The sequence below is a fragment of the Agrobacterium sp. CFBP2214 genome, assembly GCF_030209895.1.
Classification (GTDB): Bacteria; Pseudomonadota; Alphaproteobacteria; order Rhizobiales; family Rhizobiaceae; genus Agrobacterium; species Agrobacterium radiobacter.
The window spans coordinates 57672-115342 of record NZ_JARVRC010000010.1 but is presented as its reverse complement, the minus strand read 5'-3'; the positions used below and the strand labels follow the sequence as shown (position 1 = coordinate 115342).

The following is a 57671-nucleotide window of genomic DNA, read 5'->3' as shown; positions in this document are numbered from 1 at the left end:
GTCGTTGACGCTCGGCGCGCGGTCGACGAGCGCGACGAAGGTGCCCTTGTCCTTGATCTCCTTGATGGCGTTGACGAGCGGATCCGGATCGGACGGCAGCACGACAAGTGCATCGAGCCCCTGCACGGCAAGGTCCTGAAGCGCATTCGCCTGATTGGCGGCATCCGGCGACGTCTTGACGATGATGTTGAGCCCCGGATGCTCCTGCATCAACAGCTTCGCCACACGCTCGGCATGATAGACGACGCCTGCCGTCCAGCCATGGTCGGCCGCCGGAATGGACACGCCGATGGTGACCTTCTTGTCCTGTGCGTGTACTGAACCCGCAAGCACCGTGGCCAGCGCGGCAAAGGCCACGCCGATGAATTTACTACGCATAGTCTCTTTCCTCCCAAGACCGGGGCGTTCCTCCTTCAACCGCGCCTGCCCCACATGGCGCGGCGTGATACGTCACCTGCGGCTGAGCGAGCGCTGCACCAGCATGGCGATGATGATGATCGCGCCCTGAATGGCGCCGATCAGATATTCGCTGACGAAGTTCGACAGGATCATGATGTTGCCGACGATCTCCAGAATGAAGGCGCCGCAGATTGTACCCCAGATGCGCCCTACCCCGCCTCTCAGCGCCGTGCCGCCGACGACGACGGCGGTGATCGCCTGCAGCTCCCACAACATGCCTGTCGTGGCCGAGGTGGAGGCAAGACGCGGCACATAAAGCAGCACCGCAACGGCGACGCAGAGCCCCTGCACCACATAAGCGATGGTGCGCACCCGTGCGACCGAAATGCCGGAGTAACGCGCCACATCCTCACTGGAGCCGACGGCCGTGAGATGCCGGCCATAGCGGGTGCGATAAAGCACGAAGGCGGCTATTGCGGCGGTGACGAAGATGACGATGACAGGCACCGGCACACCAAAGACATTACCGAAATAGACCGGGCGATAAAGCGTCTGGATTTCCGGGTTGCGCAGCGTGATCGCGCCGCCCTGCGACAGCCACGTGGTCAAGCCGCGATAAATGCCCATGGTGCCGAGCGTGGCGATGAAAGGTTCGATGCGGCCGATGGTAGTGATGAGGCCGTTTGTCAGCCCGCAGGCAGCCCCGATGGCGAGCGCCAGCGCCATGGCGGTAAGCAGCATCAAAAGCGGACTGGCGATGACACCGCTATTCATGAACAGGATCATCAGGCTGGCGACAAATGCGACCATGGCGCCGACCGACAGATCAAGCCCGCCTGACGTGATGACATAGGTGGCCCCGAGCGCGATGATGGCGATGAAGGCGCTGCGGGTGACGACATTCAACAGATTATCGATGCCGATGAAATTGGGATTGGCGATGGTGCCGAGAACCAGCAGCAGGGCCAGCGCCACGAAAGGCGCAACCGCTCGCAGGTCCCAGTCCTTCGAGGTCTTCGGCGTTTTGCCGTTATCAAATGCGGCCTCAGTCATGTTTTCCCTCAGTTTCTTTATCAGGCCATATTTCCCGCGACACGGGCGCTCAGGCAGGTTCCTGCGTATGAACGCCCGTCGCCAGCGCCACGATGTCGTTTTCGGTCATGCGCTCACCTGTCACCTCACCGACGATCCGGCCCGAACGCATCACAAGAATACGATCGCAGATGCCGATCAGCTCCGGCATTTCCGAGGAAACAACGATGATCGAGCGCCCCTCATCCGCGAGCTTGGCGATAAAGCGGTAAATCTGCTCCTTGGTGCCGATGTCGATGCCCCGTGTCGGTTCGTCGATGATGACGATGGAGGGATCGAGCAGCATCATCTTGGCGAGCAGCAGCTTCTGCTGGTTGCCGCCGGAGAGCTGGCCCGCAAGCAAATCCTTGCGGCCAGTGCGAATATCGAAGTCGCGCACCGCATCATCGAGCGCCGCCGTTTCGCGCCGCGTGTCGATCTGGAACATCCGGCTGAATTTCCTGAGCGAGGCCAGTGTCAGGTTGATCCGCAGATCCTTGCCAAGCAGCAGCCCCTTGCCCTTGCGGTCCTCGCTCAGATAAACGATGCCGGCCTTCAGGCTGTCTTCCGCCTTTGCGAAATGCACCGGCCTGCCGTGATGCCGCACGGTTCCCCGACCGGCGCGCAGGCCGAGTATTCCTTCCATGAGTTCCGTTCTGCCGGCGCCAACGAGACCGGCAAAACCGAGAATTTCGCCCCTGCGCAGGCTGAAACCGGCATCCTCTGCATAACCCGGAACGGTAAAATGCTCCACCTGCAGAACCGGCTCGTGCTCGCCGCCGGCGGCGCGGTCCGGATAAAGCTTGGCTACGTCGCGCCCCACCATGAGCCGCGCCATATCGGCAGGCTCCAGCGCCGATGCCGGATGGGAGGCGATCAGCTTGCCGTCACGCAGAACCGTCACCCGGTCGGCAATCTCCTTCACTTCCGGCAGACGATGCGAAATGTAAAGCACGGCCACGCCCTTTGCCCGGATGTCCCTGATGACATTCAGCAGCGCGTCCGTTTCGATGGGCGTAAGGCTCGCCGTCGGCTCATCGAAAATGACCACGCGATGCGGCACGAGCAGAACGCGGGCGATCTGCACCAGCTGCCGCTGGGCAATCGACAGGCTGCCGACAATGGCGTCCGGATCGATCGTACCGCCAAGATCGGCGATCGCCTTGCGGGCGCCGGCGCGCATGGCGCGGTCGTCCACCATGGCGCCCCTGCGTACTTCGCGGCCGAGATAGATGTTCTGCGCCACCGTCAAATCGGGCGCCAGCAATATTTCCTGATGCACGAGAACAATGCCGCGATGTTCGGCATCCACAGGGCCGCTCAGCGCCACGGCTTCGCCATCGATGCGGATTTCCCCGCCCGACGGCTTTTCATTGCCGGCCAGAAGCTTCATCAGCGTCGACTTGCCGGCACCGTTCTCGCCTATGATCGCGTGGACCTCACCGGCACGCACCGCGATCTCGATATCTTTCAAAACCTGTACCGGCCCGAAAGACTTCGACAGCCCAACCGTCCGGATAAGGGCATGGTCTGGAGATTCGTCAGCAAAAGCCATGTGCCGTCACCGGTGTCCCGCAGGAACGGACGGCGCTTGCCCCTTAATTTTATTTGAAATGACCATCTACGAACTCCTCCCAAAGCTCGAAGAAGAAGCTAGCGTCCGTTTTGAGGTACGTAAAGCAATTTTCGCTGGTGTTTTAGAATACACTCAAATTTGACCGTATGAACTGCAAGCCAGAAGGTCGTGAAAGTCCTGTCAGGATGCGGAGGAGCGCTGGAAACCCTTCATCAGACGGTGCACGGCTTCGGCGCCCTCCCTGGCCAGATCGAAACGCTTGCCGAACAGCAGCCAGTCGGAGCACATGCCTTTCAGCAGCCAGTAGAGCGCGTCGAGCGCAGAGTCCGCCGTCCAGTTGTCGTTGAATGCACCTTCCGCCTGCGCCCGCGCGAAAGCGCCCTCGAGCCGATCCTTGTGATACCGGTCTAGTTCCTCCTGCGCGTGCAGCACCGGGGCGAACTCATCCGAGTAATTGGTGCGCAGGCTGATGGTCATGATGCGCTGGCGTTGCTCATCTTTTGAAAGCAGCGTCAGCCACTTGCAGGCCGCTTCCTCGATCTTGGCCAGCAGAGCCAGCCCTTTGAGGTCGGGGTCGCCGAAATCGAGCAGATCCGATTCCGGCAGGGACACCGATTGATAGAGGCCGATAAAGAGATCGCTCTTACTGGAAAAATGCCAGTAGATCGCTCCGCGCGTGACGCCGGCGGCAGCCGCCACCTCATCGAGAGAGCTGTTGGCAACACCCTTTTTGAAGAACACCCGCTCGGCAGCGGCAAGGATCGCCTGACGCGTCTCTTCTGCCTCGGCCTTGGTTCGGCGCATGCTCATGTCTCCTTCCAATCGCGGCACGGCGCTTTCGCACCGTGCCTTCTTTGCAGTGCCGGGCTGTCAATCAGATGAACGCATTCACATGACTTTTGGCCCGGCCTTCACACCCGTTTTATTCCGCCGGCGATACGGCGTCAGCAGCAATCTCTTTCTCCTTCTTCCGATCCCCGAAAATCTTCATGACAAAGACGAAGAAGACGGGGACGAAGAAGATCGCGAGGATCGTCGCCGAGATCATGCCACCCAGAACGCCGGTGCCGATGGCATTCTGGCTCGCCGCACTCGCACCGGAGGCGATCGCCATTGGCAGCACGCCGAGCGAGAAGGCAAGCGACGTCATCAGGATCGGCCGGAAGCGCAAGTGCGCCGCCTCCACCGTCGCATCATAGGTGGATTTTCCTTCCGCCCGCAAATCCTTGGCGAATTCGATGATCAGGATAGCGTTCTTTGCGGACAGGCCGATGATGGCGACGAGGCCCACCAGGAAGTAGACGTCGTTCGGCATGCCGCGCAGCATGACAGCCGCCACCGAGCCGATGACGCCAAGCGGCACCACCAGCATGACGGAGAGCGGAATGGACCAGCTTTCGTAAAGTGCTGCGAGCAGCAGGAAGACGAACAGAACGCTGAGCCCGATCAATGCCGGCGCCTGCGAACCGGACTGGATTTCCTGCAGCGACTGACCGGTCCATTCGAAACCGAAACCAGCAGGCAATTCGCTCGCCAGACGCTCCATTTCGGCAATGGCGTCACCGGAAGAATAACCCGGTGCGGACTGGCCGCCGATACGGACAGCCGGATAGCCGTTATAACCGACCACCTGCGAGGGACCGCGCACCCATTCCACCGTGGCAAACGAACTCACCGGCACCATGCCGCCATTGGCATTGCGGACGTTGAGGTTCAGGAGATCCTCCGTCTTCATGCGCTGGCCCTGCTCCGCCTGCACCGTCACGCGCTGCATGCGGCCGGCATTGGGGAAGTCATTGACGTAGGACGAGCCCATATTGGCCGAGATGGTGGCGTTGATATCGCTGAAGGTGACGCCGAACGTATTGGCTTTCTCACGGTCGATGATCAGGTTGACCTGCGCCGCATCCGGCATGCCTTCAATGCGAAGGCCGGCAAGGATGGGGCTCTGACGGGCAGCGGCCATCAGTTGCGCACCGGCAGCGCTGAGAGCAGCCTGTCCCGCACCCGCGCGATCCTGCAGGCGGAAGGTGAAGCCGCTGGAATTGCCGAGGCCCTGGATTGGCGGCGGCGACAGCGCGAAGGACATGGCGTCCGGAAGACCCCACAGCTTGGCATTGACGCGCGCCGATATGGCGGCGGCGGAATCATTCGGTCCGCGTTCGCTCCAGTCCTTCAAGGTGGCGAAGGCCAGACCGGCATTCTGGCCGGAGCCGGAGAAGGAGAAACCCGAAACCGCAATCACACGATCCACCGCCGGCTCTTCCATGAAGATCTTTTCGATCTGCTGGATGGATTGCAGCGTACGATCACTGCTGGCTTCCGCCGGTGCCTGAATGTCAACAATCAGGTAGCCCTGATCTTCGTTCGGAAGGAACGAGCTCGGCAGTTGCATATACGCCCAGCCGAGGCCGACCAGCAACGCCGCGTAAATGACCATGAAGCGGCCGGAGCGCTTGATGATGCTGCCGACTGACGAGGAATATTTGTGCGAGGCCTTGTCGAAGCCGCGGTTGAACCAGCCGAAGAAGCCTTTCTTCTCATGGTGCCCGGCCTTGATGGGCTTCAGGAACGACGCGCAGAGCGCCGGCGTGAGCGACAGGGCAAGGAAGCCGGAGAACAGGATCGACACCACCATGGTCAGGCTGAACTGCTGGTAGATGATGCCGACGGCGCCCGGGAAGAAGGCCATGGGCACGAACACGGCCGTCAGCACCAGCGTGATGCCGATGATCGCGCCGGAAATCTGGCCCATCGCCTTGCGGGTGGCCTCCTTGGGCGACAGACGCTCTTCCGCCATGATGCGCTCGACATTCTCAACGACGACAATCGCGTCATCCACCAGAATGCCGATGGCGAGAACCATGGCGAACATGGTCAGAACGTTGATCGAGAAACCCGAGACATACATGATGGCGCAGGTGCCGAGCAGCGCCACGGGCACTACCAGTGTCGGAATGATCGTGTAGCGGATATTCTGCAGGAAAACGAACATCACCACGAAGACGAGGATGATGGCCTCGAGCAGCGTGTGAATGACCTTCTCGATCGAAATCTTGACGAAGGGGCTGGTGTCATAGGGAATTTCGTATTCCAGACCCGGCGGGAAATACCGCGACAGCTCCTCCATCGTGGCGCGAACGCCCTCGGAGGTCTGCAGCGCATTGCCGGTGGGCGAAAGCTGCACGCCAATGGCGGCGCTTGGCTTGCCGTTCAGGCGGCTCGAGAAGTTATAGCTTTCACCGCCCACTTCCACACGCGCGACATCGCGCAGCCGGACGGATGAACCGTCCGGATTGGCACGCAGCACGATGGAGCCGAACTCTTCCGGCGAGGTGAGCTGACCCTGCACGTTGACGGTTGCGGAAATCTGCTGGCCGATGGGATTTGGCGATGCGCCGATGCGGCCAGCGGCAACCTGCGAGTTCTGCGCCTGGATGGCGCCGATGACGTCGTTCGAGGTCAGGCTGAGGCCCAGCATCTTGTCCGGGTCCATCCAGATACGCATGGAGCGCTGGGTGGCGAACAATTGCGCGCTGCCGACGCCGGGAACGCGGCGCAACTCACCCAGAACGTTGCGGCTGAGATAATCACCTAGACCGATGGCATCCGTGTTGCCGTCGACGGAGGTGAGCGCCACCATCATCAGGAACGACGTGCCCGCCTGCTCGACACGCAGGCCCTGCTGCGTGACTGCCTGCGGAAGGCGGGGTTCAACGCGCGCAATGCGGTTTTGAACCTCCACCTGGGCTTCACCGATGTTGGAGCCCGGCGCAAAGGTGACGTTGATGGAAATGCGACCTGAGGATTCCGACGTCGATTCGAAGTAGATCAGCCCGGGAACACCGTTCAGCTCTTCTTCGATGGGACGCGTGACGCTCTGGTAAATATCCTCCGGCGACGCGCCAGGATAGGTGGTCGAGACGGAGATCTGCGGCGGGGCGACATTCGGATATTGCGCAATCGGCAGCATGGGAATGGCAAGCAGGCCCGCGAGCATGATGAAGATGGCGACGACCCAGGCAAAAATGGGCCGATCGATGAAAAAACGTGCCATGAAATCGGTCCTTATTGCTTCGCAGCGGGAGCCGCGCTCTCACTGCCGGCGGCAGTGGCGACATCGGCCTCATCAGACCACGGTTCCGGCTTCACCTTCGCGCCCGGAGCGGTCTTCTGGAAACCTTCGGCCACGACGCGGTCGCCATCCTTCAGGCCCTCGGAAATCACCCAGCGATCGCCGACGGAGCGGCCGACGCTGACGCGACGCTGCTCGACCGTGTCTTCGGCGTTAACGACAAGCACGCTGGCCTGACCGCCGGCATCGCGCTGAACCGCCTGCTGCGGCACGGCGAAGGCCGCTTTCTGGATACCCTGCTGAATCTGCACGCGGACATACATGCCCGGCAGCAGATCGCCGTTCGGGTTCGGGAATTCACCGCGCAGCGTCACCTGACCAGTTGTTTCATCCACCGCGGCTTCAGAAAACAGCAGGCGGCCCGGAACGGGGTAGCGGCTGCCGTCATCGAACAGCAGGTTGACTTCGGCTTCGTTCGGGCCGGTCATCAGCTTGCCATCCTGCAGGGCCTTGCGCAGCCGGATGAGATCGGCGGCCGGCTGGGTGAAGTCGGCATAGATCGGATCAAGCTGCTGGATCGTCGCCAGATTTTCCGAGCCGGTGGCGCTGACGAGTGCGCCTTCGGTAATACGTGCGCGACCAATCCGGCCGCCGATCGGGGCTTTGACATCGGCATATTGCAGATTGAGCTTCGCTTCCGCGACGCCGGCTTCGGCCACGGCTACCTCGGCATCGGCCTGCGCCAGCTGGGCGATGGCATTGTCGAATTCCTGCTGGGAACCAACATTGGACCGGCGCAGCTGCTGCTGCCTGTCGGCGGTCTGCCGCGCCTGAAGCTGCGCGGCCTGCGCCCGGCGCAACGTGCCTTCGGCGCTGTCGACACGCACCTGAAACGGCGCGGGATCGATCCGGTAGAGAACATCGCCTTCCTGCACCAGCGAGCCCTGTTCGAACACCCGCTCCACGATGATGCCGGAGACACGCGGACGCACTTCGGCAAGCCGCGTCGGCGCAATGCGCCCGGGCAATTCGTTGGTAATGGGAAGCTCTTCCTGCTTCACCGTCACGATCTTCACGGCACCGGGCGGCGGCGCGCCGGGCGCTGAGGCCTGCTCATCGCTACATCCGACCAAAACGATGCCTGTCAACAACACCGCCGCGATCTGCCTCAATCTCTTCGCCATACTGCGCTCCGAATCCATAAAAAAGGTCACATTTACATACATACTAAGACGTATGTAAAATTTGGCAATGAAATTGTTGCAGTGCAAAAGCTGTCTCACGCGCTTGTGAAGGCGTGAGACGGCTTGGAAACGGGAATGGCTATTGCAGAAATCGGGAAGGAGGACCGCCCTTGCGGGAAGCGCCTGTGGCGGCAGTGAACCTGCGCGTGGCCATATCGCCAGAGCATCAAACGGAAATGGCGCAAACGGGACGGCAATGTGCCGTTTCCCGCCCGCTTAGAACAGACGCTTCAGCGAGGTGGCTTCCGGCGGACCGTTCTTCGTCGTGTCGCTATTATCGGCGGATCTGTTGCGCAGGGCCGCATAATAGGCGTTCTTCTGCTCGTACATATTCATATCGGCGCGGCGCACCAGCGATTCCATCGTCTCGCCGGCCTCGCTGGTCGCCACACCCAGCGACAGGCTGAGCGGCGCGCTGGAATAGAACTGGTTGTTGATCTTCAGCAACTCATAAACGGTTTCGACCATGGCGGCGGCAACCTGCTTGTCGGCGCCGGGAAGAAGGATGGCGAATTCGTCACCGCCGATGCGCGCGGCATGGTTCGGCGCGGTCACGACGCCGTTCAGCACCTCTCCCATGCGCCGCAACAAAGCGTCACCGGCATCGTGCCCCAGCTTGTCATTGGCGTCCTTCAGGCCATTGAGATCGATAACGATCGCAGAAACCGGCCTGAGCGCGCTGCGCTCCAGCCTGTTCAACTCATCCGAATAGAAGGCGCGGTTGTGCAGCTTGGTCAGCACATCGTGCTTGCCGAGATATTCGAGATAGGCTTCAGCCTTCTTGCGCGCGGTAATGTCCGTCAACGCCACCTGCACCAGCGACCAGTCGTGCTCATGGCCCGGAAAAACGGAAAAATGCAGGAGAACGTGCCGCTCCGAACCGTCAAGCGCATAATTCACCACCTCGCGATGGTGGTTGAGATTGCCGTTCCAAAGCTCCATCAGCTGTTCGCGGAACGGCTTTTCCATCTCGCCGCGGAAAATATCGCCAAGCCGCTGCAACAGAACCTGCCGGTCCGGCGCGCAGAACAGGTCGAGCGTCGCGCGGTTGACGTCGATGACGCGAATTTCGCTCATGCATTGCCGCACGAATTCGGGATGAACATCCATGAACACGCGGAAATCGATGATGCCGCGCTCCCTGACCTCCTCGATCAATCGCCGCACCCGGCTGAAATCTTCCACCCACAGGGAAACGGGCGAATGTTTGAACATGCCTTCGGCGTAACGGCGGTTGAGACGCTCCTTGCGGCGGGCCTCCTCCCGCTCCGTCACATCCTCGGTGGTCAAAAGCAGCCGCCCGAGTGTTTCTTCGTGGCCGGGGATGACCGCACCGCGCAACTGAATATCCAGCCGCTTGCCGCCGATTGAATAATTGACCGCGTTGCTGGTGAATTCCGTCTTGCCCGCCCAGAGTTCGGAAAGCTCGTTCACATGGCTTTCCAGCATGTCGTCACGAAAAATCCGGTGCAGATTGTCAACGAGATGCGCCTGATCACGCGCCTCGAACAGCTCCAGCGTCCTGACGTTGACCTTGATCACACGGATTTTCTGGGAGCAGGCCGCAACCCTTGATAAATCTTCGAGAAGAAACGTCCTGATATCCTCGACGCCCTGCGACCGCCAGATATCGAACTGGCTTTTCACGTCGCTGAAATCTTCTATCCACATCGCCACGGGCGCGAGGTTGAAGATGTTGGTATCGATCGTCTCACTCATGCGGGCATTCTTCTTGAGGTAAATGCGGATGAAGGCCGAAAGGGTGCGGGGCGGCAATGGCCGCCCGCATCACCGGATTTATTAGAGATATTCGATTTAACGCAAGCATTTATCGCGCAAACCTTCGGATTGCGCGATAATTCCCGGGTTCTGTGACTATGATGCCCCTTACCAGAGCTTCACGTGCCGGTTCACATCCTTGTAGAGCAGGTAACGGAAGCGGCCCGGTCCACCCGCATAACAGGCCTGCGGGCAATAGGCGCGCAGCCACATGAAGTCACCCGCCTGCACTTCCACCCAATCCTCGTTCAGCCGGTAGACGGCCTTGCCTTCCAGCACATAAAGGCCGTGTTCCATCACATGGGTTTCCATGAAGGGAATGGTCGCGCCCGGCTCGAAGGTGACGATGTTGAGGTGCATGTCGTAACGTACATCCTCCGGATCGATGAAACGGGTCGTTGCCCATTTGCCGTCCGTGTCGGGCATGGGCGAGAGAGTGTTTTCATCTTCATGCGTGAAGATCACCGGCGGCGGCTCCAGACCCTCGACCACCTGAAACGCCTTGCGGACCCAGTGGAACTTGACAGGCGCCTTGCCCGAATTGCGAAGCTGCCAGCGGGAGCCGGCAGGCAGGAAGGCAAAGGAACCCTCTCGCAGGCCATGCTGCACGCCTTCGAACTCCACGGTCATTTCGCCGTCAACGACGAAGATCGCCGCCTCGGCCCGTGCGTCCGGTTCCGGCCGGTCGCTGCCGCCGCCGGGCTGCACCTCAACGATATATTGCGCGAAAGTTTCGGAAAAACCCGTCATCGGCCGGGCGATGATCCAGGCCCGGGTGCCGGTCCAGTGCGGCAGCACACTTGTCACGATATCGGACATGACGGTTTTGGGGATGACCGCATAAGCGGTCTTGAACACCGCCTTGCTCGACAGAAGTTCCGTCTGTCCCGGCAAACCGCCCATATCCGAATAATATCTCTTCATTTCAGCCATTCCATCCTGCAACGCATTCGGCGCGGATTCTTAGGCCCGCGACGAGGTTTAAGCAAATAGTTATTGGCAAGCAGAGACTGGCCGAAGGATGTCACGCCTTCTTACGCATCGTTGCGTAAACGATATTGTGGTTCTCCCCGAAGAACACCTCCGCCTCGATGCTGGAAGGATCAGCGCTGGCATTGACGATCCGCCACATATCCGCCTTGGAGCGCAACAGCAGCGCCCAGTTCATGAAGGTCTCCATGTAACCGTCGACGACGATGTCTTCCGAGAAATTGGCGAAGAGGAACATGCCGCCGGGTTTCAGCATCTCCATGCAGCGCCGCGTGAGCTTGATCGCCACACGGTCGTTCAGATAATCGTAAAGACCGGCCGCATAGACTAGGTCGAAAGTGCCGAGTTCCTGCGTGCGCAGCACGATATCGCGCACGGAACCGTCGATCGCCTCGATGCAGCTACCGTTAAAATCCCGGGCGACGGAACCGACGCTCAAGGGATCCTGATCGAGCGCCACCCAGCGCTTGATCCCGCCCTCTTTCAACGCCATGGACGCATCCGCCTCGCGCAGATGGCCGGACGCGATGGTGAGGATTTCCGTCTCATTGCCGTGCCGGGCTGCAGCCTCGTCAACGAAGCGTGTCAGCAAATCGCGCCGCTCGCGCACGGCGACCGAGGAACTGGCATCCTTCGTATAATCGTAAAGGGCGGCACCTAGCGGCGTAGCCTTCTTCACCAGTTCGGCAACACTGTCGTGACCATAAATGAAATCGAGCAGCTGCGCATCGCCCGAATAACCCCGCGGCTTTTCGAAAGACCACCGCGTGAACGGGTCCTCCAGAAAATGGCTCGAAACGGGGTGATTCTGTACCAGCGGAATCAGTTCAGCCCACACGCTGGAGTGGAGATTTTCCCGCAGGCCATGAAGTGCGCCCGCCGTTCTATGTATTATCTCACGCGCCGAAACACGATTGTCGAATTGCTGTTGTGCCAATTCGAGAATGAGCGCCACCTCTGCTTTCGCAACTGCGAACTGCTCATCGAATGTTTCCGTCCTGCGTGCAAAAATCTCTTTTGCGACAGTATCCGGGGTAATCAGACTTGCCCCGTCAAGATTTTTCTTCTTTACCCGCACCACTTCAGCCTCCAGTATTAACACATTGTTAACTATACGTTTCTGGGAGACGGAAGGCCACTCGCTTTCGATTTTTGTGCGGTGTAGGGATACATTAGTAGATTAGCGTATTTTTTTGGTCACACTCGTGAGTACGGGAGAAAGCAGATACGCGATTTAGTGAAACTTAATGTTGCGAACGTATGATGCGTTCTTCCTTTCCATGTTCTCCGCCCACATCGGCGGAGATCGACGGGAACCCGCACTGGGTGCGACAGCACACGGAAGAGTGGAATAAGCAGTTACTTAATAAAGTATACGCAACACTATGGGAAAGTGCATGAAGCACACATTGGGAGAGGTGAGTGGACAGCAAGACTATCGGCGGCCGGACTCCCGGTTTTCTGATGAACTTCTTGCCCTTTACCAGCAGGAAGGTGAGCGCAGCCGCCGTGGTTCAATCCGACGGGGCCTGTGGACCGCTGTTTTCATCTATCTGCTGTTTGCCGCAACCGACATCATTCTGATACCCGATGTCGCATCTTACACCATTCTCGCACGCTTCGCCGTCGTCATCTCATCGCTGCTGACGCTGGAAATTCAGCTGCGCAATGGCGCCAGCACTGCGGCGCTTGATCTTACCTGCGCTACCGCTCTCGTCATGGGCTATATCGGCTGGCTGTTACCTTCGCTACTGACCGACAATACCGAAAACATGTCCTACTACATGGTTTTCGGGGCGATCTTCATGATGGGCGCCAATCTGTTTTTCACCTTCCGCTTCCACCTGTCGCTGGTGTCTTCAGGCATTATTCTCGTTACCTATTTTCTGGCGGCGACGCAGTTTCCCGAAGACAGCTTCTACAAGTTCGCCTTCGGCACCTTCTACATATCCTGCTTCGTCTTCACCTCTTACGTGAACTGGAACCTGAACCGGGAACGATACCACGTCTTTGTGAACGGGCTGGAGGCAAAAGCCCAACAGAAGGCCGCGGACGAACGTGGCCAGGCGCTGTTGCGGCTGTCCAATACCGACTCCCTGACGGGCCTGCAGAACCGCCGCGCCATTGATCATCATCTGCGCCTTCTGTGGGACAATTGGATCAGGAAGGAAGAGGGCTTTGCCGTTTTTCTGATCGACGTCGACTTCTTCAAGAAATACAACGACCGTTACGGCCATCAGGAGGGCGACAAATGCCTGATGACTGTTGGCACCGCCCTGCAGGATGCCATCACCGAACACGGCGCCTCAATCGGCCGCTATGGCGGTGAGGAATTCATCGTGCTGGCGCCGTTCAAGTCCAAGCAGCAGGTTGGCGAGTTGGCCGAGACGATCCGCCACACCGTTGAAAACCTGTCGCTCGCCCATGACCAGCGCCGGGACGGCACCTTCATCGTCACCGTCAGCATCGGTGCGTCATTCACCCGCCCCAATCCGGACGGCAAGCTGGAAAAGATCATCAATGAAGCCGACCGCGCGCTCTATATTGCCAAGGGCAACGGTCGCAACTGCATGAAGCTGTTCGATCCCGATGATCCGCAGACCAGCGACGAGACGGAGAACATTGCCGCCCTCCTGAAAATCGCCATCGCGGAAAATCTCGTTTCCCTCGTCTACCAGCCGATTCTCAACATCTCGACCAATGAGACCGCGGGGGTCGAAGCGCTGATGCGGCTTCGCCTGCTGGACGGGAACCCTGTTGCACCCGGTATTTTCATTCCGATTGCCGAGCGCACCGGCACGATCATGGAACTGGGCCTGTGGACCATCAAGACCGTCTGCAAACAGATACTGGCCGATGACAAGGTGGCTGTCGTCAGCGTCAACGTCTCGCCGATGCAATTGAAAAATCCGGGTTTTGCCACCTCGGTCGCGGCCATTCTCGTGGAGGCCGGCATTGCCGGCAACAGGCTCGCCTTCGAAATCACCGAAGGCGTCGACATGGAAATGCATTCGGACGTGCTGCGGTGTCTGAACGACCTGAAGACGCTCGGCATCAATATCTGGCTGGATGATTTCGGAACCGGTTTCGCAGGCCTTTCGTGGCTGCGCATGACGGATTTCGATACCGTCAAGATCGACCGCTCCTTCCTGCATGACAGCAAGACCCCGCGTGGCCGGGCAATGCTGCAGGACATGATCCGCCTCATCCGCAACCGCGGCCACAGGATCCTGATCGAAGGCGTGGAGACCGAGGAACAGCTAAGACTGGTGCGGCAGATGGAGATCGATTACGCACAGGGTTATTATATCGGTCGCCCCGTCGTCGCCGAAAGGCTGTGCCCGGCCGCCGCCGCCTATCCGCACCCGAACATGCTGCTGCGCCCCGCCTGACCCCTGGGCTGAAGGCGGAAAGCCGCAGGCAGATTTAATGATAGGCGGGCGGGCTAACCGAGAATCTTGCCGCGAGCTCCGAGAACGCCTCCCGCGTGACGGGATCGACAGGAGCCCCTTCCCTCTCCCGTTTTGCGGCCACCGCCCACTCCCGGTCACCCGGCGCCATGACCTTGCAGTCTTCCCGCGCCGGTGATTCCCGCAGGACCTCGAGATAACGTTTCATGCCCTCATCGAACGCCTCCCGCTCCAGGAAGGCTTCCGGCTTCAGCGCCAGAACGAAGGCCCCAAGCCCGCGCGGCGTGGCAAAATCCGGCCCGCCCATGGGAGCGATATCGAAGCTGAGTTTCATGCCTGTCAGCACAGCGCTGAAAATCTCCACCATTCCCGCAAGCGCCGCACCCTTGAACCCGAACTCTCCGCCGACCGGGGCAAGCATTTCAACGGCATGCGGATCGCGCGTATCGACGCCGTCTCCATCAGAGGCAACGCCTTGCGGCAGCTGCTGGCCGAGGCTCCGGTAAAGCAGAACGCGATTATAGGGCACCGCGCTGGTGGCCATGTCCAGCAGCCAGGGCATGTCATCCGCTGCCGGCACGCCAATGGCGATGGGGTTGGTGCCGTGGAAACGCATGGCGCCATCATGCAGGCGCACGAAACTGTCCGAATTGCAGAAGGCGAGGCCGATATAACCCTGTCGCGCGGCTTCCAGCGCATAGGCGCCGGCCGGGCCGAAATGTGAGGAGTTACGGATCGCCACCGCGCCGATGCCGAATTTTTCCGCAAGCGACATGGCGCTGTCCATGGCCGCATAGGTGGCGCGGGCGCCATGGGCGTGGTCGGCATCGATCGTTTCCACTGCGCCGAAGCCGGAAACACGGGCTATCTGCGGTCGCCGATTGAGACGCCCGCCTTCAAGCGCGGTGATATAATGGGCAAGCAGGCGAACACCATGGCTGTCCACACCGAGCCTCGTGCCATGCATCATGGCGCGCGTCGCCGCATCGGCCGTTTCGTCGTCGGTGCCAGCGGCCAGGAAAACGGCGCGGCAAAACCGCTCCAGCTCATCCAGCCTCGCCAGGACGGTGGCTTTTTCATTGCTGTGCGCCATGAGGGAATCCTCCCAATTCCAGAATCCATGCCGCACAAGCTATTCACGGGGCGCGTTTTTGCAATCGAATATCGCACGCCCGAAGGCTCAATCAGTCCTCCGCCCCCATGGCATCATAGGAAGAGCGTTCGCCGGCGATGATCGCGCGTTTGCCGACATGGTTGGCAGGCCCGACAATGCCTTCCTGCTCCATGCGCTCGACGAGCGAAGCGGCGCGGTTATAGCCCACGGACAGGCGGCGCTGGATATAGGATGTGGAGCACTTCTTGTCGCGCATCACCACCTTGACGGCCTTTTCATAGAGATCATCGCTGTCGTCCTCACCCATGGCGGACTTGTCGAAAACAGCGGCTTCCTCTTCCACCTCTTCGTCGGTTTCGTCGGCGTCTTCGGTAACGGTGCCGAGATATTCCGGACGTCCCTGCGTCTTCAGATGCGCGACCACCTTTTCCACTTCCTCGTCGGAAACGAAGGGGCCGTGGACACGCGCGATGCGGCCGCCGCCCATCATGTGCAGCATGTCGCCCTGACCGAGCAGATGCTCCGCGCCCTGTTCGCCGAGGATGGTGCGGCTGTCGATCTTAGACGTCACCTGGAAGGAGATGCGGGTCGGGAAGTTGGCCTTGATCGTGCCGGTGATGACATCGACCGACGGGCGCTGGGTTGCCATGATGAGATGGATGCCGGCGGCGCGCGCCATCTGCGCCAAGCGCTGGATCGCACCTTCGATTTCCTTGCCCGCGACCATCATCAGGTCGGCCATTTCATCGACGATGACGACGATGTAAGGCATGGCCGTAAGGTCCATTTCCTCCTGCTCGTAAACCGCTTCGCCGGTGGCGCGGTCAAAGCCGGTCTGCACGTTGCAGAACACGGTCTCGCCCTTGGCCCGGGCGGCCGCGGCTCTTGCATTATAACCGTCGATATTGCGCACGCCGAGACGCGACATCTTACGATAACGGTCTTCCATTTCGCGCACGGCCCATTTCAGCGCCATGACCGCCTTTTTCGGATCGGTGACCACAGGCGTCAGCAAATGCGGAATGCCGTCATAAACCGAAAGCTCGAGCATCTTGGGATCGACCATGATCAGGCGGCACTCTTCCGGTTTCAGGCGATAGAGCAACGACAGGATCATGGTGTTGATGGCAACCGACTTGCCGGAGCCGGTGGTGCCGGCGACCAGAAGGTGCGGCATCTTCGCCAGCTCGGCGATGACAGGTTCGCCGCCGATGGTCTTGCCGAGGCAGAGCGCAAGCTTCTGGCGGGTTTCAGCGTAATCGGTCGCTTCGATCAACTCGCGCAGATAAACCGTCTCACGCACCGGGTTCGGCAGTTCGATGCCGATGACATTGCGGCCGGGCACAACGGCGACACGTGCCGAAAGCGCCGACATGGAGCGGGCGATATCGTCCGAGAGGCCGATGACGCGCGAGGACTTGACGCCGGGGGCGGGCTCGAACTCGTACAGCGTGACGACAGGGCCGGGGCGAACATCGATGATCTCGCCCTTGATGCCGAAATCCTCCAGCACGCTTTCGAGAAGTCCGGCGCTCTGCTCCAGCGCTTCCGGCGTCATGGTCGTGGTCTGCTGGACGCGGGCTTCCTGCAGAAGATCGATGGAGGGGTATTCATATTCGCCTTCGGCAAAGACCGGCGCTTCGCGGAACATCGGCTGCGAGGCCTGGATGGGCGCGCGCGGCGTGAAGCGCGGCTCGGCCGCAATTTTCTCCACCGGCTGAACCTGCTCCACAGGTCTCTGTGTCTCGACAACCATCGGCGCCTCCGCCACCAGCGGCGGCGCGATTTCCGGTTCAACGACCTGAATGGGGGCCGGGATGGCGGAATGATGCACACCGATTTCGCGGTAAAGCCTGATCGCGGAACCGCCGGGCACGGTGACAACAGGAGGCTCGGACGAAAGTACGATCGCAGCGGCGGCGGGCGATGCAAAGGCGACCGGCGCGACGACAGCAGATGCCGTGACCGAATTTGCAAGAACGGCACGCGCGGACGCAGAGACGCCCTCGCCGACACTGCCCGGCAGATCAAGCGTCATCACTTCCCAGAACAGCTCATCCGGCAGATGGGCGGCGAAAGCCGGAATGACGGCCTGCGGCGCGGTGGCCTGAACTGCACCGACAGCGGGCTCGACGGATTGCGGCTGAACCGGCGAGAATATCTGCTGCGCAGGCGCTTCTGCGGCTACGGAGATCTCCGTCTGAACCGGCATCCGGGCAGCGGCAGCCGCCTCTTCCGCCTGCTTGCGGGCAAGCTCCAGCCGCAATTTATAGGTCAGCGCCCTGGCACCCCGGGCATCCGGCGGCTGCGGCAGAAATGGCATGCGCGGCGGCATCATGCGCTGCTCCGCCGGCTTTACGTCCGGTTGGGAGACAGGAGCAACCTCCTGCTGCACAACCTGTTGCTGCTCCACCGCTTCCGGCTCCACTACTTCAGGCGGAGCCACAACCGGGACTTCCTCTTCCGGAATATTGGGTGTCTCGACCGGCATACGCCGGTTAAAGGCGCTCTCCGGCGTGCGGGTGAAACGCACATTCGGACCGAGAACAAAAGCATTCTGCCAGCCCGGCATTTCGGCACGGCCTTCTATGGCGTCGGCTGCGCTGACATCGGCATTCGGCCGGGGTGCCGCCCCCTTCATCGCCGCCGTCTGCTGACCGGCAACCGACTGGCCGCCGGCATGACGAGCCTTCTCGCTCCCCTCCCCTACGCTATTGGACGAATTCTGGAATCTGGATCGGGAGAAGCTCATGGCAGCGTGCACACTCATCATAAACGTACATATTTCGGTCTCCCTGAAATAAAAAATAAAGGTTAATTACCCCTTTCCAAACGAGATCACCGAGGCAGATTTTCACTCCGTGCACAGGCGGTGCACCGCACACGTGACTGAGGGCGCGGTATTCCAACCATCTAATTTTATTGCGTTATATCAAATTTTCAGGGCGTCACCGAAGGCAAGAAGGTAAGGCGAGAAAAGCGCATTATCGCCGGAAAGCATATTGTTTCCGCAAAGGCCCGCGCAACGTAAAATCATTGCTGTAAAGCCCGCGAATTAACGTGGACACTGCCGAGGTTGCAGCCTTAAGATCGGCCGGCCGCGGACCAAGCGGAAAGGCCCGCCCAGCCCTCATTTCCGGAGTGAATCATGTCGCCTGTCCACCTGTCCCGTCGCTCGCTTCTCAAGACCTCGCTTCTTCTTGCCGCAACCACGGGGCTGGCGGGCATTGCCGCTGCACAGCAGGCGACGCCCGGCGGAAGGCTGATCGTCGCGGCCGATTCGGAGCCGAAAAACCTCAATCCGGCGATCGTCGCCTCAAACGGCGTGTTTTATATTGCCAGCAAGATCATCGAGCCATTGGCCGAGGCCTCCTTTAACGGCAAGGACGGCCTGGAACCGCGCCTCGCAACCGAATGGGCGGGATCGGATGACGGGTTAAGCGCCACCTTCAAGCTGCGCGAGGGCGTGACCTGGCACGATGGCAAACCCTTTACCTCCGCAGACGTGGCCTTTTCGGCGCTCTCCGTCTGGAAACCGTTGCAGAATCTCGGACGGCTGGTCTTTGCCAATCTCGAGAAGGTGGACACGCCGGATGACCACACGGCGATCTTCCGCTTCTCCAAGCCAACGCCGTTCCAGCTCATCCGTAACGCGCTGCCGGTCGTTACCAGCGTCGTGCCGAAACATCTTTATGAGGGCACCGATATCGCCACCAACCCGGCCAATACCAAGCCGGTCGGCACCGGGCCTTTCGTTTTTGCGGAATACAAGCCCGGCGAATATTATCGCCTTACCCGCAATCCCAATTATTGGGGCAAGAACCAGCCGCAGCTCGATGAGATCATCTATCGCGTTCTGCCAGACCGGGCGGGCGCCGCGTCTGCGCTCGAAGCAGAGGAAATCCAGCTCGCCGCCTTTTCCGCCGTGCCGCTGGCCGATCTCGACCGTATCTCGAAGGTGGCAGGCATCAAGGTCATAGCCGATGGTTACGAGGCGCTGACCTATCAGCTGGTGGTCGAAATCAACCATCGCCGCAAGGAACTCGCCGATCTCAAGGTCAGACAGGCCATCGCCCACGCCATCGACAAAAAATTCGTCATCGACAAAGTCTTCCTCGGTTACGCCACGGCATCCACAGGCCCGGTGCCGAAAAACGCGCCGGAATTTTATACCGACGATGTCGAGACCTATGATTTCGATGTGGCCAAGGCCAATGCCCTGCTGGACGAGGCGGGTTATGCGCGCGGCGCGAACGGAACACGTTTCTCACTGAAACTTCTTCCGGCACCCTATTTCAATGAAACCAGACAGTTCGGTTCCTATCTTCGTCAGGCGCTACAGGAAATCGGCATTGATGCCGAGCTGGTCAATAATGATTCAGCCGCCCATCAGAAGGCCGTCTACACCGATCATGCCTTCGATCTCGCCATCGCGCCGCCGGTCTTCCGCGGTGATCCGGCGATTTCCACCACCATTCTCGTGCGTTCCGGCATTCCGGCGGGCGTCGGTTTCTCCAACCAGGGCGGTTACGAGAACAAGACGCTGGACGAACTGATCGACAAGGCGGCGGTAACGGTGGACACGGCGGCACGCACGGTGCTTTACAAGGATTTCCAGAAGCAGGTCACCGCCGATCTGCCGCTGATCAACGTCGCCGAATGGGGTTTCATCACGGTGGCACGCGATACGGTCAAACATGTCGCCAGCAATCCCCGCTGGGCCGTTTCCAACTGGGCGGATACGACCGTCGACACCTGAGGTCTCGCCGTGAAGCGTGCAACGACATTGCTGAAGCGAAGGGCAGTCAGCGCCATTCCGGTGTTGCTGATTGTTCTCATCTTCACCTTCGTGTTGCTTGAAAATGCGTCCGGAGACGCTGTGGATGCCTATCTCGTCTCCATCGGCGGCGGCGATGCCGGGCTGCGGGATGTGCTTCGCGAACAATATGGGTTGAACGGTTCCGTGCTGGCCCGTTTCTGGCTCTATGCCAGTTCGGTCCTGCGGTTCGATCTCGGCTGGTCGCTTGCCTTCGACCGGCCTGTGCTGGGGCTGATCCTCGAGCGGCTGCCGAACACGCTTCTCCTGATGGGCAGCGCCACCACACTCGCCTTCATCCTCGGCACCGCGCTTGGCATCGTGGCGGGGGCGCGTCCCGGCGGGCTGACGGACCGCGTGCTTTCAACGCTTTCGCTGGCGCTTTACGCCACCCCCGGCTTCTGGCTTGGCCTCGTGCTGGCCATCGTCTTCGCCGTTCAACTCAAATGGCTACCCACCTCAGGTATAGAAACCATCGCCTCGGGCAAGCAGGGATTTGCAAGGGCTCTCGACATCGGCCGTCATCTCGTGTTGCCGGTGGCCAGTCTCGGCCTCATCTACCTGGCTCTTTTCCTGCGCGTCACGCGCACCGCCATGGCGGCGGTCTGGCCGCTGGATTTCGTGCTGTTCGCCAGATCAAAAGGGCTTTCCAAACGGCGGATCGTGCTGCGCCATGTCGCGCGCAATGCCGCTCTTCCGCTCGTCACCGTGCTCGGCCTGCAGGCCGCAACCATGCTGGGCGGCAGCGTGGTGATCGAAAGCGTCTTTGCCATTCCCGGTTTTGGCCGGCTGGCGCAGGAAGCCGTTAGCGGCCGCGACACGCCGCTTTTGATGGGCATTATTCTGACCAGCGCCGTCTTCGTCATCCTCGTCAATCTCGCCGTCGATATTCTCTATGCCGTTCTCGATCCGCGCATCGGCAGCGGGGAGCGACAGGCATGAGTTTCGCTCTCCGGCTGCTGCGCAGTTTCGAAGGCGCCACGGGCGCCATCATTCTGGTGCTGCTTGCCATGACGGCGCTCGCCGCACCCGTCGTTTTTCCGGGCGACCCGCTGGCCATCGTCGGCGAGCCCCTGATCGCACCCTTTACCGATGCCGCCCTGCCTCTCGGCACCGACCGGCTGGGCCGCAACGTGCTGGCAGAACTTGCCCATGGCGCGCAGGCCTCCCTGCTCGTCGGCATCGGTGCCGCCGCCGCCGCATTGGTTATCGGCACCGTCATCGGCACCATTGCCGGATTTGCCGGCGGCCTCGTGGATGAAGCTTTGATGCGCGTCACCGACGCCTTTCAGATCGTGCCGAATTTCCTGCTCGCACTCGCCTTCGTCAGCACCATCGGCCCCTCCATGCCTATTGTTATTCTCGCCATTGCGCTCGGCGCATGGGCTGATCCGGCGCGGCTGATGCGGGCGCAGGTCTTGAGCATCCGCGAGCACGATTATGTTCAATCCGCCCGCGCCATCGGCATGCATCCGCTGGAAATCGCGTTCAGGCAGATCCTGCCCAATGCCCTGCCGCCGGTTCTGGCGCTCGCCGCCATCATCGTCGCGGCAGCCATCCTAACCGAGGCGGCACTGTCCTTCCTTGGGCTCGGCGATCCCAATATCGTCACCTGGGGTTCGATGATTGCCGAAGGACGTAACGTCCTGCGCTCAGCTGCGTTTTTGTCCGTCATCCCCGGCATCGGCCTTCTGGTCACGGTTCTCGGCGTTTATCTTCTCGCAGAAGGCATCAACAGGGCGATGGCGACAAGGAGGCAAGCGCCATGAGCGGCAATGCGCTGTGCCGGATCGACGATCTCAGCGTTTGTTATGCGACAGGCGATGCGCCTGCCTTGCAGAATGTTTCGCTGACCATCCGGCAGGGGCAGAGGCTGGCGATCATCGGCGAAAGCGGGTCGGGAAAATCTACGCTCGGCAGAGCCATTGTCGGGCTTCTCCCCGGCAATGCGCGCGTTTCCGGGGATATTTCCTGGAGCCGCGATAGCGGCCTGTTTCACGGCAGGCCGCTGCCGGGGCGCGATATCGGCACGATCTTTCAGGATACCGGCGCGACGCTAAACCCGGTTCTCACCATCGGCGAACAGGTGGCGGAAGGGGCCGTGCGGCATCTCGGCCTGTCATGGAGGCAAGCGCGCGATCTTGCCCGTGGCCTTCTGGAGCGGGTGCGGCTGCCGCATCCCTCCCATCTGCTCGCCACCTATCCGCACCAGCTTTCCGGCGGCCAGAGGCAACGCGTGGCGATTGCTGCCGCGATTGCCGCCAGTCCTTCGATCCTGATTGCCGACGAGGCCACGAGCGCGCTCGATACGGTCAGTCAGGCCGCCATCGCCACGCTGCTGGACGATCTGGTGCGGCAGGAAAACAAAACGCTGGTCTTCATCACCCATGATATCGGCCTTGCTTCCAGCCTTGCCGACGAGATCGCGGTCCTACGTGCGGGCCGGTTAGTGGAACACGGTTCGACACGGCGGGTGCTTTCCGCACCCACCCATGACTATACGCGTGCGCTGCTTGCCGATTATCTCGATCTCTCGACCCCGCCGCTGATCAGCGAGGCCGCGTCATGAACGAAGCCCTTCTGAGCGTCGACGGACTGTCGAAAACCTATCGCACCGGCGCAAGAACGGTGGCGGCGCTTTCCGACATCTCCTTTTCGCTTCAGCCCGGCGAGACGCTGGGACTTGCCGGTCCCTCCGGCTGCGGAAAATCGACGCTGGCGCGCATTCTGATGCGGCTGATCCCGGCTGACGAAGGCACGATCCATTTCAAAGGCCGCGACTGGCTGGCGCTTGACGGCGGGAAGCTTCGTGCCGCCCGCCAGCACATGCAGATGGTGTTTCAGGATACGCATGGCGCATTCAATCCGCGCGCGAGCGTCGAAGACGCCATCGGCGAACCGTTGCGCGTTCATCGCATGGCCGCAAGACGCGAGCGTGCAGCAGAAATACACCGTCTCCTCGACCGCGTGGGCCTGCCCGCCAGCTATGCCAGCCGATCGGTCTTCGAGCTTTCCGGCGGCCAAAGGCAGCGCGTCGCGATCGCGCGGGCCATTGCGCTCAAGCCGTCACTTCTCATTCTGGATGAAGCCGTCTCCGCGCTGGATGTTTCGGTTCGCAGGCAAATCCTCGAACTACTGGTGGAAATACAGCGGGAGACGGCCGTTTCCTGTATTTTCGTCTCCCACGACCTCGCAGTCATCCGCGCCGTCTGCCACCGCGTCGCCATCATGGAAGCGGGACGGATCGTTGAAATCGGCAGGACGGGAAATATCGTCTCGGCGCCGCAATCCTCGACCGCAAGAACACTGATCGACGCCGCACCGCGACTGACCATTACCACGTAAGGAAAAGACATGCCCGTTCCCGATTATGCATTGCTGCTCGACCCACCCGCTTTTCCTGCGGAGCGTTATGCCGTTCTTGCCGACCGGCTGGCAGCCTTGATGGGCACGAGGAACGACGTCCTTCTCATACAGGCGGAAGCCGTGCTGGCGCTCGAGGCAGCAGCGACAAGCCTTGCACGACCAGGCCTGCGGGCGCTCAACATCGTTACCAGCCCCTATGGCGCGTGGTTCGGCGGTTGGCTGGAAAGGGGTGGCGCGACGGTGCGCAACCTGACGGCCAGCCCGGCAAAGCCGGTCACACTGGAGGAGGTGGAGCAGGCGCTGGACGAAGGGCCGGATTTCGATCTTCTCGCCATCGTCCACGCGGAATCGGCAAGCGGCATTCTCAACCCTCTGCCCGCCATCGCCACGCTCGCTCGGCAAAGGGGCATCGTGACCCTCGTCGATGCCGTCGCGTCCATCGGCGGACATGCCTTCGAGGTTGACCGGCTGGGCATCGATATCGCCGTCATCGGCCCGCAAAAGGCGCTGGCCGGGCCGGCCGGGGTTTCCGCGATTTCCGTCAGCGAAAAAGCGTGGGAGCTTCTTTCGCACGAGAATGCGTCCGACAACTCCATGCTCTCGCTTATGGACCAGAAGAAACTCTGGCTCGATGCCGGCCGCGGAGCGCTGCCCGGAACGCCCGCTCCGCTGGAATTCTATGCCCTGGAGGCCGCACTTGACCGGATAGAGGCGGAAGGTCTGGCATCTGCCAATGAACGCCACGAAAGGGCGGCCGCGGCCACCCGGAACGGCATCAGGGCGCTCGGTATTCCAACCTGGGTGAAGGAGGCGCACGCCTCCGCCCTCGTTTCCACAGCAATCCTGCCGGATACCGTCGAAGCCAAGGCATTCCTCGCCGCTGCATCCCAAAAGCATGGCGCGGATATTTCCGCCGGGGTCGGCCCCGGCGCGGAACGGCTGATAAGGCTCAACCACACCGGTCGACGGGCGCATCCGGAGGCGGTGAAAGCCAATATCGTGGCCTTCTCCAGTGCCTTGAAAAGCCTCGGCCATGCCGCAGATACCGATTCCGCGCTGGAAGCGAGCGAAAAAGCCTATTCTGACGCCGATCCGAACCGCGTTTGAAGGTGGCGATAAACATTCATTGCGCAAAATCCGGCAGCAGTGAAACGTCAGTCACGACATTGTTGTTAAAAATGGTAGACAAATTCCTCGGTCAATCTTGACGAAATCATGGCAACGCGCGAAACTTAACACACCGTTAACTCGCGTGAAGAAGGGAACTGGCCATGGTAGCAGGGTTCAACATGCTCTCCTTTGACCTCTTTGGCATCGGCCGAAGGATGCCCGTCGTCAATGAGCGGGTGGAGACCGAGTTTCAGGACAAAACGCCGCGCAGACCGGACGACGAGTCGCATGACGACGACCGCGATCAGGAATATGAACTGTTCTTCTGGTCGCTTTATCCGGTGATCTAGGAGGTTTCGGTAGCCTGCCGGGCATGAAACTTGCCAAGGGCCGCCGGTTCATTCAATGATTGGCGCATGCGCCGGTCCGGAAATGATAAAAACTCTGCAAACAGAGACTTGAAACTGCTGCGCCGTCTTCTGCGCGCCAGGGATCATATGGATGCCGCCGCCCATGAGGCGTGGCCTGTTTCACGCCTTGCCAGTGTCAGCGGCGCCTCGCAGGCCCATTTCGCAAGATCGTTTCGCGATGCCTTTGGCATACCCCCTCACCGCTATCTACTGACCCGCCGGGTGGAGCGCGCCGTGGCGCTTTTGCGTGACACCGATCTTCCTATCATCGAAATCGCGTTGCAGACCGGCTGGAACAGCATCGGCACATTTGGCCGTGTTTTCCGCGATGTGACCGGGGAAAACCCGAGTGAATTGCGGCGACGGATGCGGCTTTCGCCTGCCGATCTCGAGCAGGTTCCCCATTGCTTCGTCAGCGCCGCAAATCGCCCTCATCTCACAATCGCAGTTTCGGAGAAGCGCCGACGAACGAAAAGCGCTAGGCACGACGAGCGAAAGGGAGATATCTCATGAAAAATGGTGTTCAAGTTGTCGGGCTTTACGTTCATGATCAGGACGAAGCGCTGCAATTCTACGTCGAAAAACTTGGATTTCGTGTGCACACCGACGCGCGCAACGGCGATTATCGCTGGTTGACCGTGCAGCACCCGGACCAACAGGATTTCCAGCTGGGCCTGTTTCGGCCACAGGCTCCGACCGTTGACGAGGCGACGGCGCAAAATCTGAACGAAGCCGTGGCCAAAGGCGCGATGCCGCCGCTGGTTCTGGTGGTCGAGGATTGCCAGAAAGCCTTTGACGTGATGCACAAACGCGGCGTCGAATTCACCCAGGAACCGATCGCCCGCTACGGCTCGGTGGATGCGAGCTTCCGCGATCCTTCCGGCAATGGCTGGAAGCTCGTTCAGGCCCGCTGAAGCGCCCATGTGTCACATTCCATCATGGATGTTTTTTCTTGGGGGCGACTTTGATCTTGCGAAACTGGATAAGGCAGAGCCATCGGTGGCTGGGCATTCTGCTGACCATCACCATTCTGGCGAACTTCATCTCGATGGCTTTCGGTCCGACGCCATCGGTGATCGTCTATGCTCCGCTGTTGCCGCTGACTTTGCTTATTTTCAGCGGGCTGTACATGTTCTTCCTGCCATATCTGGGAAAGCCGCCAGCCCCATCGGGGAAGTAGGCAGATAAGCAACGAAACTATCATGCTCTTCGGCCGCCCGCAAAGTTTACGCGGTTGCGGAGCACGGTATTTTAAAATGCTTCAGCCCCGGGTTTTACCCCGGGGCTGATTAAAAAGCGGTCGGCCGAAACGGCCTTGCCTTAGTGGTTGTCGCGCGGCAGGCCCTTGGTCTGGGCGATGCGCTGATACTTCACGGCCGGTTCCAGAACCGCGCCGGTTTCCATCTGGCTGACGATGCCACGCTGGATTTCCTGCCATGGCGTCTGATGGTCAGGGAACTTGTAACCACCCTCGGCGGAAAGCGCTTCGTAACGCTTGGCCAGTTCCTCACCTGATATCAGGATATCGGCCTTGCCGCGACCCACATCGATGCGAACGCGGTCACCCGTCTGCAGGATGGCGAGACCGCCACCGGCCGCAGCTTCCGGGGAAGCGTTGAGGATGGACGGGCTGCCCGATGTGCCGGACTGGCGGCCATCGCCGATGCAGGGCAGCGAATTGACGCCTTCCTTCAAGAGATAATCCGGCGCGCGCATGTTCACCACTTCCGCTGCACCCGGATAACCGATCGGGCCTGCACCGCGCATGAAGAGGACGGTGTTGGCGTCGATGCCGAGCGACGGATCGTCGATGCGGTGGTGGTAATCTTCCGGACCATCGAACACTACGGCGCGGCCTTCGAAGGCCTCCGGATCGTTCGGGTTGGAGAGGTAACGGTTGCGGAATTCTTCCGAAATCACGCTCGTCTTCATGATGGCGGAGGAGAACAGGTTGCCGCGCAGAACGCGGAAGCCTGCACGCTCCTTGAGCGGCTGGTCGTAAGGACGGATGACCTTTTCGTCTTCGATGATGGCGCCACGGCAGTTGTCGCCAATGGTCTTGCCGTTGACGGTCATCGCGTCTTCCTTGATGAGCCCCTGGGTCATCAGCTGGTTGACGACTGCCGGAACGCCGCCGGCATGGTAATAGTCCTCACCGAGATATTCACCTGCTGGCTGCAGGTTGACAAGCAACGGCACGTCTTCGCCATAGGTCTGCCAGTCATCGACGGTCAGTTCGACACCGACATGGCGTGCAAGGCCGTTCAGATGGATCGGTGCGTTGGTGGAGCCGCCAATGGCCGAGTTGACGCGGATGGCGTTGATGAAGGCATCCTTGGTCATGATGTCTGATGGTTTCAGGTCTTCCTTGACCATTTCGACGATACGCAGGCCGGTCAGGTAGGAGACTTCCTGACGGTCGCGGTAAGGCGCCGGAATGGCGGCCGAACCCGGAAGCTGCATGCCGAGCGCTTCGGCAAGCGAGTTCATGGTCGTTGCCGTGCCCATGGTGTTGCAATAACCGGTGGACGGAGCCGACGAGGCGACGAGCTTGACGAAGCCCTGATAGTCGATCTCGCCCTTGGCCAGAAGTTCGCGCGCCTTCCAGACGATGGTGCCGGAACCGGTGCGTTCGCCACGGAACCAGCCGTTCAGCATGGGGCCAACGGAAAGGGCAATGGCGGGAATGTTGACGGTGGCCGCCGCCATAAGACAGGCAGGCGTGGTCTTGTCGCAGCCGATGGTCAGAACGACGCCGTCGAGCGGATAGCCATAAAGCACTTCCACGAGGCCGAGATATGCGAGGTTACGGTCGAGACCGGCGGTCGGACGCTTGCCGGTTTCCTGGATCGGATGCACCGGAAACTCGATGGCGATGCCACCCGCTTCACGAATGCCTTCGCGCAGACGGTTAGCGAGTTCAAGATGGTGGCGGTTGCAGGGCGAAAGGTCCGAACCGGTCTGCGCAATGCCGATGATCGGGCGGTCAGACTGAAGTTCAGCCTGGCTCAGGCCGAAATTCATGTAACGCTCGAGATAAAGCGCCGTCATATCCGCATTGGCGGGGTTGTCGAACCACGCGCGCGAACGAAGCTTGCCTTGGGTTGCGGGCAGATTGTCGGATTTGGTCATGATGCGGTCTCCAGCCGGAAGTGGCCAACGGTAAAATATTACGAAATGCGACAAGCTTATGTTGTGCGCAAGGAAAATGGAATCAGCTTTCGGAGATCACGCATAACCGACAGTGAGAGCCCAGACGAGTAGGCTTGGGCTGCTCTGCGGCTTTAACCGAATATTTTTCGGCATTTACGGCCATCGCAGGATTGCGCAAAGGAATCTCCCTCCCTCTTTTGCCGATTGAACTCCGATCACAAGACCCAAAATTCCGGCAAAAATCATCTTCTTATTTGTATTACTATTAGACGCAGCCATATGCTGTCAAGCGCTATAGCGGTGTGAGCAGCAGCAGTGCCGGCTGTTCGAACCACAAAACATGAATCGTTTATCCATTTGATATTAATTGATATATTTCAAAATCCGAGACCAGATACACCATTCTGAAATTGAAATATGCGAAAATGCCTCTTTTCAAGAGTATTACTATATGCTCATAGTGTCTCCGTCACGCTGACATCATCTCTGGGAGGATTAAGATGAGAAAAGCTCTCGCGACAGTTACTGTCGCCGTTTCGCTGTGCCTTGCATCAAGTGTTTCCGCCAAATCGCTTACCGTCGGCTTCTCGCAGATCGGTTCGGAATCCGGCTGGCGCGCGGCTGAAACCACCGTCACCAAACAGCAGGCAGAGAAGCGCGGCGTCACGCTTAAATTCGCCGACGCGCAGCAGAAGCAGGAAAACCAGATCAAGGCCGTTCGCGGCTTCATCGCGCAGGGCGTGGACGCGATCCTGATCGCGCCGGTCGTCGCGACCGGATGGGATGCCGTGCTGAAGGAAGCCAAGGAAGAAAAAATCCCTGTCATCCTGCTCGACCGCCAAATCGAGGCTCCGGACGATCTTTACCTGACCGCCGTAACCTCCGATCAGGTTCATGAAGGCAAGGTTGCCGGCGACTGGCTGGTCAAGGACGTCGGCTCCAAGGATTGCAAGGTGGTGGAATTGCAGGGCACGACCGGCTCTTCGCCCGCCATCAACCGCAAGAAGGGCTTCGAAGAAGCCATTGCCTCGCACAAGAACATCAAGATCGCACGCTCGCAGACGGGTGACTTCACCCGCACCAAGGGCAAGGAAGTGATGGAAAGCTTCATCAAGGCCGAAGGCGGCGGCAAGGACATCTGTGCGGTCTACGCCCACAATGACGACATGGCCGTCGGTGCGATCCAGGCGATCAAGGAAGCCGGTCTGAAGCCCGGAACCGACATCAAGATCGTCTCCATCGATGCCGTGCCTGACATCTTCAAGGCCATGGCAGCCGGTGAAGCCAACGCCACCGTCGAACTGACGCCTGACATGGCCGGCCCGGCCTTCGACGCGCTCGAAGCCTATCTGAAGGACAAGAAGGCGCCAGCGAAGTGGATTCAGACCGAATCCAAGCTTTACACGGCATCTGACGACCCGATGAAGGTCTACGAGGCGAAGAAGGGTCTGGGTTACTGATACCCCATTCTTCGGAAGGAGCGGCGCGTCGTTCGTGCCGCTCCATCATGGCATTCTTCATGCGGAACCTGCTCAATGTCCGAAACGGCACCACTTTTGGAAGCACGCGCCATCGGCAAATCCTTTCTGGGGATCACGGCGCTCGATGGCGTCGATTTTTCGCTCGGGCACGGTGAAATCCATGCCCTGCTTGGCGAAAACGGCGCGGGCAAATCGACGCTCATCAAAATCCTGACTGGCGTTTATCACCGCGACAGCGGTTCGATCTTTCTGGAGGGCAGCGAAATCTCGCCCACCAATGTGGGCGAGGCGCAGGCGCTTGGCATCGGCACGGTCTATCAGGAAGTGAACCTTCTCGAAAATCTCACGGTCGCCGAAAACCTGTTTCTCGGCCGCCAGCCACGCCGCTTCGGGCTGATCGACCGCAGCACGATGCAGAAGAATTCGCAGGCGCTGCTCGCCCAATACGGGCTTTCCATCGACGTCAACGCCCTGCTTTCCAGCTATTCCGTCGCTATCCGCCAGATCATCGCCATTGCCCGCGCCGTCGATCTTTCCGGCAAGGTGCTGGTGCTGGACGAACCGACAGCCAGCCTTGACGCCCATGAGGTCGAGATGCTGTTCGGGGTGTTGAAAAACCTGCGCGCCCGCGGCATCGGCATCATCATCATCACCCACTTCCTCAATCAGGTCTATGATATTGCCGACCGGGTGACTGTGCTGCGCAATGGCCGCCTCGTCGGCACCCGAGACATCGGCAGCCTGCCGAGGTCCGAACTCATTTCGATGATGCTCGGTCGCGAGCTTCAGCATATTACCCACGAACATCAGGCGACCGAAGATACGGTCGCCGAGGGCGAGCCGCCAATCCGGTTCGAAGCCTATGGCAAGCGCGGCAGCATCGCCCCCTTCGATCTCGGCATCCGGCCGGGAGAGATCGTCGGCGTTGCCGGTCTTCTTGGCTCCGGACGAACGGAGACCGCCTTCCTGCTGTTCGGCATCGACCGTCCCGATACCGGCACGGCGATGATTGACGGAAAACCGGCGGCGATTTCGTCGCCCGAGGCCGCCATTGCGGCCGGGTTCGGCTTCTGTCCGGAAGAGCGCAAGACGGATGGCATCATCGGCGACTTTTCCGTCACCGATAATATCGCGCTGGCGCTTCAGGCCCGGCAGGGCTGGGCACGGCCACTGTCCCGTCGGCAAAAGGCGGAGCTGGCCGAAAGCTTCATCAAATCGCTCGATATCCGCCCGGCCGACCCCAACCGGCCGATAAAATTCCTGTCCGGCGGCAATCAGCAGAAGGCCATTCTGGCACGCTGGCTCGCCACCCAGCCCAGACTGCTGATACTCGACGAGCCGACACGTGGCATCGATATCGGCGCGCATGCGGAAATTCTCAAAATGATCGAAAAACTCTGCGGCGAAGGCATGTCGCTCGTCGTCATCTCCTCCGAACTGGAAGAACTGACGGCCGTTGCGCATCGTGTGATCGTGCTTTCCGACCGCCGCCATGTCAGTGAATTGAAAGGCAGCGAAGTGACCGCCGACAACATCATGCGGGCAATTGCGGATGCGGCGAAAACGGAGGCGGCGTGATGGTGGCTGTAACACGACGCTTCAAAAGACTTGCTCCCCAGCTTGCCGCGCTCTTTATCATTCTGGCAGCGATTACAATCATTTCGCCGGGTTTTCTGCATGTTTCTTTCCAGAATGGCCGGCTCTATGGCAGTCTGGTGGATATTCTCGTGCGCGCCGCTCCCGTGGCGCTGCTGACCATCGGCATGACGCTGGTTATCGCCACCAAGGGTATCGATCTTTCCATCGGCGCGGTCATCGCCATCTGCGGCGCGGTCGCGGCCACGCTCATCAGCAATGGCCATTCCATTCCCTCGGTCATCGTCATCTCACTTGCGGTGGGCATTGCCTGCGGCCTGTGGAACGGCGTGCTGGTCGCCCTTCTCGATATACAGCCGATCATTGCCACCTTGATCCTGATGGTGGCGGGACGCGGCATCGCCCAGCTTATTACCGAGGGTGTCATTCTCACCTTCAACAATGACAGCTTTGCCGCCATCGGCTCCGGCTCGTTCGCAGGCATCCCGCTGCCCGTCATCATCTGGGTGGCCGCGGCGCTGTTGATCGGCCTTCTGGTGCGTAAAAGCGCGCTCGGTTTCCTGATCGAGGCCACAGGCATCAATCGCCGTGCAGCGGCGCTCGCCGGCGTGCGGGCGCGCTTCCTGCTGTTTTTCGTTTATGCCGTCTCCGGCCTCTGCGCGGCCATCGCCGGCATGATCGTGACCGCCGATATTCGCGGCGCGGATGCCAACAATGCCGGGCTGTGGCTGGAACTGGACGCGATCCTGGCGGTCGTGATCGGCGGCACATCGCTAAATGGCGGCCGTTTCTCCATCACGGCCTCATTGATCGGCGCGCTCATCATCCAGACCATCAATACCGGCATCCTCGTCTCGGGCTTCCCGCCGGAATTCAACCTCATCATCAAGGCAGGCATCATCATGGTGGTGCTCACACTGCAATCGCCGGCAATCATGGCCGTCCTCGGTTTCGTGAAAGCGCCGAAGCCGCACGTCAAACCGGCGGCGACCAATGGCATGACCAAGGAAGGAACCGCGCGATGATCCACAGCCGCAATCTGCCCTTCCTCACCACGCTGACGATCTTCGTGGTCGCCTATTTGCTGTGCGTGCTGCAATATCCGTCGATCCTGTCGACGCGCGTGATCGGCAATCTTCTGACCGACAATGCCTTTCTCGGCATCGCGGCCGTCGGCATGACCTTCGTCATCCTGTCGGGGGGCATCGATCTCTCCATAGGTTCGGTCATCGCCTTCACCAGCGTCTTCGTGGCGGTCATGGTCGGCACCTATAACATCCATCCGCTGCTGGCCTTCGCCATCGTGCTGGCAGTCTCGACGCTGTTCGGCTGCCTGATGGGGGCGATGATCCGCTTCCTGTCGATCCCGCCTTTCGTGGTGACACTGGCGGGCATGTTTTTGGCGCGCGGCGCGGCCTATCTGATTTCCACGCAGTCGGTGCCGATCTCCCACCCGTTCATCGATACGATACAGGGCTTTTATTTCCGCTTTCCAGGCGGCGGCAGGCTGACGGCGCTGGCCATGCTGATGCTTCTCGTCTTCGCCGCCGGCATGCTGATCGCCAGCCGCACCCGCTTCGGCGCCAATGTCTATGCGCTGGGTGGCAATCCGCAATCGGCCGAGCTGATGGGTGTGCCGATTGGCGCGACGACCATCGGCATCTATGCGCTTTCCGGTTTCCTGTCGGGCCTCGCTGGCATCGTTTATACGCTCTATACCTCGTCAGGTTATTCGCTGGCGACGGTGGGCGTGGAACTGGACGCCATCGCCGCTGTCGTCATTGGCGGTACGCTTCTGACCGGCGGCACCGGGCTGGTGGCGGGAACCTTCATCGGCCTTCTGATACAGGGGCTGATCCAGACCTACATCGTTTTTGACGGGACGCTTTCTTCCTGGTGGACGAAAATCGTCATCGGTGTGCTGCTTTTCGTCTTCATCGTGTTGCAGCGCGCAATCATCTGGTATTCAAACAGGAGACTGGCCGGACCGCATCCGGCATAATTGCCAAAGGAGGCTTGCTTGGGGCTGCTCGAAACGACGATAAGCGGGCGAAAACGCCGGAACAGCCACGCCCATGTGGTCTCCGAACTCGGCAGCGCCATCGTCTCGGGCAGGATTGCGGAAGGCTCCCTGCTGCCCAATGATGCCGAACTTTCCTTGCGGTTCGGCGTCTCCCGCACCGTGCTGCGCGAGACGATGAAGACGCTGGCGGCGAAGCGTCTGGTGGAACCAAAGGCCAAGGTGGGCACCCGCGTTCTTGACCGCTCCAGCTGGAATTTCTTCGATCCCGACGTGCTGGGCTGGCGCTGCGAGGCCGGCATAGATCAGGAATTCGTCACGCATCTGGCGGAGATCCGCCTGGCGCTGGAACCAGCGGCGGCGGCGGCGGCGGCCCTGCAGGCCTCCAATGACGATATCGTTTCCCTTTACGTCATCGCCGCCAAATTCGACAATCCGAAACATACGCCGGAAAGCATCGCCAAGGTCGATCTCGAATTCCACCTTGCGGTCGCGCATATGTCCGGCAACCCCTTCATGCGCTCGGCAAGCGGGCTGATCGAAGCTGCACTTGCGATATCCTTCCAGCTCTCATCGCCGGCCGCTTCGCCTGGCACCATCGCCGAGATCGCGTCCAATCATCTGCGCATCGTACATGCGATTGCGGCGCGTGACGCGGATGCGGCGGTGAAAGCCATGCGCCATGTGATCGAGGTGGGCAAAGACCGGACACAGAACGCGATAAAGGCGCCCTAAAGACGGAATAACGCCTTCTCTTCTCTTAAGACCCGCACGAAGGCGGGTTTTTTTCTCCGAGGGGTGGCTTACCCCTGCGAGGCCTCGACCTGTGGCACCACACCGCGGCGCGACGCCATCAGCGATGCACCGAGAAGGGCGGCAATCGCCACGAAGACGAAGACCATCGTCGCACCCTGAAGATCGATCAGCAGACCGCCCAGAACCGCACCGCTGGAAATCGCGATCTGGAAAGTGGTAAGCAGCAGCGCGCCGGCACTTTCCGCCTCATCGGAAGCGGCCCGGGTGATGAAGCTCTGCACGCTGACCGGAAGCGCACCGAAGGCAAAACCCCAGGAGGCGATGGCAAGGCCGGCAATCAGGGGCGATGCACCCGCCACGACCAGAACGGAAGCCGATGCGGCGATCAGGGTGGCGGCGAACGTCACCGCCCATGCCGTGTTTTTCTCGGAGAGGAAACCGCCGAAGAGATTACCGAAAAAGCCACCGACACCATAAACCAGAAGGACGAGCGAAATCGCCTCGACGCCAAGAAGCGTCACATCCTCCAGGAACGGACGGACATAGGTGAAACCGGCAAAGTGACCCGCAACAATGAACAGCGTCGTCAGAAGGCCGATCCGGACCTGCGGCCGCTGCAACAGGCGGAACATGGTGGAGAGACCGGGTGCACCGGCCGGCGGCAGCGACGGAACGGTGAGCAATTGCACGACGAGCGCAATGACACCGAGCACACCCGCAACGACAAAGGCCGAACGCCAGCCAAGTGTCGCGCCGATCCACGCGCCCACCGGCGCTGCACAGACGGTGGCGACCGAAACCCCTGTCAGGATAATGGCCATGGCACGCGGCATTTTATCAAGCGGTACGAGTCTCAGTGCCAGCGCCGCAGACATGGCCCAGAAGCCGCCAAGGCCGATGCCGAGCAGGACGCGCGAGGCAAACAGCATGAAGAGACCGTTTGCGAAGGCGGCCAAAGTGCTGGAGATGATCAGCAGCGTGGTCAGCCCAAGCAATGTCCAGCGGCGATCGATGCTGCGTGTGCCAATGACAACGCCGGGGCCGGCGACCGCCGCGACCAGCGCCGTAACGGTAATGGATTGGCCAGCGATGCCGGAGCTGACGGCGAGATCGGCCGAAAGCGGCGTCAGCAGACTGACCGGCAGGAACTCCGCCGTCACCAGCCCGAAGACGCCGAGCGAAAGCGAAACCACGGCGGCCCACTTCGCATCCGGCTCTGTCTTGCGCGGCACATATTCGAGTTCGTTTATGGTCCGGTTGCTCATGAAAATCTCCTGATGCGCATTTCCGGAATGCGCTCTGAAACGGAATGGCAAAATGGTGAAACCGGTGGGAGGCCAGTTCATATTCTGCAAATCAATGGTCGTAAGCTATGCGTGACAGCCCGGCGTTTCCATGCTAGAAAATCCGTATTCCTTAACCAAACATCCAAATTTGCGAGAGCGCCATGAATGATGCCCTGACGGAAATGTTGCGTGGCCTGAGGCTCGACGGCGTGGAATACGGCCGATGCCGCATGGCCACCCCCTGGGCGACAGCTTTTCCCGAGCAGGAAGCGGCACGGTTCCATTTCATCGGTGTCGGCCAGGCGAAATTGCGCAAACCCTCCGGCGAGTGGCTGACGCTGACATGCGGCGACGCCGTTCTTCTGCCCCGCGGCCACGCCCATGTGTTGGGTAGCGGCGAGGATGTGACGCCTACCCCCTTCGACCGTTTCGGCAAGAAGGAAGTCTGCCAGGGCGTTTTCGACCTGCAATGCGCCAGCGCCGGCGGCGATACCGTGGCCTTTACCGCTTCGATGCGTTTCAACATGGATAATCTGCACCCCCTCCTGCAGCTGATGCCGGATGTGATGTTGACCAGTGATCTCGCCAAAAGCGATCCGGCCATTCCGCATCTGCTGGAGGCCATGACGCGTGAGGTGGAACTGAACCGCGTTGGTGCGGGCGGCATTCTGGCAAGGCTTGCCGATGTGCTGACCGCGACGTTGATCCGCACATGGGTGGAATATGGCTGCGGCGATTCCAGCGGCTGGCTGGCTGCGGTGCGCAACCCCGAACTCGGACGGGTGCTGGCCGCCATCCACCTCAATCCCGAAAAGGACTGGAGCGTGGAGGAACTTGCTTCCCTGATGGGCGCTTCCCGCTCCAGTTTCGCGGAGCGCTTCACCCGCGTGGTGGGCGAAAGCCCGGCGCGCTATGTGGTGCGCGTGCGCATGCACCAGGCACGGCTGTGGCTGCGCGAAGGCATGCGCGTGACGCTGGCGGCGGAAAAACTCGGTTACGATTCCGAAGCCTCCTTCAGCCGCGCCTTCAAACGCGTGCTCGGCGCACCGCCCAGCCAGTTTCGCCGGAAGGACACGGCCGGGTTGGAGGATGCGGCTTAAAAGCTACAAACAAACCGGATAGGATATCCGCGTGAGAGCAGATCCGCCCGAAGCGGAAGGGCGCCGTCCGGGGAGCATCCACCATGAGTATTGCCGACGACGCCCGTTTCTGGAACCGGACCGCTCGGAAATATGCAAAGGGCAGGATTTCGGATGAGGCCGGATATGAGCGCACGCTGGAGCGGACCCGTGCCCTGCTGAATCCGGATGACAGGGTATTGGAACTGGGTTGCGGCACCGGGACAACGGCGATCCGGCTTGCGTGCAGCGTCAAAGACTATCTTGCGACGGATATTTCCGCCGGCATGATCGCAATCGCCGAGGAAAGAAAACACGCCGCCGGCCCTCTCCCGAACCTCGTTTTCAGCACTGCGACCGTGGAAACGCTTGCGCCCGACCCTCATCAGTTCAACGTGGTGCTGGGTTTCAACTATCTTCATCTGGTGCGCGACCTGCGCGGCACATTGCAGCACATTCATTCCCTGCTTGGCCCGCGCGGGCTGTTCATCACCAAGACCCCCTGCGTTAGGGATATGAACCCGTTTATCCGCCTTGTCCTGCCGGCGATGCGTGTGATCGGCAAGGCGCCCTTTGCCGGCGTGTTCAACGCGGCCGAGCTTGGCCGGCATATAAACGCCGGCGGTTTTGACATTCTGGCCACGGAAATCCACGCGACAAAGGGCAATGACAATCGTCCTTACATCGTGGCGCGCAAAAGGTGATCTGAGCCGCCTTCAGTGAAAATTGCGGGAAATGACCTTTATCCGCTCCACCTCGTCCGCATCATCCACGGCAGGCGGCGGATGCTTCCTGATAGTGCGGTGATCATCCGGTGGAATGCCGTGGTGGAACTCATCGCCACGCCCATGCGGCAGGGGAAAGGCATGGTTGCGTTCGCCCACGCTGGCCAGCGCCTCCGACAAATCTGTCAGCCGATGGGCGACCAGATGCACCACCTCACCCTCCCGCTGGATCTTGCCGTAAATACCAACCATGCCGGCGGACAACACCACGCGCCGGTATTTTTCGAAGGTTTTTACCCACAGCACCGCATTGGCGATGCCCGTCTCATCCTCCAGTGTCATGAAGATCACCCCCTTTGCCGAGCCGGGGCGCTGGCGCACCAGCACCAGACCCGCCGTTTCCAGCCATGCGCCATCACGGGCGCGCACGGCCTCCGCACAGGTGACGATACGGCGGCGGGAAAGATCGCGCCGCAGGAATGTCATGGGATGTTCGCGCAGCGTCAGTCCGACATGGCCGTAATCCTGCACCACCTCACCACCGTCAGTCATGGGCCTGAGCGCGACGGAGGGTTCCTGAAGCTCATCCACCACGGCATTTTCCCGACTGGCGGCGGCGGCGAAAAGCGGCAGCGGCTCATCCCGCAAGGCCTTGATGGCCCAGAGCGCCTCGCGTCTGGCAAGCGAAAGCGACGGTAAAAAGGCATCGGCTTCGGCGAGACAGACGAGGGCAGCGGCGGGAACGCCCGCCCTTCGCCAGAGATCATCCACCGAGGCAAAAGGCCGATCCTGCCGGGCGGCGACGATATCCGCTGCGTGATCGTTAGAGAGTCCCTTCACCATGCGCAGGCCAAGCCGCACGGCGTAGCGCTCTTTACCATTCCCATTCTTCTTGCCCGTAGGCTCCAGCGTGCAATCAAAACGGCTGTTATTAACGCATACCGGACGCACCTCGACGTCATGATCGCGCGCATCACGCACGATCTGCGCCGGGGCGTAAAACCCCATGGGTTGCGAATTGAGAAGCGCCGTACAGAAAATATCGGGATAATGGCATTTCAGCCATGAGGAGGCATAGGCGATCAGCGCAAAGGAGGCCGCATGGCTTTCAGGAAAACCATAGCTGCCGAACCCTTCGAGCTGCTTGAAGATACGTTCGGCAAATTCTTGCTCATAACCACGCTCCACCATGCCCGTGACGAGCTTTTCCCTGAATTTGGAAATGGTACCCACATTCTTGAAGGTCGCCATGGCTCGGCGCAACTGGTCCGCCTCATCTGCGGTAAAACCGGCGCAATCCATGGCGATCCGCATGGCCTGCTCCTGAAACAGCGGAACACCCATCGTCTTTTTCAGAATATTTTCCAGTTCCGGTTTTTCATAACGAACCGGCTCCTTTCCCTGTCGGCGACGCAGATAGGGATGCACCATATCCCCCTGAATGGGGCCGGGGCGAACAATGGCGACCTGAATGACGAGGTCATAAAACTCCTTCGGCCTCAGGCGCGGCAACATCGACATCTGCGCCCGGCTCTCGATCTGGAATGTGCCGAGCGTATCGGCCTTCTGGATCATGGCATAGGTGGGACCATCATCCGGCGGCATGGCGGCGAGATCATATTTCTCTCCAGTGCGCGCCTCCAGCAGATCGAAGCCGCGCTTCATGCAGGAGAGCATGCCGAGCGCCAGGCAATCCATTTTCATGAATTTCACGACATCGATATCGTCCTTGTCCCATTCGATGATCTGGCGATCATCCATGGCGGCGGGTTCGATCGGCACCAGTTCGTCCAGCCGGTTATGGGTCAGCACAAAGCCGCCCGGATGCTGGCTATGATGGCGCGGTGTGCCGACAAGTTGGTTGGCCAATTCGAAGGCAAGCTTCAGGCGACGATCCTCCATATTGAGGTTCAGTTCCTTCACCTGCTTTTCACCCACACCCTCGCTCCAGCGCCAGACCTGCGAGGATAGAAGCTTCGTTAGATCTTCCGGTAGGCCCAGAACCTTACCGACATCGCGCAACGCTCCGCGCCCACGATAACGGGTAACAACGGAGCAGAGCGCCGCCTTGTCACGGCCGTAAGTGTCATAAACCCACTGGATGACTTCCTCGCGCCGCTGGTGTTCAAAATCCACGTCGATATCAGGCGGTTCTCCCCGGTTTTCGGAAACGAAACGTTCGAAGACGAGATTGCTGAAAAGAGCGGGGTCGATGGCGGTGATGCCAAGTACAAAACAGATAATCGAATTGGCTGCCGAACCGCGCCCCTGACATAGGATATCTTTTGAACGCGCATAACGGACAATGGCACTCACGGTCAGGAAATAGGACGCATATTGCAACCTGCCGACAACCGCCAGCTCATGCTTGAGCGCCTTTTCCACCTTCTCCGGCAAACCTTGCGGATACCGCCCCGGCACCGCTTCCCAGACCATCTTCTCCAGCGCCTGCTGCGCCGTCAGCCCCGGCAGGCTGCGCTCCTCGGGATATTGATAGACCAGTTCCTTCAGTGAAAATTTGCAGCGCTTCATGATTTCGAGGCTGCGGGAGAGCGCTTCGGGGTAGCGGGCAAAAAGCCGGTGCATTTCTTCCGGCGGCTTCATATAACGGTCGGCATGCCGTTCGCGCCGGAAACCCGCCTCGTCGATAGTGCAATTATGCCGGATACAGGTGACGACATCCTGCAGCATGCGCCGCTCGGGCACATGAAACAGCACATCGTTGGTGACCACCGTCGGTACAGCTGCGACTTGAGCCATATTCGACAATTCGAAAAGCCGCATCTGGTCATTGGGACGTCTTCTGAGGCTGAGCGCCATATAGGCGCGATCCGCAAAAGCAGCCTTGAGCCGCCGCAGGCGAAGCGCGCAGAGATCATCCGCAAGATCGGCGAGCAACACCACGATCAGGCCTTCGCCATAGGCGACGAGATCGTCCCATGTCAGCCGGCACTTGCCCTTGCCGCCCCTTTTCTTGCCCACGGAAAGCAGCCGGCAAAGCCGACCGTAAGCCGGGCGATCCATGGGGTAGACAAGTACGGAAAGATCGTCGTCCAGATCGAGCCGGCAACCGATGACGAGCCGGATGCCGTAGGTACTTGCCGCCTCGTAAGCGCGGGGAATGCCCGCAAGGCTGTTGCGATCCACGATACCCAGCGCCTCGATGCCGAGGTTTTTGGCCTGTTCGAAAAGCTCTTCGCAGGAGCTTGCGCCGCGCAGGAAGGAAAAATGCGTGGTCACCTGAAGTTCGGCATAACGCGGCGTGCTCATGCGAAGACCCCGTGGATGAACCAGCCCTGCGAGCCTGTCTCGGCATGTTCGCCATCGCCGGAGCGGAAAATCCAGAAGCGCTCGCCGCTTTCATTTTCCACCGTGAAATAATCGCGCACGGCTTCCTTTTCCCGGTCGCGTTTCCACCATTCGCCGAACACCCGTTCCGGCCCGTCAGCGCGCCGCACATTATGGCGCACGCCTTTCCAGATGAAATAACGCGGCGGATGATCCGGCAGCAGCGCCAGCGTCTCGATGGGTTCCGGCCTTGCAAAAAGCCTGACCGGGCGCGGCCAGTGGCCGGGCCAGCCGAGCGTATCCTCAGATGCAAGCGCCGCAACGCGGGCAACGGAGCGTTCCGGCACATCGCTCGCCACCGCCGCGTAACGATAGACCCTGTGGCCACGATTGAGGATGACATCGACCGTATCGGCGATGTCCGCACGTCCCTCCTCCAGAAGCGAGGAGCGAGCCTGCGCGGCGAGAAGCGGCTCAGCATGGGTGGCGGTCAGCACCATCATCTCGATGCCGAAACCGGGATCGATGGTGTCGATACGGTCGGTCAGAAGCCGGACAAGCTGCTTGATGTCGCGCACCGGTCTGGAGGTGCCTGCGCGTACCGCCTGCAGGCCGCTATCGACCCGGTGCAGCACCAGATCGACCCGGCGGGCGCCAAGGCCGCGTTTTTCAAGTGCTGAGCAAAGCCCCGTGACCAGCTTCTGCGTATAACGGGCAATCGTTTCCGCCGCCGCAATCGGCTCGGGAAAGGCGCGCCGCACCTCCACCAGTTCGGCCACGCGCACCGGTTCGATAGGTTCGCCGATCTCCCCGAAAGCCTGGGAAAGACGCCGGACGACTTCGGGACCGAAACGCAGGGTCAGCGGCGCACGCGGGGCTTCGGCAAGCTCGCCGATGCTGCGGAAGCCGAGCACCTTCAACCCTGAAACGATACGCTCCTCCAGCCTCAGCGCAGCAAGCGGCAAGCCGTTGATCGCCGCCCGCTGCCCGCCCGGCGGTATGATGCTGATCTGCTCGCGGCCGAAGCGGGCCAGCGCATGGGCAGCACCCCAGCTATCGGCAATGGCCGCGCGGGCGGCAAAGCCTGCGGCATGCAGGCGGTTGACCATCCCGCTCAGCATCAGCGTCTCATCGCCGTGCAGATGGTCCGCTCCCGCCGTGTCCAGCACCAGCCCATCAGGCGTATCGGCGGCGACGATGGGGGCATAGATGCGCAGAAAATGAAAGGCCAGCTGCTGCAGGGCGCGGGCATCTCCAGCTGCATCCAGATCTTCCACCAGAAGGCCCGGCACCAGCGCCTGCGCCTTGCTGACCGGCGTGCCGGGCCGGATGCCCGCCGCCTTTGCCGCTTTGTCGAGCGCCAGCACCAGCCGGCGGCTGCCCTGGCGGCCGATCATGACCAGCGGCTTTTCAACCGGCGGCGCGTTCTCTCCCGAAAGACGCCGGAAGCGATCCGTCGGCCATGTCGGCAGGTAGAGCGATACGACCCTTTGCATCACAGGCTTCCACTTCAAATTCAGCGCTTTCGCCGCCGCGACATCGCAAAAGCTCGAGAAACCAGCGCGGCCTGCCCACCCCCGGCACCGGCAAGGGCGAAGAAGGACGGACGGAGATGCGCCAGCGGGTCACCGCCGCCGTCGGTTCGCCGTACAGCGCCGCATCGGCCGCACGCCGGAAACGGCGGATGGCGATGCCGGTAACACCGGAGGTTTCCGCCGCCAGTTGCAGCCGTCGCGATGCGTTCATCGGCAGTTTTGCCACCTCACCCATCACCGCGCCGAAACCATTGCAGCGCAAGCCCTCCTCGAAACAGTCGAGCACGCCCTTCTCATCGCGGCATTCAACAATGATGAGCCGGTTCTGCGAAAGGCCGGCCTGCGTCAGCCCCGGCATGAACAGATCCCGCCGGGTGACGCACCATAAAACCTTGCCGGAAAGCCTTGCCGCCACACCAGCCGCAAAAAGGGCGGCCGCCGCGCCATCGGCAGCGCCATTGCCGCCGCCGCTTACCTCATGCAGGCAGCCGAGCTTGAGCCCGCCTCCCGGCAGGCGATGGTCGATGGCATCCACGCCGAAAGGCAAGGTCTCGTGCAGCCGCTCAGGGCCGTTACCGATCCTTTCCAGCCTTTCACGCAGCTCTTCGACAACGAGCAACTGATCCGCGCGCTTTTGCATGGCATGACAGGTTTCAATTCCGGTTATTCATCTCCATTGTTCTTGTTTTGTTCCTATTTCAGCAAAGAGTCAAGCAACAGGTTGCCGCTCTTCAACAGTTTGCACGGGAAGAGGAGATTCTGGCCTTGCAGCCCTTCGTCCCGACGTTAAAACGGAAGTGACCGCTCGCCGCCTGTTCACCCTGACAACGGCAACGGACATCATGGTTTGGAGGAAACCGCCGATGATCGCCAGCATTCTGATTGCCGTGGTTGCGGCCATCCATATTTACATCGTCATTCTGGAAATGCTGCTGTGGGAAAAACCGGCCGGCCGCAAGGCCTTCGGTCTTTCGGCGGATTTTGCCCGGCAAACAAAAGTGCTTGCCGCCAATCAGGGCCTTTATAACGGCTTTCTCGCAGCGGGGCTGATCTATGGGCTCACGCAGGGCGATGAAGGGCTGAGCTTCAAGGTTTTCTTCCTTACCTGCGTTCTGGTGGCCGGTATTTTCGGCGCCATGACAGCCAATATGAAGATCCTGTTCATTCAGGCGTTGCCGGCATTGTTTGCGCTCGGCTTCCTCTGGATCGGAGCATGAACCGATGAGCGCATGGAACGACACGTCCGCAAGAGACGCCCTCAACCGCATCTTCATGGCTGCAGTCGCCAGCGCCGATCCGGCAAAGGTGTTGCAACACCACCTTCCATCTCCGCCCAAAGGCCGGTGCGTGGTGGTGGGCGCCGGCAAGGCCTCGGCCGCGATGGCCGCAGCGCTTGAAGCGGCATGGCCACATGTCGATCTCTCGGGTGTGGTGGTCACGCGTTACGGCCATGCCGTCCCGACTGCGCATATCGAGATCATCGAGGCTTCCCATCCCGTGCCCGACGATAGGAGCGCGGAAGCGGCAAAACGCATTCTCGCCGCCGTCGAGGGATTGACCACCGACGACATGGTGATCGCGCTGATTTCCGGCGGCGGTTCGGCGCTGATGGTGGCACCGGCCGAAGGCATGACACTTGCGGACAAGATGGCCGTCAACCGCGCTTTGCTTGCTAGCGGCGCGACGATTTCCGACATGAACGCCGTGCGCAAGCATCTCTCCCGCATCAAGGGCGGACGGCTGGCACTGGCTGCCAGACCGGCCAAGGTTGTTTCGCTGCTGATTTCCGACGTGCCGGGCGACGACCCCTCGGAAATCGCCTCCGGCCCGACGGTTGCCGATCCGAGCGACATCGAAACCGTGCGGGAAATCATCTCCCGTTATGCGCTCGATCTTCCGGAAAACGTGCGCAAGGTGCTGGAAAAAGGCGAGGAAACCCCGAAGGCCGGCGATATCGACGAGGATATCCGGCTCATCGCGGCCCCTTCGCTCGCCTTGCAGGCGGCAGCTGATGAGGCCGTGAAACTCGGGCTTACGCCGCTCATCCTCGGGGATTCGCTGGAAGGCGAATCCAAGGACGTCGGCGCTGTTATGGCCGGCATAGCGCTCTCCGCCAGCCGCAAGGGCCTGCCGCTAAAAGGTCCGGCCGTTTTGCTTTCCGGCGGCGAAACCACGGTCACGATTGGCAAGGGGCCAGCCGGCAAGGGTGGCCGCAACACGGAGTTCCTGCTGAGCCTTGCGCTGACGCTGAAAGGTGCGGACGAGATCTGGGCCATTGCCGGCGATAGCGACGGCATAGACGGCGTCGAGGATGCGGCGGGTGCTGTGGTGACGCCGGATACGCTTGCCCGCATGCGCGAAGCCGGTGTCGATCCGCGTCAGTCGCTCGTAAGCCACGACAGCTACACCGCTTTCAAGGCGGTAGGAGACCTTGTCGTCACAGGTCCGACCCTGACGAATGTGAATGATATCAGGGCGATTTTGATCGGGTGCTAGCGGGGGAATTCGCAGGGGCTGCTGCCCGCAGAGGGCGCGCATCACAGGCAAAGGCCGTTTTTGACTATGCCCTCGGACAGGAGTAATCTGGCGGTATATTCTTTGGAGCCTCAGCCATGCGTACTGGAGTGCTCATACTTGGCCTGATCATGGCCCTTATTCCGACCTTGGCGGATGCCCATAATTGCAAATGCCGAAATCGCGGCACCATGTTCGAACTCGGCCAGACATCCTGCCTGAAGGTCGACGGTGGCTCCTATCTCGCGCGCTGCGAGATGAAGCTCAACGTTTCGTCCTGGACCAAGCTCCAGGATGGCTGCCCCATAACGGAACGGGTGCAGCGACAGACGACACGCGTCAATTGATCCCGTCGGCAGATGACGTCAGGGGCATCTTCTCCCCGGCAACGGGGAGAAGAAATATGCCGCAACCTCGTCTTACAGCTTCACCCAGCCGCCATTCTTCTTGCCGGACTCGATGCAGGCCGTAACAAAGGCGACGCCTTTAACCCCGTCATCGACGGTCGGGTAAATAACCGCCTTATCGAGCGCCGAGCCGGTGCGGCGGGCTTCGATGGCGTGCGCCGCCTCGGTATAGATGGTGGCGAAGGCTTCGAGATAACCTTCCGGATGGCCGGACGGAATGCGGGTGACGCGTGCTGCCGCAGCTCCTGCCCCGGCACCGCCACGGGTGATGAGCTGCTTCGGCTCGCCAAGCTTCGTGAACCAGAGATAGTTCGGATCGGCCTGCGTCCACTCGATGCCGGCCTTGTCGCCATAAACACGGACCTTCAGCCCGTTTTCGTGACCGACCGCAACCTGACTGCACCAGAGTAGCCCCTTGGCTGCCTGCTTGCCGCCCTTCGGCTTGAAGCGCAGCATCACATGCGCATTGTCATCCAGCCGGCGGCCTTCGACAAAGGTATGCACATCCGCCGCCAACTCATCCGCTTCCAGACCGGAAATGAAGCAACCGAGATTATAGGCATGGGTGCCGATATCGCCGGTGGAGCCGCCGACGCCGGACTGAGCCGGATCGGTGCGCCAGACGGCCTGTTTCGCGCCGGTCTGTTCCACCGCTTCCGTCAGCCAGTCCTGCGGATATTCCATCTGCACCAGACGGATCGTGCCGAGCGCGCCTGACTCCACCAGTTCCCGCGCATGCCGCACCATCGGATAGCCGGTGTAGTTGTGCGTGAGGATGAACAGTGCATCGGCCTTGTCGGCCACCTGCTTCAGCTTTTTGGCGTCTTCCAGATTGGAGGTCAGCGGCTTGTCGCAGATGACATGGATGCCGCGCTCCAGAAACGCCTTCGCTGCCGGATAATGCACATGGTTGGGGGTAACGATCGCCACCGCCTCGATGCCATCCTCGCGCAGCGCTTCCTTTTCGGCCATTTCCTCGAACGAACCATAGCAGCGCTCGGGATCGAGCCCCAGCTCGTGGCCGGAAGCGAGGGATTTTTCCGGCGTCGAGGACAGGGCCCCTGCCACGAGATCGAAACGATTGTCGAGCCGCGCCGCCATGCGGTGAACGCCGCCGATAAATGCGCCCGAACCACCACCGACCATGCCAAGGCGAATCCGCTTGTTCGCCTTGTCGGTTGTCTTTCCTTCAATAGCCATAATATCTCCCCTGAAATGCTTTCAAAGCCCAAGCATACGGCGGTTGGCCGCATCATCGGTGCCGCTTGATGCGAAATCGTCAAAGGCTTTTTCCGTGACGCGGATGATATGCGCCTTGACGAATTCCGCCCCTTCCCGGGCGCCGTCTTCAGGGTGTTTCAGTGCGCATTCCCATTCGACGACGGCCCAGCCGTCAAAATCATTGGCCGCCATCTTGGAGAAGACCGCACCGAAATCAACCTGCCCGTCGCCCAGCGAACGGAAGCGACCAGCGCGGTTCACCCAGCCCTGATAACCGCCATAAACGCCCTGCCGCCCGGTCGGGTTGAACTCCGCATCCTTGACGTGGAACATCTTGATGCGGTCCTTGTAGATGTCGATATTGTCGAGATAATCGAGGCATTGCAGCACGTAATGCGAGGGATCGTAGAGCATGTTGGCGCGCTTGTGGTTCTTCACCCGCTCGAGGAACATCTCGAACGTCACGCCGTCATGGAGATCTTCACCCGGATGGATTTCGTAGCAGACATCCACACCCTGCTCATCGGCGTAATCGAGGATCGGCGTCCAGCGTTTCGCCAGCTCGTCAAAGGCTGCCTCCACCAGACCGGCCGGACGCTGCGGCCACGGGTAGACGAACGGCCAGGCAAGCGCGCCGGAAAACGTCGCATGCGCCTTGATGCCGAGATTTTTCGAGGCTTTCAGCGCGAGCTTCACCTGCTCCACCGCCCATTGCTGACGCGCCTTCGGGTTGCCGCGCACTTCCGGTGCGGCAAAACCGTCAAAGGCCTCGTCATAGGCCGGGTGAACGGCGACGAGCTGACCTTGCAGATGGGTGGAAAGCTCGGTTACTTCCACGCCGTTCTGGCGCGCGACACCGGCGAACTCGTCGCAATAATCCTTCGATTCCGCCGCTTTTTTGAGATCGATCAGCTGTCCGGCCCAGGTCGGCACCTGCACACCGGCGTAACCCTTTTCCGCCGCCCATTTGGTAATGCCATCCCAGCTGTTGAAGGGGGCTGCATCACCGGCAAACTGACCGAGAAAAAGACCCGGCCCTTTGATCGTTCTCATAAAAATCTCCTCCTGCATCGATACAGTTGCGCGGTAACCCGCTTTGTTCCCAAGCGCCAAGCTAACCGCTCGTGATTTTCAAACAAGCCCCAAAAGCGGAGGGGCAAGAGAATTTCCGTATTTCATTTAAAAGACGGGAGGCGCTTAAAGCGCCAGTCCGCTCGCCCTGTCGAAGACGTGCACACGCTCATGATGCACGGTGGCTGCAAACGGGGTGTTCACCTTCACCGGCTGCTCGCCATCCACCACTGCCGTAACCTGATCGCCCGCCAGTTCGAAGACCACATGGGTCTGCGCGCCCGTCGGTTCCACCAGCACCGTCCGTCCGGTAAGCGAGATATCGCCGCCGATCGCCGAACCGATATGTTCGGGGCGAAGCCCGATCGTCACCGGCTGGCCGCGCTTGACCTTGCGGGAGGCGGCAATGCGGATCGCGGTGCCGTCCTTCAGCCGGGCGGCGGGCTGGTCACCCTCGCCATCGACCACGCCTTCGATGAGGTTCATAGCCGGCGAACCGATAAAGGCGGCGACGAAGAGATTGGCGGGTGTCTTGTAAAGTTCGAGCGGCGTGCCCTGCTGTTCGATGCGGCCGTGATTGAGTACCACCACCCGGTCCGCCAGCGTCATGGCCTCGATCTGGTCATGGGTGACATAGATGGAGGTCGTCCCGACCTTCTGGTGCAGAGCCTTGATTTCGCTGCGCATCTGTACGCGAAGCTTGGCATCGAGGTTGGACAGCGGCTCATCGAACAGGAAGACGGCCGGGTTGCGCACCACGGCGCGGCCCATGGCGACACGCTGGCGCTGGCCGCCGGAAAGCTGTGAGGGCTTGCGATCCAGAAGCTTGCCGAGATCGAGCATGCGGGCGGCTTCCGCAACGCGCTCTTCAATGACGTTTTTCGGCTGGCCGGCGAGCTTCAGATTGAAGCCCATGTTTTCGGCCACCGTCATATGCGGATAAAGCGCATAGGACTGGAACACCATGGCGATGTTGCGCTCGCGCGGGGTCATGCCATTGACCACCCTGTCGCCGATGAGAATATCCCCATCGGTGATCTCCTCCAGCCCGGCGATCATGCGCAAAAGCGTGGACTTGCCGCAGCCGGATGGACCGACCAGCGCGATGAATTCACCATCCGTTATATCAAGCGAGATGCCGTGGATGACATCGAGCGCCGCATAGGACTTGCGGATACCCTTAAGTTCGACGGAAGCCATTTTTTGCTCCTTTCACGTCACGATTTGACGGCACCGGCCGTCAGGCCCGCGATGATGTGTTTCTGTGCGAGGAAGAAGACGATGACGGTCGGCAGGATCGTCAGCGTGATGAAGGCGAGAACGAGCTGCCATTCCGTGCCGAATTCGCCGCGATAAACCATGATGCCGAGCGGCCAGGGATATTTCGATTCCGAATTCAGCATGATGAGCGGAAGGATGTAGCTGTTCCAGCTGCCGACGAAGGAGACGATGCCAACGGTCGCCACGATCGGCCGCGAAAGCGGCACGGAAATATGCCAGAAGAAGCGTAGATAACCGCAGCCATCCACGAAGGCCGCCTGAAACAGCTCGTCCGGCAGATTACGGAAATAATTGCGGAACAGGAGAATGCTCATGCCCAGCCCAAAGGCTACCTGCGGCAGCACCACACCCCAATAGGTATCGAGCAGGCCGAGATCGCGGATGCGGATGAACAGCGGCAGGATGGCGGTGGCCGCCGGAAACATCAGCCCCAGCAGGAAATAGTTGAGCAGGAAGGACGAGCCGAAGAATTTCACATGCGCGAAGGTGAAGGCCGCCATGGCCGAGACAGTCAGCGTCAGGAATACCGTCAGCAGCGCGATGACCAGCGAGTTGAAGATTTGCAGCCAATAGCGTTTGCCAAGCAGGATATCGCCGTAGTTGGACCATTGCCATTCGGCCGGAATGCCGAAGGGGTTGACGCGCAGGTCTCCCAGCGTCTTGAAGCCGCCGAGCGCGGTGGTGAGCAACGGGATAAGCACGATGGCCGCAATCAGGCTCAGCGATATATAAAGATAAAGCTTGGTTTGCAGCGGCATGCGGACGGAAGTGGATGTGTCAGTCATGGCGCATGAAAATCCTTTTGTAACCGAAGGCGAGCGTCACGCAGATGACGAAGAGAACGACGCCGACTGCGCTGCCAAGCCCCACCTGCATGCGCATGACGCCGTAGGTGTAGAGGAAGGTGACCATGGTTTGTGTGGAGTTGGACGGGCCGCCGCCGGTGAGCGGCATGATCATGTCGAACAGCTGCAGGGAACCGATCACAGCAAAGAAGACGGACAGGCGCACCGTGGAACCGAGCATCGGCAGCGTGACATAACGGAATTTCTGCCAGCCGGACGCGCCGTCGATTTCGGCTGCTTCCAGCACGTTCTTGTCGACGGATTGAAGGCCGGCGATGAACAGCATCATATGGAAACCGAAATATTTCCAGACGATGACGCCGAGCACGGCGTAGATCGCCACATCCTTGTCGGCCAGCACGTAAGGATTTGCGAAGCCGAAGAAATTGGAAATGGCGGCGAACAGACCATAGTCGCCATCATAAACGAAGCGCCAGATCAGGCCCGCTGCGACGTCAGCCAGAACATAAGGCAGAAAGAACACCAGCCGGAAGGCTACGACGCCGGGAATGCGGTGCGCCAGCATCATGGCCAGCCAGATCGCCAGCGGAATCTGGATCAGGATAGAGATAAGGATGATCAGGCCGTTATTCATAAGGGCCTGCGAGAAGGCGGCATTACCGAACAGGACCTGGAAATTCTTCAAACCGACAAAATCGGTCGGCGTGCCGTAACCGTTCCAGCGGTAAAGGCTGTACCACGCCGCCTCGCCCATGGGCAGGATGACGAACAGGGTAAAGAGCAACAGGGCGGGCGGCAGAAACACCAGAAGGGTCAGCGCCCGGTCATGCGCGACCGAACTTTGCTTGCGCTTGGCCTTTGTCGCGCCGCGCGCCGGTATGGACGCAGAAGTCATGGAAATATCCGTCATCTCTATCCGCTTTCATGGAGGCAGATACGCAGCGCCGCACATTCGCGGCGCTGCAATGGAAACCGTCAGATCAGCGCAGTTCGAATGCGTCCTGAATCTGCTGGGCGCCCTCTTCGGAGGTCATCTGGCCGGAAACGATCTCGACTGAAATATCGTTGACGACGCGGCCGACGGCGGCGCCCAGTGTCTGGTCGAAGAAGTTCTGGTGCCAGGTGGAGGCGGCAAGCTGTTTTGCCGAATCCGCCAGCAGCGGGTTCTTCACCGCACCGGCGGCACCCGTGGCAACCGGCAGGATCATGCCGGCGGTCGCCATTTTCTCTTCGCTTTCCTTGCTGGTCAGGAAGGCCGCGAAATCGATCGCTTCCTTGGAAGCGTTCTTGGTGAGCGCCCAGCCGTTCAGGCCGCCCAGCGTATCAGTGGCCTTGCCGGCACCGCCTTCGACAACCGGGAAGGCGAAGCGGCCGATATTTTCAGGGGCGAGCCCCTTGCCGTCGCCGGCATTCTTGCGCTGGTTGGCTTCCGTATTGTCGAAGCCGAGAATAATTGCCGCCTTGCCGTCGCCGAAGACACCGAGCGCCTGTGGCCAGGTGGAGCCGAGATAACCGGGCTGGAAGGGTTCGAGCTTGCCGAACTCGGCCAGCTGTTCACCGGCCTTGATGATCGCCGGGTTCATGAAACCTTCGCCTTCGCCCTTGCGGGCGGCATCGAACACGGCCTGCCCGCCATTGCGCATGACGAGATAGCTCCAGTAGAAATGGATCGGCCATTTTTCACCGCCACCGCCCGCGATCGGGACGATACCGGCTTCCTTGATCTTCTTGACCGTGGCGCTGAAATCGTCCCAGGTCTTGATATCCTCCGCCTTCACACCGGCCTTGGCGAACAACTCCTTGTTATAAAAGAAGCTGACGAGGCTGACACGGTAAGGCACGGCCCAGACCTTGCCGTCAAAAGACAGGCCGTCGATTGCGGACGCATTATAGGCCTGACGCAGCTTGCCGCCATCGGCGTCGAAAACGTCGGTCAGATCTTTCAGCGCGCCGGTCTTGGACTGCTCCTCAAGGACGCCGCCACCCCAGCTGTAGAAGAAGTCAGGCACGTCATTGGATTGCAGCAGCGTCGGCAATTTTGCCTTGAAGGCCTCGTTTTCGAGGAACTGCAGCTGAACATCGACATCGGGATGCTTGGCCTCATATTCCTTGGCAATCTCCTCCCAGACAGCCACAGATTTGGGGTCCAGCTCCACATGCATCCATTTAACGACCGTGGCTGCCGAGGCGCTGGCCGCGCCGAGCATCAGGGCTATGCTTGTCGTTGCGGCAAAGGCAATCCGCCTGCCGCTCAGGCTTGCGCCTGCGTGCCAATACGTCATGATCGTGATCCTCCCTGGGGTTCCTCACCATTTATTCCCCAATGCGGATTAATTCACCCCACGCCCTGCCCGATGTCAAGGCGGTTTGCCAATTTTTTACCCAAACCGCTTGACACACCCCTCCCGACAGACGTTATTTAATCCGCAATCCGATATAAATTCGTTTTAGATCGAACCCGATCGCAGCAGGACCTCATGAAGACCGCAGACCCCGAATTGATGCGCGCGATCAACAGGCTGAGCGTGCTTGATAGCATCCGCCGCCATGGCCCGATCTCGCGGGTGGAAATCAGCGAAAGAACGCAGCTCTCCACCACGACCGTTTCGGCGATTACCGCCTCGCTGCTCGATGACGGGCTGATTCTCACCCGCCATATCGGTGATATCCGTACCGAAGGGGCGCGTGGCAGACCGCGCGTGATGCTGGAACTGAACCCGGATGCCGCCCGCGTTGTGGGCGCCAAGATCGCCGCAAACCGCATGGTTTTTGTCGTCACCGATTTCTGCGGCAATGTGCTGTCCACCCTTGCCTTGCCGATCCGCGTCGACCGCCAGCCCATCGGCGTCATCGCCGATTTGGTGGAAGACGGCGTACGACGCTGCGTCGTCGATGCCGGTCTTTCGCTTGAGGATGTGGACATGGTCTGTCTCGGCCTGCCCGGTGTCATCGAACACCGCACCGGCAGGATCCGCAGCAGTCCTATCCTGCGCGAAGTAAACGTCAACTTTGCCGAGGAAATGACGGCGCGGCTGAATTCGCCAACCATCATCGAAAGTGACGCCCACGCCATCACGCTCGCCCACCACTGGTTCGGCCATGCGCGCGATCTCGAAGACATGGTGCTGATTTCGCTGGAACAGACACTCGGGCTTGGCGTGCTGCACCAGAACCAGCTGTTTCGTGGTGCGGGCGGTCTCAGCCACAATCTCGGCGACCTCGTCATCGGCCTTGCCAATGAAGGCACGGTGCGGCTGGCAAGCCAGGCGGGCGAAAATGCCATTTTAGGCTCGCGCCCGGTGGACGGGCGTTTTGCCGAAGCGATCCGGCTCGGCCGTGGCATGCAGCATGCCCATGCGCTGATTGCGGCCGAAGATCACGATCTCATCGCGGCGGCCCTGCGCGCCGGCGCAGCACTTGGCCTGACACTTGCCAATATCGTCACGCTGTTTGCGCCGCCGCGGGTCATCATCACCGGCTCCAGCCTCGAACTTGGCGAACCTTTCATCGCCAGCATTCGCAACAGCTACAACGCCGCCGTGCCGCCATCGCTGGCCGGTGTCGCGGAACTGGTTTTCGATGTTGCGAGCGACGAATTGTGGGCGCAGGGGGCCGCGGCCGTTGCGCTTTACGAACTTTACGAATCGCCATGGAACACAACCGGGCCAGCGCTCTAGCCCACGGGGTTGAGCACAGGTCCAGGTATTTCTGATTTACGGGAGGAATCATATGAACAAGGTCGGTATCGGCATCATAGGCTGCGGCAACATTTCCAGCGCCTATCTCAAGGCCATGGCGTCGTTTCCTATTCTCGATATTCGCGGACTGGCGGATATGAACGAGGAAGCGGCGAAGGCGCGGGCGGACGAATTCGGCCTGAAGGCAACCAGCATCGACGCGCTTCTCTCCGATCCCTCCGTGGAAATCATCGTCAACCTGACGATCCCCAAGGCGCATGTGGAAGTGGGCCTGCGTGCGCTCGATGCCGGCAAGCACGCCTATTCGGAAAAACCGCTCGGCATCAATTTCGCCGAGGGTAAACGCCTTGCGGATGCGGCAAAGGCCAAGGGCCTGCGCATCGGCTCGGCCCCCGACACCTTCCTTGGCGGCGGACACCAGACCGCACGCCGCCTGATCGATGAGGGTGTGCTGGGCCAGCCCGTTGGCGGAACAGCCACCTTCATGTGCCCCGGCCATGAGCGCTGGCACCCCAACCCGGCCTTCTATTACGAGGTCGGCGGCGGGCCGATGCTCGATATGGGCCCCTATTACATTACCGATCTCGTTAACCTGTTCGGCCCGGTCGCCAAGGTGGCGGGCTTTGCCGTTGCACCGCGCAATGAGCGCCTCATCACCAGCGAACCGAAGAACGGTGAAAAAATCCCCGTCCATGTCGCCACCCATGTGTCCGGCGTGCTGGCCTTCGAGAACAGCGCCGTTGTGCAGGTGGGCATGAGCTTTGATGTGGCGGGCCACAAACATGTGCCACTGGAACTCTACGGCACCGAAGGCACGCTGATCGTGCCCGATCCCAACCATTTCGGCGGCGAGGTGCAATTGCTGAAAAAGGGCGGCCAGTTCGAGCCGCAGTCGCTGTCGTCGCCCTATGCTGACGGCAATTATCGCTCCATCGGCGTTGCAGATATGGCCTACGCGATCCGCGAGAACCGTCCTCACCGCGCCAATGGCGATCTCGCCCTGCATGTGCTGGAAGTCATGGAAGCCTTCCAGACGGCATCGGACAGCGGCACGACCGTTTCCATCACCACCAAAGCGGAGCGCCCTGCGCCGCTCGAAACATCGCTGGTCGACGGCCAGCTCGGCAAATAATCCCGAGGAGGAAATAAATGCGCGAAGCACTCATCGTCTGGGGCGGCTGGAGCGGCCACGAGCCGCAGGAATGCGCCACCATCGTCAAGGACATATTGGAGGAAGACGGTTTCAAGGTCTATGTGGAGCACAGCACGGAGGCTTTCGCCGATCCGTCGGTGCATGATCTCAGCCTCGTCGTGCCTATTGTCACCATGTCGAAGATCGAGAAGGAAGAGATCAAGAACCTCACGGCCGCCGTCGAAAACGGCGTCGGCATTGCCGGTTTCCATGGCGGTGCAGGCGACAGTTTCCGCGAATGCGTGGAATATCAGTTCATGATCGGCGGCCAATGGGTCGCCCACCCCGGCAATATCATCGATTACACGGTCAACATCACCCGCCCCGACGACCCGCTGATGGAGGGAATTTCCGATTTCCCCTATACGTCGGAGCAATATTACATGCATGTCGACCCCTCCAACGAGGTGCTGGCCACGACGAAATTCACCGGCGACCACGCCTGGTGGATCGACGGCGTGGTGATGCCGGTGGTCTGGAAACGCAAATATGGCAAAGGCCGCGTCTTCTATTCGGCGCTCGGCCATCAGGCCAAGGAATTTTCCGTACCGCAGATGAAGACCATGTTTCGCCGCGGCGCCAACTGGGCGGCGCGCTGAAGCGTGCATTGAGAGGCGGCCAAACAAGGCCGCCTTTTCCTTTCATCAGCCGCGAATAATCTCTTCCGCCGCCATCGCCACGCTGAGAACATGGTCATCCGAGCCGTGTAGACCGGAAAGCAGCAGGCCAACCGGCATGTCTGCTTCACCCGTTCCGCAAGGGATGGAAACGCCGCAGAGATCGAAGAAATTGCCGATCTGGGTGTTTCGCAGGGTTTTCGCATTCATGGCGAAAAAGGCATCGTCGTTATCGAGAAGCGGTGCGACCTTGGCCGCAACATGCGGCAATGTCGGCGACACCAGCAGTTCCTGCCTGCCGATCATGCCTGAAAACGCCGCCGTCATGCGTTCGCGCGCCTCGATGATGGCGATATAATCAGGCATTGAAATATTTGCACCAAGCCTCGTTCGCGCAACCACGCGCGGGTCCATGCGCGCGGCATCCGCACCTTCCAGCCGTGTCTTGTGCAGGGCAAAGGCTTCCGCCGTCACCAGCGCACCCTTTTCTTTGATAAGATCGAATAGCTCCGAAAAAATGGGAAATGCCTGCCGCCGCACCGAGGCACCGGCGCGGACAAGACGTTCCACCGCCTGCTCGAAAGCGGCTGCAACGCCATCCTCTATGCCATCGAAAAATACAGTTTCCGGCACCACCAGCGAAAGGCCCGCGAGAGGCGCACGCTGGACGTCTGCAGCCGCCTTGCCGCGCATGGCGGCATCCACCCAGACGGCGTCCTGCACGGTGTGCGTGAGCGGCCCGAGCGAATCCAGGCTCTTTGCCAAGGGATAAACGCCACGCATCGAATAGCGGCCGCGGCTTGCCTTGTAACCCACCACACCGTTGAAGGCGGCGGGAATACGCACCGATCCGCCCGTATCGGTGCCGATCGCCACCGGCACCAGACCAGCGGCGACAGTGACGCCCGCGCCGGACGAAGAGCCGCCCGGCAGACGGTGACCATCCTTAGAAGCAGGATTGCGTGGCGTGCCATAATGCGGATTGATGCCGAGACCGGAAAACGCGAACTCGCTCATATTGGTGCGGCCGATGCAGATCATGCCCGCCTGTTTCAGCGCCGTCACCACATCAGCATCGCGAGACGCAGGCGCATCATCCGCAAGCACCGTCGATCCGGCCGTGGTCGCCATGCCTTCCAGATCAAAAAGGTCCTTCCAGGCCACCGGAATGCCATCAAGCACGCCACAGGAACGGCCCTCGGCAATGCGTTTTGACGCGGCTTCCGCCTCCAGCATGGCCCGCGCCGCCGTCAACTCGACAAAAATTGTCTGATCGCCCTCATTGCCGATCGCATCCAGCGTCTCCTCCGCCAAGGTACGCGGATCGAGATGGCCGCTCTGGATGAGAACGGAAAGCTGCGCGATATTTTTGCCTCTGTGAGCCATGGATATCTTCCCTGAAAACGGCATGTTGCGCACAACATGCCGTTTATCCACCCGTTGGCAAGGTCAATCGTCGCGCCATCTATGCCCCACACGCAGATCAGGAAACATGACGAAGATCGCAGAATTTTGGAGTCTATCCTTGACGCTTCATCTCTAACCTCCGATTTTTTCAACCTGAGGTGCATGAATGCCATTTCTTATATAAGCCACGACTATAAAAAGACGGATTAATTCTTAATCGCCTCTAAACTTTGTTGAATTATTTAGCAGACATCATTGAAACGCATGCCCTATAAAATTCCATAAAACAATTATAACGCGACATCGCGGGGGACTATCGCGAATGGAAGAGACTGCCTATCGCGGGACGGATAGACAGGTTGAACCGGGCCACACGCTTCGCTCACCGACGCAGCCGGAAACAGGCCGGTTTTCGCGGCGGCGGTCGCTTGCCAGCAAGATAACCCTGATATTCCTGGGCGGCGTGATCTTTTCCTACAGCATTGGCGCGCTCGTCGGCTGGTACATGTTCGTTGCCGCCGCCAGCGAGCAATGGCTCAATCAGGCCCGCGTCAATTCGCAGATCGCCAGCGCCACGCTTCGCAGCATCTATACCTATGTCAGCGTCACCGCCGATGCCGACGGGCAGGTCAACGGCATATTGACCGACAAGCCGATCGGCGATGATGACTCCATTCTCGTCACCGGCTTCAACCCAAGCGACGTGCTCGCGCTTATCGGCGCGCAGACCAAGAATGCCGTCTGGCTTTTCCGCTATGATGAGACCGATTCCGGCTTTCGCCAGATCGCCGCAGCCTTTGACAACGCCACCGATGACGATGAAAAGCCGCTCGCCACCGATCCCATCTTTTCCAGAGACGCGGTCGCCGCGCGTTTTTCCACCGGTTTTGCGACCATCGGCGAATCCAGCCATTATATCGGCCTGCTGCCGATCATCAGCACGGAAACGAAGAAACCGATCGGCGCGGTCGCCGTCAGCATCGGCGGCTCGGACGCGCTTTATGGCGCGCAGCGCAAGCTCATCTATAATTCACTCGCCGCGCTGATCGTGGTCTTGACCGTCACCGGCGTACTTGTGACGGTGATTGCCCGGCATTTCCTGAAACCGGTCCCGGCGCTGGTGCAGGCGACACTTCGGA

At 60.4% G+C, this 57671-nt stretch carries 48 protein-coding genes (2 of these 48 cut by a window edge); 25 read left to right on the top strand and 23 right to left on the bottom strand.

Translation table 11 applies throughout. The features are described from left to right. From QRN60_RS21810 to QRN60_RS21770, 9 genes are all read right to left on the bottom strand, one after another. Nucleotides 1–378: the 5' portion of a substrate-binding domain-containing protein gene (locus QRN60_RS21810; RefSeq protein ID WP_020011756.1), read on the bottom strand. The gene continues 576 nt to the left of window position 1, outside the view; only the first 378 of its 954 coding nucleotides appear in the window; it begins with the start codon at nucleotides 376–378; its stop codon lies off the left edge, out of view. Between the two features lie 72 nt (nucleotides 379–450). Further along, nucleotides 451–1452, bottom strand: a complete 1002-nt coding sequence (locus tag QRN60_RS21805; RefSeq protein ID WP_003506587.1) for an ABC transporter permease — start codon at nucleotides 1450–1452, stop codon at nucleotides 451–453. Nucleotides 1453–1501: 49 nt separating this feature from the next. After that, a complete protein-coding gene (locus QRN60_RS21800; protein ID WP_080864946.1) occupies nucleotides 1502–3025 on the bottom strand; it encodes a sugar ABC transporter ATP-binding protein in 1524 nt (507 codons plus the stop codon). A gap of 201 nt (nucleotides 3026–3226) precedes the next feature. Further along, the gene (locus QRN60_RS21795) at nucleotides 3227–3850 is read right to left on the bottom strand and encodes a TetR family transcriptional regulator (RefSeq protein WP_080865101.1); all 624 of its coding nucleotides are present in this window, start codon (nucleotides 3848–3850) and stop codon (nucleotides 3227–3229) included. Between the two features lie 118 nt (nucleotides 3851–3968). Then, nucleotides 3969–7103, bottom strand: coding sequence for a multidrug efflux RND transporter permease subunit (locus tag QRN60_RS21790; RefSeq protein WP_111817730.1), 3135 nt, complete (start codon nucleotides 7101–7103; stop codon nucleotides 3969–3971). A gap of 11 nt (nucleotides 7104–7114) precedes the next feature. Next, the gene (locus tag QRN60_RS21785; protein WP_003506580.1) at nucleotides 7115–8305 is read right to left on the bottom strand and encodes an efflux RND transporter periplasmic adaptor subunit; all 1191 of its coding nucleotides are present in this window, start codon (nucleotides 8303–8305) and stop codon (nucleotides 7115–7117) included. Nucleotides 8306–8581: 276 nt separating this feature from the next. Beyond that, nucleotides 8582–10084: a sensor domain-containing diguanylate cyclase gene (locus QRN60_RS21780; protein WP_035213033.1), complete on the bottom strand. Its 1503-nt coding sequence runs from the start codon at nucleotides 10082–10084 to the stop codon at nucleotides 8582–8584. A gap of 168 nt (nucleotides 10085–10252) precedes the next feature. Then, a complete protein-coding gene (locus QRN60_RS21775) occupies nucleotides 10253–11077 on the bottom strand; it encodes a bifunctional allantoicase/(S)-ureidoglycine aminohydrolase (protein ID WP_111817731.1) in 825 nt (274 codons plus the stop codon). 91 nt (nucleotides 11078–11168) lie between these two features. Beyond that, nucleotides 11169–12215 (bottom strand): class I SAM-dependent methyltransferase, encoded by a 1047-nt coding sequence (locus QRN60_RS21770; RefSeq protein WP_003506575.1) that lies wholly within the window; start codon nucleotides 12213–12215, stop codon nucleotides 11169–11171. Between the two features lie 316 nt (nucleotides 12216–12531). On the opposite strand from QRN60_RS21770, the gene QRN60_RS21765 reads away from it, so the two are divergent. After that, nucleotides 12532–14526 (top strand): putative bifunctional diguanylate cyclase/phosphodiesterase, encoded by a 1995-nt coding sequence (locus QRN60_RS21765; RefSeq protein WP_111785052.1) that lies wholly within the window; start codon nucleotides 12532–12534, stop codon nucleotides 14524–14526. Nucleotides 14527–14560: 34 nt separating this feature from the next. Here the strand turns inward: QRN60_RS21765 and QRN60_RS21760 are convergent, their stop codons facing one another. After that, nucleotides 14561–15637, bottom strand: a complete 1077-nt coding sequence (locus tag QRN60_RS21760; RefSeq protein WP_162686920.1) for an Ldh family oxidoreductase — start codon at nucleotides 15635–15637, stop codon at nucleotides 14561–14563. 91 nt (nucleotides 15638–15728) lie between these two features. Continuing rightward, a complete protein-coding gene (locus tag QRN60_RS21755) occupies nucleotides 15729–18431 on the bottom strand; it encodes a DNA translocase FtsK (protein WP_111817732.1) in 2703 nt (900 codons plus the stop codon). 375 nt (nucleotides 18432–18806) lie between these two features. Here QRN60_RS21755 and QRN60_RS21750 point away from each other — a divergent pair, with 375 nt between their 5' ends. The 10 genes from QRN60_RS21750 to QRN60_RS21705 all read left to right on the top strand — a co-directional run bounded on the left by QRN60_RS21750 (nucleotide 18807) and on the right by QRN60_RS21705 (nucleotide 26540). Next, nucleotides 18807–20417 carry an ABC transporter substrate-binding protein gene (locus QRN60_RS21750; RefSeq protein WP_111817733.1) on the top strand — a complete coding sequence of 537 codons (1611 nt, stop codon included), beginning with the start codon at nucleotides 18807–18809 and terminating at the stop codon, nucleotides 20415–20417. Nucleotides 20418–20426: 9 nt separating this feature from the next. After that, complete coding sequence (locus QRN60_RS21745; protein WP_111817734.1) at nucleotides 20427–21416, top strand: ABC transporter permease; 990 nt, start codon at nucleotides 20427–20429, stop codon at nucleotides 21414–21416. Next, nucleotides 21413–22243 carry an ABC transporter permease gene (locus QRN60_RS21740; RefSeq protein ID WP_111817735.1) on the top strand — a complete coding sequence of 277 codons (831 nt, stop codon included), beginning with the start codon at nucleotides 21413–21415 and terminating at the stop codon, nucleotides 22241–22243. Before QRN60_RS21745 ends, QRN60_RS21740 begins: the two co-directional genes overlap by 4 nt. Continuing rightward, on the top strand, nucleotides 22240–23043 hold the full coding sequence (locus QRN60_RS21735; RefSeq protein WP_111817736.1) for an ABC transporter ATP-binding protein: 804 nt from the start codon (nucleotides 22240–22242) through the stop codon (nucleotides 23041–23043). Before QRN60_RS21740 ends, QRN60_RS21735 begins: the two co-directional genes overlap by 4 nt. Next, nucleotides 23040–23819 (top strand): ABC transporter ATP-binding protein, encoded by a 780-nt coding sequence (locus QRN60_RS21730; RefSeq protein ID WP_003506558.1) that lies wholly within the window; start codon nucleotides 23040–23042, stop codon nucleotides 23817–23819. The genes QRN60_RS21735 and QRN60_RS21730 overlap by 4 nt, the downstream gene beginning before the upstream one ends. 9 nt (nucleotides 23820–23828) lie before the next feature. Beyond that, entirely contained in the window at nucleotides 23829–24947 is a 1119-nt protein-coding gene (locus QRN60_RS21725) for a pyridoxal-phosphate-dependent aminotransferase family protein (RefSeq protein ID WP_065695019.1), read from the top strand. Nucleotides 24948–25111: 164 nt separating this feature from the next. Then, a complete protein-coding gene (locus QRN60_RS21720) occupies nucleotides 25112–25300 on the top strand; it encodes a hypothetical protein (RefSeq protein WP_003506556.1) in 189 nt (62 codons plus the stop codon). Between the two features lie 66 nt (nucleotides 25301–25366). Continuing rightward, on the top strand, nucleotides 25367–25873 hold the full coding sequence (locus tag QRN60_RS21715) for a helix-turn-helix domain-containing protein (protein WP_060724972.1): 507 nt from the start codon (nucleotides 25367–25369) through the stop codon (nucleotides 25871–25873). Next, entirely contained in the window at nucleotides 25870–26274 is a 405-nt protein-coding gene (locus tag QRN60_RS21710) for a VOC family protein (protein ID WP_003506554.1), read from the top strand. Before QRN60_RS21715 ends, QRN60_RS21710 begins: the two co-directional genes overlap by 4 nt. 38 nt (nucleotides 26275–26312) lie before the next feature. Next, nucleotides 26313–26540: a hypothetical protein gene (locus QRN60_RS21705; RefSeq protein ID WP_003506553.1), complete on the top strand. Its 228-nt coding sequence runs from the start codon at nucleotides 26313–26315 to the stop codon at nucleotides 26538–26540. A 140-nt stretch (nucleotides 26541–26680) separates the two neighbouring features. On the opposite strand, the gene QRN60_RS21700 is transcribed toward QRN60_RS21705, so the two are convergent. Beyond that, nucleotides 26681–28492 carry an IlvD/Edd family dehydratase gene (locus QRN60_RS21700; protein ID WP_003506552.1) on the bottom strand — a complete coding sequence of 604 codons (1812 nt, stop codon included), beginning with the start codon at nucleotides 28490–28492 and terminating at the stop codon, nucleotides 26681–26683. Nucleotides 28493–29013: 521 nt separating this feature from the next. On the opposite strand from QRN60_RS21700, the gene ytfQ reads away from it, so the two are divergent. The 5 genes from ytfQ to QRN60_RS21675 all read left to right on the top strand — a co-directional run bounded on the left by ytfQ (nucleotide 29014) and on the right by QRN60_RS21675 (nucleotide 34345). After that, nucleotides 29014–29973, top strand: coding sequence for a galactofuranose ABC transporter, galactofuranose-binding protein YtfQ (gene ytfQ, locus QRN60_RS21695; RefSeq protein WP_003506544.1), 960 nt, complete (start codon nucleotides 29014–29016; stop codon nucleotides 29971–29973). A 75-nt stretch (nucleotides 29974–30048) separates the two neighbouring features. Continuing rightward, a complete protein-coding gene (locus QRN60_RS21690; RefSeq protein WP_087745550.1) occupies nucleotides 30049–31572 on the top strand; it encodes a sugar ABC transporter ATP-binding protein in 1524 nt (507 codons plus the stop codon). Continuing rightward, nucleotides 31572–32615, top strand: a complete 1044-nt coding sequence (locus QRN60_RS21685) for an ABC transporter permease (RefSeq protein WP_003506540.1) — start codon at nucleotides 31572–31574, stop codon at nucleotides 32613–32615. The genes QRN60_RS21690 and QRN60_RS21685 overlap by 1 nt, the downstream gene beginning before the upstream one ends. Beyond that, entirely contained in the window at nucleotides 32612–33592 is a 981-nt protein-coding gene (gene yjfF, locus QRN60_RS21680; RefSeq protein ID WP_111817737.1) for a galactofuranose ABC transporter, permease protein YjfF, read from the top strand. The genes QRN60_RS21685 and yjfF overlap by 4 nt, the downstream gene beginning before the upstream one ends. A gap of 18 nt (nucleotides 33593–33610) precedes the next feature. Next, on the top strand, nucleotides 33611–34345 hold the full coding sequence (locus QRN60_RS21675; protein WP_020011781.1) for a FadR/GntR family transcriptional regulator: 735 nt from the start codon (nucleotides 33611–33613) through the stop codon (nucleotides 34343–34345). 68 nt (nucleotides 34346–34413) lie between these two features. Here QRN60_RS21675 and QRN60_RS21670 read toward each other — a convergent pair whose 3' ends face one another. After that, on the bottom strand, nucleotides 34414–35631 hold the full coding sequence (locus tag QRN60_RS21670; RefSeq protein ID WP_099087357.1) for an MFS transporter: 1218 nt from the start codon (nucleotides 35629–35631) through the stop codon (nucleotides 34414–34416). A 182-nt stretch (nucleotides 35632–35813) separates the two neighbouring features. Between QRN60_RS21670 and QRN60_RS21665 the strand changes: the two genes are divergently transcribed. Together QRN60_RS21665 and QRN60_RS21660 are read left to right on the top strand one after the other, a co-directional pair. Next, nucleotides 35814–36752 (top strand): AraC family transcriptional regulator, encoded by a 939-nt coding sequence (locus QRN60_RS21665; protein ID WP_003506534.1) that lies wholly within the window; start codon nucleotides 35814–35816, stop codon nucleotides 36750–36752. Nucleotides 36753–36835: 83 nt separating this feature from the next. Then, nucleotides 36836–37474 carry a class I SAM-dependent methyltransferase gene (locus tag QRN60_RS21660; RefSeq protein WP_060726864.1) on the top strand — a complete coding sequence of 213 codons (639 nt, stop codon included), beginning with the start codon at nucleotides 36836–36838 and terminating at the stop codon, nucleotides 37472–37474. Nucleotides 37475–37486: 12 nt separating this feature from the next. Here the strand turns inward: QRN60_RS21660 and QRN60_RS21655 are convergent, their stop codons facing one another. The 3 genes from QRN60_RS21655 to QRN60_RS21645 are packed head-to-tail and all read right to left on the bottom strand — an operon-like array spanning nucleotide 37487 to nucleotide 42958. Continuing rightward, entirely contained in the window at nucleotides 37487–40765 is a 3279-nt protein-coding gene (locus tag QRN60_RS21655) for an error-prone DNA polymerase (protein ID WP_111817738.1), read from the bottom strand. Next, the gene (locus QRN60_RS21650; RefSeq protein WP_060724709.1) at nucleotides 40762–42279 is read right to left on the bottom strand and encodes a Y-family DNA polymerase; all 1518 of its coding nucleotides are present in this window, start codon (nucleotides 42277–42279) and stop codon (nucleotides 40762–40764) included. Before QRN60_RS21650 ends, QRN60_RS21655 begins: the two co-directional genes overlap by 4 nt. Further along, on the bottom strand, nucleotides 42194–42958 hold the full coding sequence (locus tag QRN60_RS21645) for an ImuA family protein (RefSeq protein WP_111817739.1): 765 nt from the start codon (nucleotides 42956–42958) through the stop codon (nucleotides 42194–42196). The genes QRN60_RS21650 and QRN60_RS21645 overlap by 86 nt, the downstream gene beginning before the upstream one ends. Before the next feature lie 223 nt (nucleotides 42959–43181). Between QRN60_RS21645 and QRN60_RS21640 the strand changes: the two genes are divergently transcribed. From QRN60_RS21640 to QRN60_RS21630, 3 genes are all read left to right on the top strand, one after another. Next, nucleotides 43182–43535 (top strand): DUF1304 domain-containing protein, encoded by a 354-nt coding sequence (locus tag QRN60_RS21640; RefSeq protein WP_020011788.1) that lies wholly within the window; start codon nucleotides 43182–43184, stop codon nucleotides 43533–43535. Between the two features lie 4 nt (nucleotides 43536–43539). Further along, a complete protein-coding gene (locus QRN60_RS21635; RefSeq protein ID WP_111817740.1) occupies nucleotides 43540–44814 on the top strand; it encodes a glycerate kinase type-2 family protein in 1275 nt (424 codons plus the stop codon). 116 nt (nucleotides 44815–44930) lie between these two features. Beyond that, nucleotides 44931–45179: a hypothetical protein gene (locus tag QRN60_RS21630; protein ID WP_003506519.1), complete on the top strand. Its 249-nt coding sequence runs from the start codon at nucleotides 44931–44933 to the stop codon at nucleotides 45177–45179. 72 nt (nucleotides 45180–45251) lie between these two features. Here the strand turns inward: QRN60_RS21630 and QRN60_RS21625 are convergent, their stop codons facing one another. From QRN60_RS21625 to QRN60_RS21600, 6 genes are all read right to left on the bottom strand, one after another. Continuing rightward, a complete protein-coding gene (locus QRN60_RS21625) occupies nucleotides 45252–46439 on the bottom strand; it encodes a Gfo/Idh/MocA family protein (protein ID WP_003506517.1) in 1188 nt (395 codons plus the stop codon). Nucleotides 46440–46460: 21 nt separating this feature from the next. Continuing rightward, a complete protein-coding gene (locus QRN60_RS21620) occupies nucleotides 46461–47513 on the bottom strand; it encodes a sugar phosphate isomerase/epimerase family protein (protein WP_003506516.1) in 1053 nt (350 codons plus the stop codon). Nucleotides 47514–47657: 144 nt separating this feature from the next. Then, nucleotides 47658–48731 carry an ABC transporter ATP-binding protein gene (locus tag QRN60_RS21615; RefSeq protein ID WP_003506515.1) on the bottom strand — a complete coding sequence of 358 codons (1074 nt, stop codon included), beginning with the start codon at nucleotides 48729–48731 and terminating at the stop codon, nucleotides 47658–47660. 17 nt (nucleotides 48732–48748) lie between these two features. After that, on the bottom strand, nucleotides 48749–49597 hold the full coding sequence (locus QRN60_RS21610; RefSeq protein WP_003506513.1) for a carbohydrate ABC transporter permease: 849 nt from the start codon (nucleotides 49595–49597) through the stop codon (nucleotides 48749–48751). Further along, on the bottom strand, nucleotides 49590–50528 hold the full coding sequence (locus QRN60_RS21605; protein ID WP_003506511.1) for a carbohydrate ABC transporter permease: 939 nt from the start codon (nucleotides 50526–50528) through the stop codon (nucleotides 49590–49592). Before QRN60_RS21605 ends, QRN60_RS21610 begins: the two co-directional genes overlap by 8 nt. A gap of 70 nt (nucleotides 50529–50598) precedes the next feature. After that, nucleotides 50599–51900 carry an ABC transporter substrate-binding protein gene (locus QRN60_RS21600; RefSeq protein ID WP_003506509.1) on the bottom strand — a complete coding sequence of 434 codons (1302 nt, stop codon included), beginning with the start codon at nucleotides 51898–51900 and terminating at the stop codon, nucleotides 50599–50601. Between the two features lie 195 nt (nucleotides 51901–52095). On the opposite strand from QRN60_RS21600, the gene QRN60_RS21595 reads away from it, so the two are divergent. The 3 genes from QRN60_RS21595 to QRN60_RS21585 are packed head-to-tail and all read left to right on the top strand — an operon-like array spanning nucleotide 52096 to nucleotide 55107. Then, the gene (locus tag QRN60_RS21595; protein ID WP_003506508.1) at nucleotides 52096–53295 is read left to right on the top strand and encodes an ROK family transcriptional regulator; all 1200 of its coding nucleotides are present in this window, start codon (nucleotides 52096–52098) and stop codon (nucleotides 53293–53295) included. A gap of 52 nt (nucleotides 53296–53347) precedes the next feature. After that, on the top strand, nucleotides 53348–54448 hold the full coding sequence (locus QRN60_RS21590) for a Gfo/Idh/MocA family protein (RefSeq protein WP_111785064.1): 1101 nt from the start codon (nucleotides 53348–53350) through the stop codon (nucleotides 54446–54448). 17 nt (nucleotides 54449–54465) lie between these two features. Then, nucleotides 54466–55107, top strand: coding sequence for a ThuA domain-containing protein (locus QRN60_RS21585; protein WP_003506506.1), 642 nt, complete (start codon nucleotides 54466–54468; stop codon nucleotides 55105–55107). Between the two features lie 45 nt (nucleotides 55108–55152). On the opposite strand, the gene QRN60_RS21580 is transcribed toward QRN60_RS21585, so the two are convergent. Then, the gene (locus tag QRN60_RS21580; protein ID WP_111817741.1) at nucleotides 55153–56511 is read right to left on the bottom strand and encodes an amidase; all 1359 of its coding nucleotides are present in this window, start codon (nucleotides 56509–56511) and stop codon (nucleotides 55153–55155) included. Nucleotides 56512–56854: 343 nt separating this feature from the next. Between QRN60_RS21580 and QRN60_RS21575 the strand changes: the two genes are divergently transcribed. Further along, on the top strand, nucleotides 56855–57671 hold the beginning of the coding sequence (locus QRN60_RS21575) for an EAL domain-containing protein (protein ID WP_111817743.1). The gene runs 1502 nt beyond the window's last position; the window shows 817 of its 2319 coding nt (coding positions 1–817); the start codon lies at nucleotides 56855–56857; the stop codon falls past the right edge of the window.

What these genes read in the sequence shown, in the direction of transcription:
- QRN60_RS21805 (WP_003506587.1), bottom strand. Translation starts at nt 1,452, where the DNA reads ATGACTGAGGCCGCATTTGATAACGGCAAAACGCCGAAGACCTCGAAG.
- QRN60_RS21800 (WP_080864946.1), bottom strand. Translation starts at nt 3,025, where the DNA reads ATGGCTTTTGCTGACGAATCTCCAGACCATGCCCTTATCCGGACGGTT.
- QRN60_RS21795 (WP_080865101.1), bottom strand. Translation starts at nt 3,850, where the DNA reads ATGCGCCGAACCAAGGCCGAGGCAGAAGAGACGCGTCAGGCGATCCTT.
- QRN60_RS21790 (WP_111817730.1), bottom strand. Translation starts at nt 7,103, where the DNA reads ATGGCACGTTTTTTCATCGATCGGCCCATTTTTGCCTGGGTCGTCGCC.
- QRN60_RS21785 (WP_003506580.1), bottom strand. Translation starts at nt 8,305, where the DNA reads ATGGCGAAGAGATTGAGGCAGATCGCGGCGGTGTTGTTGACAGGCATC.
- QRN60_RS21780 (WP_035213033.1), bottom strand. Translation starts at nt 10,084, where the DNA reads ATGAGTGAGACGATCGATACCAACATCTTCAACCTCGCGCCCGTGGCG.
- QRN60_RS21775 (WP_111817731.1), bottom strand. Translation starts at nt 11,077, where the DNA reads ATGGCTGAAATGAAGAGATATTATTCGGATATGGGCGGTTTGCCGGGA.
- QRN60_RS21765 (WP_111785052.1), top strand. Translation starts at nt 12,532, where the DNA reads ATGAAGCACACATTGGGAGAGGTGAGTGGACAGCAAGACTATCGGCGG.
- QRN60_RS21760 (WP_162686920.1), bottom strand. Translation starts at nt 15,637, where the DNA reads ATGGCGCACAGCAATGAAAAAGCCACCGTCCTGGCGAGGCTGGATGAG.
- QRN60_RS21755 (WP_111817732.1), bottom strand. Translation starts at nt 18,431, where the DNA reads ATGATGAGTGTGCACGCTGCCATGAGCTTCTCCCGATCCAGATTCCAG.
- QRN60_RS21750 (WP_111817733.1), top strand. Translation starts at nt 18,807, where the DNA reads ATGTCGCCTGTCCACCTGTCCCGTCGCTCGCTTCTCAAGACCTCGCTT.
- QRN60_RS21740 (WP_111817735.1), top strand. Translation starts at nt 21,413, where the DNA reads ATGAGTTTCGCTCTCCGGCTGCTGCGCAGTTTCGAAGGCGCCACGGGC.
- QRN60_RS21735 (WP_111817736.1), top strand. Translation starts at nt 22,240, where the DNA reads ATGAGCGGCAATGCGCTGTGCCGGATCGACGATCTCAGCGTTTGTTAT.
- QRN60_RS21730 (WP_003506558.1), top strand. Translation starts at nt 23,040, where the DNA reads ATGAACGAAGCCCTTCTGAGCGTCGACGGACTGTCGAAAACCTATCGC.
- QRN60_RS21725 (WP_065695019.1), top strand. Translation starts at nt 23,829, where the DNA reads ATGCCCGTTCCCGATTATGCATTGCTGCTCGACCCACCCGCTTTTCCT.
- QRN60_RS21720 (WP_003506556.1), top strand. Translation starts at nt 25,112, where the DNA reads ATGGTAGCAGGGTTCAACATGCTCTCCTTTGACCTCTTTGGCATCGGC.
- QRN60_RS21715 (WP_060724972.1), top strand. Translation starts at nt 25,367, where the DNA reads ATGCGCCGGTCCGGAAATGATAAAAACTCTGCAAACAGAGACTTGAAA.
- QRN60_RS21710 (WP_003506554.1), top strand. Translation starts at nt 25,870, where the DNA reads ATGAAAAATGGTGTTCAAGTTGTCGGGCTTTACGTTCATGATCAGGAC.
- QRN60_RS21700 (WP_003506552.1), bottom strand. Translation starts at nt 28,492, where the DNA reads ATGACCAAATCCGACAATCTGCCCGCAACCCAAGGCAAGCTTCGTTCG.
- ytfQ (WP_003506544.1), top strand. Translation starts at nt 29,014, where the DNA reads ATGAGAAAAGCTCTCGCGACAGTTACTGTCGCCGTTTCGCTGTGCCTT.
- QRN60_RS21690 (WP_087745550.1), top strand. Translation starts at nt 30,049, where the DNA reads ATGTCCGAAACGGCACCACTTTTGGAAGCACGCGCCATCGGCAAATCC.
- QRN60_RS21685 (WP_003506540.1), top strand. Translation starts at nt 31,572, where the DNA reads ATGGTGGCTGTAACACGACGCTTCAAAAGACTTGCTCCCCAGCTTGCC.
- yjfF (WP_111817737.1), top strand. Translation starts at nt 32,612, where the DNA reads ATGATCCACAGCCGCAATCTGCCCTTCCTCACCACGCTGACGATCTTC.
- QRN60_RS21670 (WP_099087357.1), bottom strand. Translation starts at nt 35,631, where the DNA reads ATGAGCAACCGGACCATAAACGAACTCGAATATGTGCCGCGCAAGACA.
- QRN60_RS21665 (WP_003506534.1), top strand. Translation starts at nt 35,814, where the DNA reads ATGAATGATGCCCTGACGGAAATGTTGCGTGGCCTGAGGCTCGACGGC.
- QRN60_RS21660 (WP_060726864.1), top strand. Translation starts at nt 36,836, where the DNA reads ATGAGTATTGCCGACGACGCCCGTTTCTGGAACCGGACCGCTCGGAAA.
- QRN60_RS21655 (WP_111817738.1), bottom strand. Translation starts at nt 40,765, where the DNA reads ATGAGCACGCCGCGTTATGCCGAACTTCAGGTGACCACGCATTTTTCC.
- QRN60_RS21650 (WP_060724709.1), bottom strand. Translation starts at nt 42,279, where the DNA reads ATGCAAAGGGTCGTATCGCTCTACCTGCCGACATGGCCGACGGATCGC.
- QRN60_RS21645 (WP_111817739.1), bottom strand. Translation starts at nt 42,958, where the DNA reads ATGCAAAAGCGCGCGGATCAGTTGCTCGTTGTCGAAGAGCTGCGTGAA.
- QRN60_RS21640 (WP_020011788.1), top strand. Translation starts at nt 43,182, where the DNA reads ATGATCGCCAGCATTCTGATTGCCGTGGTTGCGGCCATCCATATTTAC.
- QRN60_RS21635 (WP_111817740.1), top strand. Translation starts at nt 43,540, where the DNA reads ATGAGCGCATGGAACGACACGTCCGCAAGAGACGCCCTCAACCGCATC.
- QRN60_RS21630 (WP_003506519.1), top strand. Translation starts at nt 44,931, where the DNA reads ATGCGTACTGGAGTGCTCATACTTGGCCTGATCATGGCCCTTATTCCG.
- QRN60_RS21625 (WP_003506517.1), bottom strand. Translation starts at nt 46,439, where the DNA reads ATGGCTATTGAAGGAAAGACAACCGACAAGGCGAACAAGCGGATTCGC.
- QRN60_RS21620 (WP_003506516.1), bottom strand. Translation starts at nt 47,513, where the DNA reads ATGAGAACGATCAAAGGGCCGGGTCTTTTTCTCGGTCAGTTTGCCGGT.
- QRN60_RS21615 (WP_003506515.1), bottom strand. Translation starts at nt 48,731, where the DNA reads ATGGCTTCCGTCGAACTTAAGGGTATCCGCAAGTCCTATGCGGCGCTC.
- QRN60_RS21610 (WP_003506513.1), bottom strand. Translation starts at nt 49,597, where the DNA reads ATGACTGACACATCCACTTCCGTCCGCATGCCGCTGCAAACCAAGCTT.
- QRN60_RS21605 (WP_003506511.1), bottom strand. Translation starts at nt 50,528, where the DNA reads ATGACGGATATTTCCATGACTTCTGCGTCCATACCGGCGCGCGGCGCG.
- QRN60_RS21600 (WP_003506509.1), bottom strand. Translation starts at nt 51,900, where the DNA reads ATGACGTATTGGCACGCAGGCGCAAGCCTGAGCGGCAGGCGGATTGCC.
- QRN60_RS21595 (WP_003506508.1), top strand. Translation starts at nt 52,096, where the DNA reads ATGAAGACCGCAGACCCCGAATTGATGCGCGCGATCAACAGGCTGAGC.
- QRN60_RS21590 (WP_111785064.1), top strand. Translation starts at nt 53,348, where the DNA reads ATGAACAAGGTCGGTATCGGCATCATAGGCTGCGGCAACATTTCCAGC.
- QRN60_RS21585 (WP_003506506.1), top strand. Translation starts at nt 54,466, where the DNA reads ATGCGCGAAGCACTCATCGTCTGGGGCGGCTGGAGCGGCCACGAGCCG.
- QRN60_RS21580 (WP_111817741.1), bottom strand. Translation starts at nt 56,511, where the DNA reads ATGGCTCACAGAGGCAAAAATATCGCGCAGCTTTCCGTTCTCATCCAG.